The 46,211-nt window shown below is 62.7% G+C and carries 42 protein-coding genes; 24 read left to right on the plus strand and 18 right to left on the minus strand.

The features are described from left to right. The 10 genes from ACE3OO_RS19760 to ACE3OO_RS19805 form a co-directional block, all read left to right on the plus strand. On the plus strand, window positions 1-857 hold an 857-nt coding region (locus ACE3OO_RS19760; protein ID WP_374305710.1), incomplete at its 5' end, for a glutamine amidotransferase. 2 nt (window positions 858-859) lie between these two features. Further along, on the plus strand, window positions 860-1,558 hold the full coding sequence (locus ACE3OO_RS19765) for a protein glxC (RefSeq protein ID WP_374305712.1): 699 nt from the start codon (window positions 860-862) through the stop codon (window positions 1,556-1,558). Between the two features lie 14 nt (window positions 1,559-1,572). Continuing rightward, on the plus strand, window positions 1,573-2,910 hold the full coding sequence (locus ACE3OO_RS19770) for an FMN-binding glutamate synthase family protein (RefSeq protein ID WP_374305715.1): 1,338 nt from the start codon (window positions 1,573-1,575) through the stop codon (window positions 2,908-2,910). Window positions 2,911-3,005: 95 nt separating this feature from the next. Then, window positions 3,006-4,313: a type III glutamate--ammonia ligase gene (glnT, locus tag ACE3OO_RS19775; protein WP_374305718.1), complete on the plus strand. Its 1,308-nt coding sequence runs from the start codon at window positions 3,006-3,008 to the stop codon at window positions 4,311-4,313. 311 nt (window positions 4,314-4,624) lie between these two features. Continuing rightward, window positions 4,625-4,903 carry a hypothetical protein gene (locus ACE3OO_RS19780; protein ID WP_374305720.1) on the plus strand — a complete coding sequence of 93 codons (279 nt, stop codon included), beginning with the start codon at window positions 4,625-4,627 and terminating at the stop codon, window positions 4,901-4,903. Between the two features lie 81 nt (window positions 4,904-4,984). Then, the gene (locus tag ACE3OO_RS19785; protein ID WP_374305723.1) at window positions 4,985-5,464 is read left to right on the plus strand and encodes a hypothetical protein; all 480 of its coding nucleotides are present in this window, start codon (window positions 4,985-4,987) and stop codon (window positions 5,462-5,464) included. A 16-nt stretch (window positions 5,465-5,480) separates the two neighbouring features. After that, window positions 5,481-5,678 (plus strand): hypothetical protein, encoded by a 198-nt coding sequence (locus ACE3OO_RS19790; RefSeq protein ID WP_374305725.1) that lies wholly within the window; start codon window positions 5,481-5,483, stop codon window positions 5,676-5,678. An 11-nt stretch (window positions 5,679-5,689) separates the two neighbouring features. Then, the gene (locus ACE3OO_RS19795) at window positions 5,690-7,096 is read left to right on the plus strand and encodes an APC family permease (RefSeq protein ID WP_374305728.1); all 1,407 of its coding nucleotides are present in this window, start codon (window positions 5,690-5,692) and stop codon (window positions 7,094-7,096) included. Window positions 7,097-7,210: 114 nt separating this feature from the next. Next, window positions 7,211-7,897 (plus strand): hypothetical protein, encoded by a 687-nt coding sequence (locus ACE3OO_RS19800; RefSeq protein ID WP_374305730.1) that lies wholly within the window; start codon window positions 7,211-7,213, stop codon window positions 7,895-7,897. After that, entirely contained in the window at window positions 7,894-8,184 is a 291-nt protein-coding gene (locus ACE3OO_RS19805) for a hypothetical protein (RefSeq protein ID WP_374305732.1), read from the plus strand. The genes ACE3OO_RS19800 and ACE3OO_RS19805 overlap by 4 nt, the downstream gene beginning before the upstream one ends. A 2-nt stretch (window positions 8,185-8,186) precedes the next feature. On the opposite strand, the gene ACE3OO_RS19810 is transcribed toward ACE3OO_RS19805, so the two are convergent. Together ACE3OO_RS19810 and ACE3OO_RS19815 are read right to left on the minus strand one after the other, a co-directional pair. After that, window positions 8,187-8,819: an FkbM family methyltransferase gene (locus ACE3OO_RS19810; RefSeq protein ID WP_374305734.1), complete on the minus strand. Its 633-nt coding sequence runs from the start codon at window positions 8,817-8,819 to the stop codon at window positions 8,187-8,189. 9 nt (window positions 8,820-8,828) lie between these two features. Further along, window positions 8,829-10,904 (minus strand): aminotransferase class III-fold pyridoxal phosphate-dependent enzyme, encoded by a 2,076-nt coding sequence (locus ACE3OO_RS19815; protein WP_374305736.1) that lies wholly within the window; start codon window positions 10,902-10,904, stop codon window positions 8,829-8,831. A 170-nt stretch (window positions 10,905-11,074) separates the two neighbouring features. Here ACE3OO_RS19815 and ACE3OO_RS19820 point away from each other — a divergent pair, with 170 nt between their 5' ends. Continuing rightward, a complete protein-coding gene (locus ACE3OO_RS19820) occupies window positions 11,075-11,923 on the plus strand; it encodes an LOG family protein (protein WP_374305738.1) in 849 nt (282 codons plus the stop codon). Window positions 11,924-11,933: 10 nt separating this feature from the next. Here the strand turns inward: ACE3OO_RS19820 and infA are convergent, their stop codons facing one another. From infA to rimO, 9 genes are all read right to left on the minus strand, one after another. Then, window positions 11,934-12,209, minus strand: a complete 276-nt coding sequence (gene infA, locus ACE3OO_RS19825) for a translation initiation factor IF-1 (protein WP_374305740.1) — start codon at window positions 12,207-12,209, stop codon at window positions 11,934-11,936. Window positions 12,210-12,420: 211 nt separating this feature from the next. Beyond that, a complete protein-coding gene (locus ACE3OO_RS19830) occupies window positions 12,421-13,194 on the minus strand; it encodes an ABC transporter ATP-binding protein (protein ID WP_374305743.1) in 774 nt (257 codons plus the stop codon). After that, the gene (locus tag ACE3OO_RS19835; protein WP_374305746.1) at window positions 13,191-14,060 is read right to left on the minus strand and encodes an ABC transporter ATP-binding protein; all 870 of its coding nucleotides are present in this window, start codon (window positions 14,058-14,060) and stop codon (window positions 13,191-13,193) included. Before ACE3OO_RS19835 ends, ACE3OO_RS19830 begins: the two co-directional genes overlap by 4 nt. A gap of 12 nt (window positions 14,061-14,072) precedes the next feature. Further along, a complete protein-coding gene (locus ACE3OO_RS19840) occupies window positions 14,073-14,975 on the minus strand; it encodes an ABC transporter permease (protein ID WP_374305748.1) in 903 nt (300 codons plus the stop codon). A gap of 12 nt (window positions 14,976-14,987) precedes the next feature. Continuing rightward, on the minus strand, window positions 14,988-16,010 hold the full coding sequence (locus ACE3OO_RS19845; RefSeq protein ID WP_374305751.1) for an ABC transporter permease: 1,023 nt from the start codon (window positions 16,008-16,010) through the stop codon (window positions 14,988-14,990). A 135-nt stretch (window positions 16,011-16,145) separates the two neighbouring features. After that, window positions 16,146-17,708 (minus strand): ABC transporter substrate-binding protein, encoded by a 1,563-nt coding sequence (locus ACE3OO_RS19850; RefSeq protein WP_374305753.1) that lies wholly within the window; start codon window positions 17,706-17,708, stop codon window positions 16,146-16,148. Between the two features lie 195 nt (window positions 17,709-17,903). Beyond that, window positions 17,904-18,557: an alanyl-tRNA editing protein gene (locus tag ACE3OO_RS19855; RefSeq protein ID WP_374305755.1), complete on the minus strand. Its 654-nt coding sequence runs from the start codon at window positions 18,555-18,557 to the stop codon at window positions 17,904-17,906. Window positions 18,558-18,744: 187 nt separating this feature from the next. Next, window positions 18,745-19,752 (minus strand): arginase family protein, encoded by a 1,008-nt coding sequence (locus ACE3OO_RS19860; RefSeq protein ID WP_374305757.1) that lies wholly within the window; start codon window positions 19,750-19,752, stop codon window positions 18,745-18,747. A gap of 172 nt (window positions 19,753-19,924) precedes the next feature. Then, complete coding sequence (rimO, locus tag ACE3OO_RS19865) at window positions 19,925-21,253, minus strand: 30S ribosomal protein S12 methylthiotransferase RimO (protein ID WP_374305760.1); 1,329 nt, start codon at window positions 21,251-21,253, stop codon at window positions 19,925-19,927. 283 nt (window positions 21,254-21,536) lie between these two features. On the opposite strand from rimO, the gene ACE3OO_RS19870 reads away from it, so the two are divergent. From ACE3OO_RS19870 to ACE3OO_RS19895, 6 genes are all read left to right on the plus strand, one after another. Continuing rightward, window positions 21,537-21,725: a hypothetical protein gene (locus tag ACE3OO_RS19870; RefSeq protein WP_374305762.1), complete on the plus strand. Its 189-nt coding sequence runs from the start codon at window positions 21,537-21,539 to the stop codon at window positions 21,723-21,725. A 357-nt stretch (window positions 21,726-22,082) separates the two neighbouring features. After that, on the plus strand, window positions 22,083-23,432 hold the full coding sequence (gene hisD / locus ACE3OO_RS19875; protein ID WP_374305764.1) for a histidinol dehydrogenase: 1,350 nt from the start codon (window positions 22,083-22,085) through the stop codon (window positions 23,430-23,432). Window positions 23,433-23,437: 5 nt separating this feature from the next. After that, entirely contained in the window at window positions 23,438-25,066 is a 1,629-nt protein-coding gene (locus ACE3OO_RS19880) for an alpha-D-glucose phosphate-specific phosphoglucomutase (RefSeq protein ID WP_374305767.1), read from the plus strand. Next, window positions 25,063-26,709, plus strand: a complete 1,647-nt coding sequence (pgi, locus tag ACE3OO_RS19885) for a glucose-6-phosphate isomerase (RefSeq protein ID WP_374305769.1) — start codon at window positions 25,063-25,065, stop codon at window positions 26,707-26,709. Before ACE3OO_RS19880 ends, pgi begins: the two co-directional genes overlap by 4 nt. Window positions 26,710-26,758: 49 nt before the next feature. Beyond that, window positions 26,759-27,073 (plus strand): hypothetical protein, encoded by a 315-nt coding sequence (locus ACE3OO_RS19890; protein ID WP_374305772.1) that lies wholly within the window; start codon window positions 26,759-26,761, stop codon window positions 27,071-27,073. Window positions 27,074-27,103: 30 nt separating this feature from the next. Beyond that, a complete protein-coding gene (locus ACE3OO_RS19895; RefSeq protein ID WP_374305774.1) occupies window positions 27,104-29,308 on the plus strand; it encodes a N,N-dimethylformamidase beta subunit family domain-containing protein in 2,205 nt (734 codons plus the stop codon). Window positions 29,309-29,438: 130 nt separating this feature from the next. On the opposite strand, the gene ACE3OO_RS19900 is transcribed toward ACE3OO_RS19895, so the two are convergent. After that, window positions 29,439-31,004 carry an alkaline phosphatase family protein gene (locus tag ACE3OO_RS19900; RefSeq protein ID WP_374305776.1) on the minus strand — a complete coding sequence of 522 codons (1,566 nt, stop codon included), beginning with the start codon at window positions 31,002-31,004 and terminating at the stop codon, window positions 29,439-29,441. A 263-nt stretch (window positions 31,005-31,267) separates the two neighbouring features. On the opposite strand from ACE3OO_RS19900, the gene ACE3OO_RS19905 reads away from it, so the two are divergent. From ACE3OO_RS19905 to ACE3OO_RS19925, 5 genes are all read left to right on the plus strand, one after another. Next, window positions 31,268-32,380 carry an ABC transporter substrate-binding protein gene (locus ACE3OO_RS19905; protein ID WP_374305778.1) on the plus strand — a complete coding sequence of 371 codons (1,113 nt, stop codon included), beginning with the start codon at window positions 31,268-31,270 and terminating at the stop codon, window positions 32,378-32,380. A 294-nt stretch (window positions 32,381-32,674) separates the two neighbouring features. Further along, window positions 32,675-33,802 carry an ABC transporter substrate-binding protein gene (locus ACE3OO_RS19910; protein WP_374305780.1) on the plus strand — a complete coding sequence of 376 codons (1,128 nt, stop codon included), beginning with the start codon at window positions 32,675-32,677 and terminating at the stop codon, window positions 33,800-33,802. Between the two features lie 139 nt (window positions 33,803-33,941). After that, a complete protein-coding gene (locus tag ACE3OO_RS19915; protein WP_374305782.1) occupies window positions 33,942-34,838 on the plus strand; it encodes an ABC transporter permease in 897 nt (298 codons plus the stop codon). A gap of 22 nt (window positions 34,839-34,860) precedes the next feature. Further along, window positions 34,861-35,646 carry an ABC transporter permease gene (locus ACE3OO_RS19920; RefSeq protein ID WP_374305785.1) on the plus strand — a complete coding sequence of 262 codons (786 nt, stop codon included), beginning with the start codon at window positions 34,861-34,863 and terminating at the stop codon, window positions 35,644-35,646. A gap of 30 nt (window positions 35,647-35,676) precedes the next feature. Then, window positions 35,677-36,771: an ABC transporter ATP-binding protein gene (locus tag ACE3OO_RS19925; RefSeq protein ID WP_374305787.1), complete on the plus strand. Its 1,095-nt coding sequence runs from the start codon at window positions 35,677-35,679 to the stop codon at window positions 36,769-36,771. A gap of 142 nt (window positions 36,772-36,913) precedes the next feature. On the opposite strand, the gene ACE3OO_RS19930 is transcribed toward ACE3OO_RS19925, so the two are convergent. The 6 genes from ACE3OO_RS19930 to ACE3OO_RS19955 all read right to left on the minus strand — a co-directional run bounded on the left by ACE3OO_RS19930 (window position 36,914) and on the right by ACE3OO_RS19955 (window position 44,410). Then, complete coding sequence (locus ACE3OO_RS19930; RefSeq protein ID WP_374305790.1) at window positions 36,914-38,704, minus strand: acyl-CoA dehydrogenase; 1,791 nt, start codon at window positions 38,702-38,704, stop codon at window positions 36,914-36,916. A 48-nt stretch (window positions 38,705-38,752) separates the two neighbouring features. Beyond that, window positions 38,753-40,162: an FAD-binding oxidoreductase gene (locus ACE3OO_RS19935; protein ID WP_374305793.1), complete on the minus strand. Its 1,410-nt coding sequence runs from the start codon at window positions 40,160-40,162 to the stop codon at window positions 38,753-38,755. Then, window positions 40,163-40,990 carry a peptidase gene (locus ACE3OO_RS19940; RefSeq protein ID WP_374305796.1) on the minus strand — a complete coding sequence of 276 codons (828 nt, stop codon included), beginning with the start codon at window positions 40,988-40,990 and terminating at the stop codon, window positions 40,163-40,165. It abuts the gene before it with no gap. 148 nt (window positions 40,991-41,138) lie between these two features. Further along, window positions 41,139-42,029: a transglutaminase domain-containing protein gene (locus ACE3OO_RS19945; RefSeq protein WP_374305798.1), complete on the minus strand. Its 891-nt coding sequence runs from the start codon at window positions 42,027-42,029 to the stop codon at window positions 41,139-41,141. Between the two features lie 7 nt (window positions 42,030-42,036). Next, on the minus strand, window positions 42,037-42,978 hold the full coding sequence (locus tag ACE3OO_RS19950; protein ID WP_374305800.1) for an alpha-E domain-containing protein: 942 nt from the start codon (window positions 42,976-42,978) through the stop codon (window positions 42,037-42,039). Window positions 42,979-42,982: 4 nt separating this feature from the next. Beyond that, window positions 42,983-44,410 carry a circularly permuted type 2 ATP-grasp protein gene (locus ACE3OO_RS19955; RefSeq protein WP_374305802.1) on the minus strand — a complete coding sequence of 476 codons (1,428 nt, stop codon included), beginning with the start codon at window positions 44,408-44,410 and terminating at the stop codon, window positions 42,983-42,985. Window positions 44,411-44,952: 542 nt separating this feature from the next. Here ACE3OO_RS19955 and ACE3OO_RS19960 point away from each other — a divergent pair. Together ACE3OO_RS19960 and ACE3OO_RS19965 are read left to right on the plus strand one after the other, a co-directional pair. Then, the gene (locus ACE3OO_RS19960; RefSeq protein WP_374305804.1) at window positions 44,953-45,699 is read left to right on the plus strand and encodes a metal ABC transporter ATP-binding protein; all 747 of its coding nucleotides are present in this window, start codon (window positions 44,953-44,955) and stop codon (window positions 45,697-45,699) included. 3 nt (window positions 45,700-45,702) lie between these two features. Next, window positions 45,703-46,211, plus strand: a 509-nt coding sequence (locus ACE3OO_RS19965) for a metal ABC transporter permease (protein WP_374305807.1), incomplete at its 3' end; no start/stop codon positions are given.

Below are 46,211 nucleotides of genomic sequence, written 5' to 3' on the forward strand. Positions count from 1 at the left end.
AGCCGGCACTCGGCAAACATCTTGAAACCATGCTGATCGGCATGACCGATCGCGGCCCGGACAGCGCCGGCATTGCCGTCTATCACAGCCCGGTTTCGGGCAAGCGCAGCAAGCTGACCTTGTTCAACGCCGATACGGCTTATCCCTGGCGCGGTGTCATCGGCGATCTCGGCGCCGATCTCAATGTCGAGATCGATGTCGAACAGCGCGGCAATCATGCGCTCGTTACCGCCGACACGAACGAAGCCGATGTGGTCGCCTGGGTGAAGGCCAAGCATCCGGAAATCCGCATCATGGGCTATGGCAAGCTGATGGAAGTCTATAAGGACATGGGACTGCCGGCCGACGTCGCCCGGAAATACGGCTTGGCGCACATGCAGGGCAGCCACGCCATCGGTCACACCCGCATGGCCACGGAAAGCGCCGTGACGACGGAACATTCGCACCCCTTCACCCCCGCTTCCGACATGTGCCTGGTGCACAATGGTTCGCTCTCGAACCACAACAATCTCAGGAAGTGGCTGCGCAAGCAGGGCCAGGAATTCGACACCGACAATGATTCGGAAGTGGCGGCGCGCTATTTCGCCCATCGCCTCGGCGAAGGCGCCACGCTGAAGGAAGCGATGGAAGCCGGCCTTGCCGATCTCGACGGCTTCTTCACCTTCACCATGGGCACCAAGGACGGTTTTGCGGTCCTGCGCGACGGCATCGCCTGCAAGCCGGCGGTTCTGGCCGAAAACGATGATTGGGTGGCGATGGCGTCGGAATTCCGCAGCCTTGCCTATCTGCCGAACATCGAAAAGGCCAAGATCTGGGAACCGGCCCCCGCCACCGTCTATAGCTGGAGCCTCCACTGATCATGGCCAATCCGAACATGAATGCTTTCGATCTGACCAAGACGTCGCTGCGCGAAGTCAACAGCAAGCTCCAATCCCTGCCCGCCGACACCAATGAGAAGGTGTGGCATCTCAATAACCTTCATGGCGAACATGCCTGCGCGGTCGGCCTCACACAGCCGATCGAGGTCCATGTCAACGGCCATATCGGCTATTACTGCGCCGGCATGAATCAGAAGGCGACTGTCGTCATTCATGGCCAATGCGGCGTCGGCGTTGCCGAAAACATGATGTCGGGCGAAGTCCGCGTGAAGGGCACGGCAAGCTCCGCTGCCGGTGCCACCGGCCAGGGCGGCATGCTGGTGATCGAAGGCGATGCCGGGACCCGCTGCGGCATTTCCATGAAGGGCATCGACATCGTCGTCAAAGGCTCGGTCGGTGCCATGAGCGGCTTCATGGCCCAGAGCGGCGCATTGGTCGTCTGTGGCGATGCCGGGGCGAGCCTTGGTGATTCCATCTACGAAGCGCGGCTCTATGTGCAGGGCAAGGTCGAAAGCCTCGGCTCCGACTGCATCGAAAAGAAGATGACGCCGCATCACCTGGCCAAGCTCACGCGCCTTCTGAAGCAGGCCGGCATTGATGCCGATCCGAAGAAATTCAAGCGCTATGGCTCCAAGCGGAGCCTCTACAACTTCCATGTCGACAATGTCGATGCGTATTGAGAGGGAATGACAGAATGTCCTCGAACGAACACAGCCCCTTCTATACGCCGCCGCGCTTCAATTCGACCTTCGACGCGGACGCCATTGCCCAAATCCAGCGCGCGGCCGCGACCGGCATCTATGATATTCGCGGCGGCGGTGCCAAGCGCAAGGTCCCGCATTTCGACGATCTGCTGTTCCTCGGTGCCTCGATCTCGCGCTATCCACTGGAAGGGTACCGCGAGAAATGCGGCACCAATGTCGTGCTGGGCACGCGTTTTGCCAAGAAGCCGATCGAGATCAAGACGCCGGTCACCATCGCCGGCATGAGCTTCGGCGCGCTTTCCGGTAATGCCAAGGAAGCGCTGGGCCGCGGTGCTTCGGCCATGGGCACCAGCACCACCACCGGCGACGGCGGCATGACGCCGGAAGAGCGCGGTCATTCCGATATCCTGGTCTATCAGCTCCTCCCCTCGCGCTACGGCATGAACCCGGACGACCTCCGCAAGGCTGATGCCATCGAAGTTGTGGTCGGCCAGGGCGCCAAGCCCGGCGGCGGCGGCATGCTGCTGGGCCAGAAGATCACCGAGCGGGTGGCCAAGATGCGCAACCTGCCCATCGGCATCGACCAGCGTTCGGCCTGCCGGCATCCCGACTGGACCGGCCCCGACGATCTCGCCATCAAGATCACCGAGCTGCGCGAGATCACCAATTGGGAGAAGCCGATCTATGTGAAGGTCGGTGCCACGCGTCCCTATTACGACACGGCGCTGGCCGTGAAATCCGGCGCCGATGTCGTCGTGCTCGACGGCATGCAGGGCGGCACCGCGGCGACGCAGGAAGTTTTCATCGAACATGTGGGTCTGCCGATCCTCGCCGCCATCCGACCGGCGGTGCAGGCGCTGCAGGATCTCGACATGCACAGGAAGGTGCAGCTCATCGTCTCCGGCGGCATCCGCAATGGTGCCGACGTGGCCAAATGCTTGGCCCTCGGTGCCGACGCCGTCGCTATCGGCACGGCGGCGCTGATTGCGCTCGGCGACAATTCGCCGGCGCTGGAAAGCGAGTATAAGAAGCTCGGCACCACCGCCGGTGCCTATGATGATTGGCACGAAGGCCGCGACCCGGCCGGCATCACGACGCAGGATCCGGTCCTCGCTTCGCGCCTCGACCCGGTCAAGGCCGGGCATCGCCTGGCCAATTACCTGGCGGTCCTGACCATGGAAACGCAGATCATCGCGCGGGCCTGCGGCAAGAGCCATGTGCACAATCTCGAACCCGACGATCTGGTGGCCCTCACCGTGGAATCCGCGGCGATGGCCGGCGTGCCGCTGGCCGGCACCAATTGGATCCCCGGCCAGGGCAAGTATTGAACAAAAGAACGACGCCAGCCGCTCCCTCGCAGGAGCGGCTGTAAGATCGAAATCGAACAGGTGAATTGAGGCTTTACAACGAAGGGGGTTTAAAAATGGCAACCGACCTCGCCAAGGTCGCGAAGGAACGCAAGATCAAGTATTTCCTGATCTCCTATACCGATCTCTTCGGCGCGCTCCGCGCCAAACTGGTGCCGGCGGCCGCGATCGCGGAAATGCAGAAGAATGGCGCCGGCTTTGCCGGGTTCGCGACCTGGCTCGATATGACGCCGGCTCATCCCGACCTCTTTGCCAAGCCCGATCCCGACAGCCTCATCCAATTGCCATGGAAGCCGGAAGTGGCCTGGCTCGCCTCCGATCTGTGGATGGACGGCAAGCCCGTGGCGGATTCGCCCCGCAATCTGCTGAAGCGCAAGATCGCCGAAGCCGGCAAGAAGGGCCTCCGGGCCAAGGCCGGCGTCGAATGCGAGTTCTTTCTGATCACCCCGGACGGCAAGCAGATCGCCGACGCGGCCGATACTGCCGACAAGCCCTGCTATGACCAGCTCGCCTTGATGCGCCGCTATGACGTCATCACCGAGATCTGCGATTCCATGCTGGCCCTGGGCTGGAAGCCCTATCAGAATGACCATGAGGACGCCAACGGCCAGTTCGAAATGAACTGGGAATATGACGATGTGCTGCTGACGGCCGATCGTCACGTTTTCTTCAAATACATGGCCAAATCGATCGCCGAGAAGCACGGCCTGCGTGCGACTTTCATGCCCAAGCCCTTCAGCACCCTGACCGGCAACGGCGCCCACGCCCACATCTCGTTCTGGGACATGGCCGGCAAGAAGAACCTGTTCAGCGATCCGAAAGGCGAATTGGGGCTTTCCAAGCTCGCCTACCAGGTGCTGGGCGGCATCCAGCACAATGCCGACGCGCTCTGCTCGTTCTTCAACCCGACGGTCAATTCCTATAAGCGCATCAACGCGCCGCGGACCGTGTCGGGCGCCACCTGGGCGCCCAACACCATCACCTGGACCGGCAACAACCGCACGCACATGATCCGCGTGCCGGATGAGGGCCGCTTCGAGCTGCGCCTCGCCGACGGTTCGACCAACCCCTATCTGCTGCAGGCGGGGATCGTGGCCTCGGGTCTCGACGGCATCAACAACAACCGCGATCCGGGCAAGCGCCTCGACATCAACATGTATACCGAAGGGCACACGGTGAAGGGCGGGCGCAAGCTGCCGCTCAACCTGCTCGACGCCCTGCGCCTGACCGATGCCAGCAAGGTGGTGCGCGAGCAGTTCGGCGATTCCTTCATCAACGCCTATGTGCGGATGAAGACCGAGGAATGGAACAGCTACACGAAGCATCTCACCGAGTGGGAGCGACACAACACGCTCGATTGCTGACGCCAGATCGACCGCCCGGACGCAAGTCCGGGCGGTTTTCTTCCGGGTTGCGATGTTTCCGCAAAGGAAACTTCATTTAAGTCTAGTAAAGTCATAAATGGCATGTTAGGAATTAATAAGTGCCATAGATGACGCGTCCGAATCGGCTCTCGAAGCCAGATCGGACTGACGAAAGCTCCCGCCAAGTGGAGCGCCGCGATGACCCCGAATGGGGCGCGTGAATTGGGAGTGCCGCCTCGGCAGGACCCGGGGCGTTCAGTCAAGATGAAGCGATGGCCCTTAAAGCGATCGCCGTCTCAGGGGAGAGTGATATGGCGAACGACCTTCAGTCGCGCGTAGATTCCATGTTCAATAAAGATCGCCTGTGGGCCTGGGCCTTTGTGGTCGTCCTGTGGGCGAGCCTGCTCTTCGTCTATTTCTCCGTCAGTGGGTTCATCCAGGACGGACAGGCGAAGCTGCTGCTGGCAATTGCCGGCCTGCTTGTCGGTATCTTCAATACCGCATCGATCGCCGCGATGATTTCGCATTACGGCCACGACAAGAAGTTCATCTACGAACTCGATATCAAGCATTTGGACGCGAACCGCTAAGGCTGCCCGCCAAAACAAGAAAAGTGGGTCGCTGCGTGCGATCCGGGCAGCTGTCAGCCGGCCGATGAGGGGAGGAAGGCAATGGCTAAATATCAACCACCGAAACAAAGTGGTCTAGGGCAGGCATTCGATGCCGTGTTCCTGTTGGTGCTCGTGTTCCTGGCGCTGCTGGTGCCGCTGGAAATGGAATTGGCGGGTGCTGCCAAGGGTGATTGGCTGCCGGGTGCCGTGACGACGGAAACGGCAACCGACGGCACCACCGTGGTCAGCAACGACAAAGGCCTCATCAAGCGCACCGCGCCCGATGGCACGGTCAGCTTCGAAAACCTGACCTGGGAAGCGCTGGAGCAGACCCCGGTCATGCAGGCGCAATGGGAAAAGCTCGGCATCGACCTCGAAGGGGCCGCTGCCGCCATTACCCTGCGCTACGACTATTCCTTCAGCTGGGGTGGCCTCATTGCCACGCTGGCGGCGATCGCCGGCTACTTCATCTTCCTGGTCTGGCAGTCGGACCGGGAATATCGCCAGGTCATCGCCGAAAAATTCGGTAACGGGTCGTAAGGAATAGGGGGGAACGATGCTCGATTTTCTGCAATTCCGAGGACCCTGGGACGTCATTCAAGCCGGTGCCTGGCTGGTCTCGCTGGCCTTGCTGCTGTGGATGGTGTGGGACGCGATCCGCGTCAGCCAGCAATACAGCGAAGACATCCTGACCAGTTCTCAGGAAGGTGTCGACGAACTTGCCATGCAGCAAGACGGCCATAAGAGGGGTTGAGGGGCACCGCCATGACAGACATTACCGCAAACGGCGAAAAGCCATCTTCCATCAACCTCGTGAAGGTCTTGGGCCCGACCCATGTGTGGGCGCTCGGCGTCGGCATCGTGCTCGTCGGCGAGTTCATGGGCTGGAACTATTCGGTCGAGAAAGGCGGCGCGCTGGGCTCCATCATCGCCTGCTGGATCATCGGCCTGCTCTATACCTGCGTCGCCATGATCGATTCCGAAGTGACGTCGACCGTGGCTGCCGCCGGCGGCCAGTATACTCAGGCCAAGCATACGACTGGCCCCTTGATGGCCTTCAATGTCGGTCTCTATCTGGTGCTGGCCTATACCATGCTGGAAGCCGCCGACATCTTCGTCTTCGGCGATCTCATCCGCATCGCTTCGGAAAGCCTCGGCGCGGAAGCCGGCGCGGTCGATGCCCGACCGTTCGTGCTCCTGGCTGTCTCGGCACTGGCCTTCCTCAATTACCGCGGCGTCTTCATGGCGTTGTCGGTCAACTTCCTGATCACGGCGGTGGCGTTCTTCTCCATCATCGTGCTGGTGGTGTCGTATCAGTTCGGCATCTTCACGGCCGAACCGCTGCAGCATGAAGGCCTCGGCATGGGCGGCCTGCCTTATGGCTGGATGGGCGTCCTTGCCTCCTTCCAGTTCGGCATCTGGTACTATCTCGGCATCGAAGGTACCTGCCAGGCGGCGGAAGAAGTGCGCTCCTGCGGCCGTTCGCTGCCCCTGGGCACGATGACCGGCATGATCACGCTCCTGATTGCCGCGGCGCTCACTTGGTATGTGTGCTCAGGCTCGCTCCCCTGGGAATATCTGGGTACGGCCCTCGCCCCGCTCTATGACGCGGCGCGGGTATCGGGCAGCACGCTGCTGATCGTCCTGCTCTGGGTTGGCACGGTGTTCTCGGCGCTGGCCTCGGCCAATGGCTGCATCAACGATGCGGCGCGGGCCTGGTTCTCGATGGGGCGCGATCGCTACCTGCCGCAATTCTTCGCGGCGGTACATCCCAAATATCGCACGCCCTATCGCGCGATCATCTTCCTCATCCCGATCGCGGCGTCGTTCGGCTTCCTGCAGCTGCTGGCCCCGACCATCACCTTCTCGATCCTGTCGGGTCTGCTCGGCTACACCTTCATGCCGATCAACATGTTCCGTTTCCGCGGGAAATGGCCGATCGACTCGATCAAGCGCGGCTATATCCACCCGTTCCACCCGATCCCGTCGATTGTGCTGCTGGCTCTTTGCGCGGCGACCTATATCGCGGTCTATCTCGGCTTTGGCACGCAGCTCCTGGCGATGATGCTGTTCTACATCGTCGCTTCGGTCTGGTTCGTTCTCTTCCGCTACAAATATGTGCGGCGGGGCGACCAGTTCACCATGGCCTGGCCGCGGCCGAAGGGTTATTGATCGGAGGAGGCGGCGCCCGGTTTCGAGGCACCGCACTTCCGCCACGCTCTACCTCTCACACGGCCGGCGGGGTGACCCGCCGGCCGCTTTGTTTTTGGAATGCCTATTGCCGACATGAATGTGCCCACCTCGCTTCTCCTCCTGGCTGCCCTGATCGCGGCGGCGCTCGCCGTCCTCATTCTCTATTACCGCCGCGACCAAAGCCGGCGGCGGCAGGCCCGCGGGGCCCTGTTTGCACCGAGTTACGATCTCTTCCAATCCTACCGGGTGACGCAGGAGCGGGCGGATTTTCCCGTCCTTGCCGGCCGCTACCGAGATCATGACTTCCAAATCGACGCCATCATCGACACGCTGACCTTCCGCAAGCTGCCGGTTCTGTGGTTGCGCGTGACCTTGTTGCGGGGGCTTCCGGGGATTGCTGCCACGGATATTCTGGTGCGGGTGCAGAACAATGAATTCTACGCGCCGGCCAACGACCTGCCGTTCCAGCTGCCCGTGCCGGGGCACTGGCCGGCCGGTGCCCAGGCCAAGACCGATGATCCGGACCGGGCGCCGCCGCTCGAATTGCTGGAGCGGCATATCGACTTTTTCGGCGCCGTCGAGGCGAAGGAAATGCTGGCGACGCCCAAGGGCGTGCGCCTGGTGCGCCTCATCGACCAGGGTGAGCGGGCCGAATATCTCGTGCTGCGCATCGCCGATTTCCGCGGCGTGCGGCTTGAGCCAGCCCTGCTTGCCGATATGATGGACCGCTGCATCGCCCTTTCGGACGATCTTGCCAAATCGGGTGGAATGACCGCATGACCGACAAACCCCTCAAGCCGCCGCTGCACCCGCTGCTGGTCCTGCTCATCGCCGTGGCCCTGCCCGGCATGGGGCAGATCGCCAACAACCAGGCCAATCGCGGCCTGCTCTTTGCCTTCACGACCGTGGCGTTGGGTTATGTGACGTCGAAATACGCCGCTCCCGATGCCAGCATCGTCGGTCGCTATGCCGGCGGCTTCTTCATCTATGCCGTCGCCATCATGGATGCCTATCGCTGGGCCAAGGTGCGCTGGGAGATTTTCCACCACGCGCACCCCAAGGCGTAAGTTCAGCTGAGGCGATAGAGCGACGTGTAATGGAGATGTGAGACGAGGCGATAGCCGAGCGGCCGCAGGAAGCGGAAGATCGGGCTCTCGACCACGCGCTCCAGGTCCAGGTTGAGATCCTCGACCGCCAGCAGCCGTGGATGGAAGCGCGCCCAGTCGTTGGAGCGCAACACGTCGAGATCGGCGCCTTCGCAATCGACATTCATGAAATCGATGGTGCGGCCGGCCGGCACATGTTCCGCCAGGATTGCGGCCAGCGTCTTGCGCTCGACCACGATATCGCCGAGATGCCGCTTGCGCGGGTTCTTCTTCGTCTCTTCAAAAAGAGTGTCATCGATCGTGTTCATCGAACGGTCGTTGAAAAGATGCAGCGTCACCTTGCCGGGCTTGCTGCCGGCGGCGAGCTGCAGGGCGATGTCCTCGGGGCGCGTCCGCCCGAAGGCAGCGATCGCATCCGGGTCCGGATCGATGGCGATCCCGCGCCAGCCGCGCTGGTAGAGGGCGAACGTATTGGAATAGTCGATCGGGGCATGGGCGCCGACATCGACATAGAAGCCGGTCGGGTGCTTGGCGAGGTATTTGAGGATCAGGCGGTCCTCGCCGAAGGAGGAGTAGCTTTCGATGGGAAAGGTCAAGACGGCCTCCTAAAGGGAAAGATCACGCAGAGTGCGGCCGAGCATACCCAGGAAATGGTCGCATTCCGCGGCACTGATGACCAGCGGCGGTTTTAGCTTGAGCACATTGTGGTGCGGACCTTCGCTGGAAAGCAGGATGCGCGCCGATTTCATCGCTTCGATCAACCGTTTCAGGGCGTCGGCATCCGGCTGCAGGGTCCCGCGATCCTTGACGAATTCGACGCCGATAAAGAGGCCGAGCCCGCGGACATCACCCATGACCCGGTGTTGCTGGGCAAGCCGGCGCAGGCCATCCATCAATTGCGCCGCGCGGTTGCGCGCATTGGCGAGCAGCCTTTCGTCGCGGATAACGTCCAGTACGGCAAGGCCGATTGCTGCCGAAACCGGATTGCCGCCAAAGGTGTTGAAATATTCCATGCCGTTCGCGAAGCTCGCCGCTATCTCCGGCCGCGTCGCCACGGCGGCCAAGGGATGGCCGGCACCGATGGGCTTGCCCATGGTGACGATGTCGGGGACCACCCCCTGCGTCTCGAACGCCCACCAATGCGTGCCCACCCGGCCGAAGCCGACTTGCACCTCGTCGGCGATGCAGAGGCCGCCTTCGCGCCGCACATGGCCATAGGCGGCCTTGAGATAGCCAGGCGGGAATGGAATCTGTCCGCCGCAGCCCTGGATGGATTCGGCAATGAAGGCCATCGGCTTGCGCCCGAGGGCGATCATATCCATGACCAGGGTCGCCACACTTTCGGCATAGGCCGGACCGATTTCCTTGTCGCCGCTACGCAGCCGGCCGCGATAGGGATCCGGCATCTCGGCGACCCAGCTATGGGCCGGGCGCCCTTCGCCGCCGGGCCCATCGAACTTGTAGGGGCTGATGTCGATGAGGCTGGAAAGATGGCCGTGATAGGCATGGTCGACCACGACGACGTCGTGGGCGCCGGTATGAGCATGCGCCAGGCGCAGCGCCAGATCATTGGCTTCGCTGCCGGAATTCACCAGATAGATGACCGAGAGCTCCGGCGGCAGAATCTCGGCAAGGCGCCTGATATAGGTGGCAAGGTTGTCATGGAGATAGCGGCTGTTGGTGTTGAGAGCATGCATCTGCCGGCTGGCCGCGGCGACGACGCGCGGATGCGCATGCCCGACATGGGCCACATTGTTGACCATGTCGAGATAGGCGGCGCCGGTCTCGTCATAAAGATGGCAACCGCTTCCCCGCACGATCTTCAGCGGCGTCTCATAAGCGAGACTGAAGGAGGGGGCGAGATGTCGCTGCCGCTCCCGCAGCAGCTGCGCCTTGCTGCGCGCCACGGGTGCCGCGCAGTCAGCGCCGATGCCCAGAACGATATTGGGATTGGGGCAGATCTCGCGCCACAATTCCCATTGATCGGACCGGGAAAGTCCGTTGACCTCTATGGCCTTCCATCCCATCAAATGCGTCATCAGCTGGAAATGGAGATGCGGCGGCCAATCGCCATTCTCGGTCTCCGCCGCCAGCCGGCCGATAACGGCCCCTGGCGCCACGCGCTGGCCGCGCCGCAGGATGGCAAGCCCGCCCGGCGCGAGATGGCCGTAGAAGGTCCAGAACGGCACGCCGTCATCGGTCTCGTGCCGCAGGATTACAATGCCGCCGAAGCCGTGCCGTTCGGCGTCGTAACCGAAATCCTCGATCGTTCCCATAAAGGGGCAGAGAACATCCGTGCCCGCGGGAAGAAAGATGTCGATGGCGTGATGAATCTTGCGCGCCTTGTCGTCGCGGGGCTCCTCGGGATGATCATAGATCCCACGGTCCTCGGCATAGCGGCCGATGCCGATGCGCGGGGCCACACGCGCCTGCATGGCGCGCCACCAGAGCGTCAGATTTTCTCCCCCATCGCGGCTGGGATGGCCGAGCCGTTCCGGTTCCAAGCTGGCATCCAGGATCGCCACATGGTCGTGCCCCAGCGGTGCGTCCACCACGGGGCCGAAACGATGGTTGTTGAAATCGAGCCAGCGTCGGATATGGGGGACATTGTCATGGGCCGGCAATCCGGTCCGGACGCGCGCCAGCATCTGCTCGATCAGGGTGGCCGTGGCTTCTTTCATCGGCGGGCTCGGGAAACGGGGTGAGGTCGATGTCCCTTTTACCACCTCACCCCAGGATCGTGCAGCAGGTGATCGTCACCTGTCCCGGCGTGCTGGGGGGACAATTTGTTGGGCAAATCACCCGCCACAGGGCATGATCCGGCCAAGATGCGACCGACAGAGTACCCGCCATGAGCGACCCCAAGGGCCCCGACAACTTCCTGCAGCGCAATGCGCCAAGCTATCTGCTGCCGGTGCAGGACATCGACTTCCTTTCGAATCGCGACGAACTGCGCGGCATGCGCTTTGCCCTGGAATATTCCAAGGCGGATCTGACCTTGCGTGACTGGGGCGTGCGCTCGACGGTGATCGTGTTCGGCTCGGCGCGCATCCCCTCGCCCGAACTGGCGGCAGCGCGCATTGCCGCCGCGGCCCCCGGCGAGGCCCGGGCCCAGGCGGAAAAGCTCGGCGCCTGGTCGCGCTTTTACCAGGAAGCGCGCAGCTTTGCCCGGCTGGTCTCGGAAGAAGGCGGCGCCATGAAGCCGGTCGACGGCCAGCGCGACAACGTCATCGCCACCGGCGGCGGGCCCGGCATCATGGAAGCGGCCAATCGCGGTGCCCATGAAGCGGGGGCGCCGTCGATCGGCTTCAACATCACGTTGCCCGGCGAGCAGCAGCCCAATCCCTATTCGACGCCCGACCTCACCTTCCGCTTCCACTATTTTGCGATGCGCAAGATGCATCTCGCCATGCGGGCCAGGGCGCTTGCGGTGTTTCCGGGCGGTTTCGGGACGATGGACGAGCTGTTCGAGATCCTGACCCTGCAGCAGACGCAGAAGGCATCACCAACGCCGGTCGTGCTGGTCGGCGAGGATTACTGGAACAGTGTCATCAATTTCAACGCCATGATCGACAGCGGCCTCATCGAGGCCGCCGATCTCAAGATCTTCGATATCGTCAATACAGGCGCCGAGGCCTGGGCGGCGCTCAAGGCGCGGGGGTTGAAGCCGGCCCGCACCAAGCGCCGGCCGTCCCCCTGAAGTCGGAAGCTCAGTGGCGGCGTTTGAACGGCGCCGGGCGCGGGCCCGTGCCGGTGTTCGGGCGCTCGTCCTTGAAACGGAAGGTGATGCGGCCCTTGGTCAGGTCATAAGGGGTCATCTCGACCGTGACGCGGTCGCCTTCCAGGATGCGGATGCGGTTCTTGCGCATCTTGCCCGAGGTATAGGCCAGGGTCTGGTGCCCGTTATCTAGCTGCACCACATAACGCAGGTCCGGCAGCATCTCCGTGACGGTTCCGTCAAAGGTGATGACGTCTTCTTTGGACATGGGTCTCTTTCACAAAAGGTCGCATGGGGCGACGAGGCCGAATTTTGGCGCCCGGCCAAGGGTCTGACGCGGAAGTGAAACCGGTCTCATCGCTGATGGCGCCATGAAATAAAGCAGGTCTGCAGCCCATTCAAGCTCAATCCGGGCAAAGCAGCCGTGCTGCCTTGACGGAAATTCGACAACCTATTGAAATATAGAAGATTTTTTCGGATCACAGGTCCGCGAAGGTATCGATCACCGCGCGGTCATAGCCCTTGCTGGCCAGCAGCAGCTGGCGCGAATAGGGGTGGGCCAGCGCGCCGGTGCCCAGATTCGCGCTTTCCGCCACCTCCACCAGCTTGCCCTGGCGCATCACGGCAAAGCGGTTGCACATATGCGCCACCACGCCGAGATCGTGGCTGACCAGCAGGTAGGTGACGCCCATTTCGGTGCGGATATCGTCGAGCAGGTTGAGGATTTCCGCCTGGATCGACACGTCGAGGGCCGACGTGGGTTCGTCGAGCAGGATGATGCGCGGCCGCAGGATGAGCGCGCGGGCGATGGCGATGCGCTGGCGCTGGCCGCCCGACAATTGGTGCGGATAGCGGAAGCGGAAGGAGGGGCCGAGCTGAACCTGTTCCAGAACAGCGCGGACCTTCGCTTCCCGGTCCTCAATACCGTGAACGACCAGCGGTTCCGTGAGGATGCGGTCGATCGTGTGCTTGGGGTGGAGCGAGCCGAACGGGTCCTGGAACACCATCTGGACCTTGGCGTAAAAGCTTTTGTCGCGCTGCTGCCCGAGCGGCTTGCCTTCGATGCTGATGGTACCGCCGGCACTGTTCACCAACCCCGCCACGGCGCGCAGGATCGTCGATTTGCCGGAACCGGATTCGCCGACCAGGCCGAAGCTTTCGCCGGCTTCGACATGGAGGCTGACCTGATCGACGGCGAGCACGCGGTTGTCGACCTCACCGAAGACGACCGAGAGATTGTTGAGCTCGATCATCGTGCCGCTCCCGCCGGTTGGGGCGCATCGGCCCAGGCCGGGTCGCGCGTTAGCGTGGCGAGGCGCTTGGTCGGTCGTTCGACCTCGGGCGCGCAGGCGAGGAGGCCGCGCGTATAGGGATGGCTGGCATTGTACAGATCCTGCGCCGGCCGTTCTTCGACCACGCGCCCGCCATACATGATGAGGACGCGGTCAGCGAAGGTGCGCACCAGGTTGAGATCGTGGCTGATGAAGATGAGTCCCATATTCCGTGTCTTGACCAGATCGTCGAGAATCGCCAGCACCTGCAGGCGCACAGTGACGTCGAGCGCCGAGGTGGGTTCGTCGGCGATGAGCAGTTCGGGTTCCGCCATCAGCATCATGGCGATCATCGCGCGCTGGCCCATGCCGCCTGAAAGTTCGTGTGGCCAGGCATTGAAGACGCGCAAGGGATCGCGGATCTTCACGGCCTCCAGCATCTCCAGGGCGCGCTGGCGGGGACTGATGGAGCCTGCTCCGCGCTGCTCAAACAAACGTTGTCCGGCCTCGATCAGCTGATCGCCGATGCTCATCACGGGATTGAGCGAATATTTCGGGTCCTGCATCACCATGGCGATGCGCCGGCCGCGGATCTCGCGCCAGTCCGAGGGCGAGAGGCCGAGCAGGCTGGTGCCGTGGAAGGCCATCCGGTCGGCGGTGATGTGCCCCTGGGTCAATCCCAGGATGGCGCGGCCGGTCTGCGTCTTGCCGGAACCGGATTCACCGACGATGGCGAGCTTCTCGCGGCCCATGGTGAAGCTGACATCCTTCACCGCATGGAAAATACCCTTGGGCGTGTCGAAGCGGACATTGAGGTTCTGAACGTCGAGGACGGGTGTGTCGGTCATCATGTGCCGTCCTTATTTGCCGCGCGGATCGAGGACGTCGCGCAGGCCGTCGCCGATCAGGTTGAAGCCGAGGCTGACGATGCAGATGGCGATGCCGGGATAGGTGCAGACCCACCATTGCTCGAGGATCTGCGAGCGGCCTTCCGAGACCATGGAGCCCCATTCCGGCTGCGGCGGGGCGACGCCCAACCCCAAGAAGCCGAGGCCTGCGGCGATGAGGATGATGCCGGCCATGTCCAGTGAGACGCGCACGATCAGCGAGGGAATGCACATCGGCATGATGTGGCCGAAAAGAATGCGCAAGGAACCGGCCCCGGTCATGCGGGCAGCGGCGACATAGTCGCTGTTGCGCACGGTGAGGGTTTCGGCGCGGGCGATGCGCGCGTAAGGCGGCCAGGCGGTGAGGGCGATGGCTAGCACCGCGTTCTCGAGGCCCGCCCCCAAGGCCGCGGCGAAAGCGAGGGCCAGAATCAGCTTAGGGTAGGCCAGGAACGCGTCGGTCAAGCGCATGAGCGTGGTTTCGACCCAGCCGCCCAGATAGCCGGCGGTGGTGCCGATGAGAAGGCCAATGGGTGCCGCCGTCACGGCGACGAGGCCGATGATGTAGAGCGTGGTGCGGGCGCCGAAGACGATGCGGCTGAAGATATCGCGGCCATTCTCGTCGGTGCCGAGCAGGAAGTTGGCCGAGGGCGGCAGCAACCGGTCCTGCAACTCGCCGGAGAGCGGATTGTGCGGCGAAATCCAGGGCGCAAATACCGCCATGACGACCAGCAGGATCAGAATAAGGAGGCCCAGCATGGCCAGCGGGTTCTTGGCGAAGGTGAGCCAGCCCAGATAGAAGCGGCCCATGCGGGCCTGAAACCGCGAATCCGGCACGTCGCTCAGCAGCCAGTTGCGGAAGGAAGCGGAAATCATGCGTCTCCTCCCTTATTTCGCACGCGGATCGAGCAGCCGATAGGCCAGATCCGTTAGCATGTTGATGATGATGAAGATGGCGCCCACGACGATGGTGCCGCCCATGACCGCCGGCATGTCCTGGCCGAAGATCGAATCGGTGATGTAGAGGCCGAGGCCCCGCCAGGCGAAAACGGTTTCAGTCAGCACGGAGCCTTCCAGCAGATTGCCATAGGAAAGGGCGATGACCGTGATGAGCGGTACCAGCACATTGCCCATGGCGTGTTTCCAGATGATGCGTGTCTCGGAAACGCCTTTGACGCGGGCGGTCAGGATGTATTCCTGGGATAGCTGCCCCAGCATCAGCGACCGTGTCATGCGGCTGATATAGGCAAGGCTGAAATAACCAAGGAGGCTCGCCGGCAGGATCAGATGCCCCAGTGCATTCTTGAAGAGGTCCATGTCGCCGGCGATGAGCGTGTCTACGGTCATCAGGCCGGTGACCGGCGTCACCATATCCTCATAGCCGAAATCGAGGCGCCCGGGTCCGGGCAGCCAGTCGAGCTTGGCGTAGAAGACGAGGAGGCCCATCAATCCCAGCCAGAAGATCGGCACCGAATAGCCGACCAGGCCTAAGAAGCGGACGACATGGTCGACCATCGTGTCCTTGCGCACAGCTGCCAGCACGCCTAGGGGAATACCGAGCACGATGCCGATGAGGGTGCCGAGCGTCGCCAGCTCCAGCGTCGCCGGAAAGACGTTCATCAATTCCTGGGCGATCGGTTGGCTGGTGCGGATCGACTGGCCGAGATCGCCCTGGAGGACGTTCGACAGGTAGATCCAGAATTGAACGAGGATCGGCTTGTTGAGGCCGAGCTGTTCACGCACGCGCGCCACATAATCCTCGGTCGCGTGATCGCCGACGATGGCCAGCACCGGATCGGCAGGCAGCAGACGGCTGATGACGAAGGTCACCAACAACAGGCCGAACAGGGTGGTGAGAACCGAAGCAAGCGTGCGCAGAAGCCCGCGCAGGCGTCGGGATTTGATCAGCATGAAAGGGCTCTCGTCATGGAGGGTCGCATCCTCGCTTCAATCCCCGGAATTCAAGAAATCAGACTAGTTCGAGGTCCATCTAAAGAAAACGCCCTCTCCCGGCAAGGGGAGAGGGCGTCGGCGGCAAGAGCAAGCTTATTCCTTGGCCACATTCGAATAGAGATTGAGATCGAAGGTGGGGCCAAGGACGAAGCCCTTCACATTGTTCTGCACGGCCGCGGTTTCGACCTGCTGGAACATGATGACATAGGGGCTGGTCTCCAGTGCCTGCTTCTGCAGGGTCATGTACATGGCGGCACGCTTGGCGCCGTCCTTCTCGTCGCGGGCGGCGAGAACGGCCGTTTCATTCTCCGGCAGCTGCCACTGATTGCGCTTGGCGAGCGGCGCCATCAGATAGCCTTCGGCGTTCGAATGCGGGTCCTGATAATCCGAACCCCACTGGCCGATATAGATGTCGTGCTGGCTGGCACGATACTTAGTCAGCGTGGTCTTGTTGTCGGCCAGCTTGATGATGATGTTGATGCCGGCCTTGGCCATCGTGTTCTGGATCGAGGCCGAGAGGAGGCGGGTCTCCGTCTTGTTGGTCGTATCCATCGTCACGTTGAAGCCGTCCGGCACGCCGGCCTTGGCGAGGAGTTCTTTCGCCTTCTCGACATTCAGGCTGAACGGTGTCTCGTTATCCGCACCCAGCTGGCCTTCGGGCAGGAAGGTCTGGTGCTTGATGCCGATCGCCTTGAACGAGGTGTCGGCGAGGCCGTCATAGTCGACCAGGTACTTCATGGCCTGGCGAACTTCGGGCTTGGCGAGATATTCGTTCTTGGTGTTGAGGCCCATATACCACAAGGTCGCCTTCGGTGCCGCGGCCACATGGACGCTCTTGTCGCCGGCGATGGCTTTCAACTGGTCGCCGGTGAGGTTGCGGGCCATGTCGACGTCGCCCTTCTGCAGCAGCAGCTGCTGGGTGGCGCTTTCGGTCACGTTCTTCGCGAGTACGCGCTTGATCTTCGGCGCGCCGCCCCAATAGCTTTCGTTGGCTTCGAGGACCAGCGATTCATTCGGCTTCCAGGCCTTCAGCACGAAGGGACCGGAACCGGCATAGTTGGTGCGCATCCAATCATAGCCGAGGTCGCCATCCTTCTCGTGCGCCAGTGCTTCCTTCTTGTCGACCACGGCCGAGGTATAGGACAGGCAGTTCAGGAAGAAGCTCGGCGCATAGGCGGCATCGAGCTCGACTTCGACGGTCGAGGCATCCTTCACGCGAATCATGTCTTTGACGTTTTCGGGCTTCAGGCCGAACTGATTCATGATGAAGGAAGGATTCTTCGCGAGCAGGACATAGCGCTCCATCGAGAACTCGACGTCGTCGGCCGTCATCTCGTTGCCCGAGGCGAATTTGATGCCGGGGCGGACCTTGAAGGTGAAGACCTTGCCGTCATCGGAGACGGACCAGCTTTCGGCCGCCTGCAACTTGATCTCCCCTGGCTTGTCGAGGTCCTGCACGACCAGGCGGTCATAGGTGTTGGCCATATATTCGGAGCTGGAGAATTCATAGATCTCGGCCGGATCGAGCGAGATGATGTCGTCGAAGACCCAGGCCATGACCAGCGTGTCCTTGGGTGTCTTGGCTTCAGCGGCAACGAAGCCGCTGGCCATGACCAGAGCAAGACCGGCGACGCCGGCCTTAAGAAGCATATTCATCGAGAGCCTCCTGGTTGTAATCGGACTTGTTCTTGCATCCCACAAGCATTGCCTTGGGCGCATGCCCCGCGCCCATGCCGCCCGCTAGGCTATACCGCGATCACAAATCTGCAATGAAATTCTGACCGTAAGGCCAAGAAGGGGCGCGATCTTTTCTTGAGAGGCGCCGTAAAAACGGGCAGCCCTGCCGCAAGCTTAGGCGGGCACCGGTTCCTGCAGGAAAATCTCGATTCGCTCCTTGCCCTTGCCGATATTGCGGCGTTTCAGGGTCAGCGGACCCACCTCGCCGGTGCGCTTCAGATGCGTCCCGCCGCAAGGGACAGGGTCGAACCCCGCTACCTGCCAGTAGCGCCGACCGGCGCCGATATCGCTGAAGGCACTGGTTATGGGCAGATCGGCGGCAATGACAGCGTCGGCACGCGCGGTGAGGGCGGCAAGCTCCGGCGTCACGGGGGTTGCCCGGGCGAAGTCGATGCGCGCCTTGTCGGCGGCGATATGGGCGCCGATCTTCTCGATGGGGCCGAGGTCGCGATAGACGATCTCCAGCACGATCTCGGCCGCGAAATGGAGCCGCATCAGCCGATAGCGGCGTTCCCAGTCGATCGTGGTTGCGACCCTTGTGCCGGGCGCCAGCCCATGGCCGGTAGGCAAGGTGTAGATGATGTCGGCCCCCGCTTTCCGGGCATCGAGGACCTCATGCCCGCCGATCGTGCCGTGATCACTCTCCTGCCCGCCGGAGAAGGCATAGATGATCGTGGCGGTCAGCGTGACATTGCTGCCGTCGACCGTCGCTACCTCCGTCTCGAGATACGCGAGATAAGGGTCTTCCCAGAAAACTTTCCGTAGCATGCGCACATTTTTAAAGAGGTGCCTCAGACGGAGCAAGAGTGTCGTCGGCAACTATATTGCCGCGATACTCCATCCAGACCGTCATCCCCGGGCTTGACCCGGGGATCTGATGCGCTCGGGCTCTGTCCTTCAGATGCAAGCTGATGCCCGGGTCAAGCCTGGGCATGACGATTGAGCAAGGGCCAGGTTATCCTTTGCGCTCTTTGTCGATGTTATCGGCTATCAGCGCAACCATCTCGAACATGATGGCCATCGCGTTCATGGCCGTGATGTTGTTGGGGTTGTCCTTGGTGGGGATCATGCAGACGATATCGCCGCCGATGATGTCGAGCCCGCGCAGGCCGTGAAAGATCTTCACGATCTGCGAGGCGCGCAATCCCTCATGCAGCGGCTCCAGATTGGAAACCGCGGGTGCATCCGCCGGGTCGAGCACATCGAGGTCGAAGGTGATGTAGAGCGGCATGTCGCCCACGCGCTCGCGGATGATGTCGATGGTGCGGTCGATCCCGATCTCGAAGAACTCCTCGGCCGGGATCAGGCGATAGCCGAGTTTGCTGTAATTGAGGTCCTTGCGCGGGCGGATCGGGTTGCCGCGCATGCCGATCTGCACGCTCCTGCTGGGGTCGACATGCTCTTCCGCGACCGTATAGGCTGCCCAATGCGCCGCCGAGCGCTCGGCTCCCAGCCAGTGCGGGATATGTTCGTAATCGTCGCGATGCGCGTCGAAATGGAGGAGGGCGCATTTGCGACCGCCGGTGGTCTTGGCCTGCTTGCCCGCCAGGGCTTTGAGGATCGGCCCGGTGATGGCATGATCGCCACCGATTGAAACGGGCCGGGCGCCGGCGCGGTCGATGCGCTGGTAAAAGCCCTCGATATCCTTGACGCAGATGTCGTTGACCATGGCATGGGGCAGCGGCACATCGCCGATATCGTTGATGCGCGCCACCTCCCAGGGAACGATGCCGTATTTCTGGTGGCCGCGCCGATACCAGCCCGAAACATTGCGCACTGCGCGAGGGCCGAGGTGCTGGTCACGCTCGGTCGATCCATTGCCGGAAGAATGCGGCACGCCGACCAGGGCGATATCGCAATTGCCGGGGTTCTCGTCGAACTGGCATTTGAAGAAGGTCTGGATGCCCCACCAATACCAGGGCTCCATCTCCGCCTTTTTGCGCTGGAACTCGGCCTCGTCCATTTTCATCCCCCGTCATGCAATTCGAGGATGAACCTAGCCGTCGCGCTGGTTGCTGACAATAATCGTCCACAATGCAATCTCGTCATGCCGGGCCTGACCCGGGTATCCACTCTCGCCGGCAAGCAGTGGATCCCCGGGTCTTCGCCCGGGGATGACGGCAGATCGAAGGGCCTCAGCTGACGAGATCACCCCAGAGGTCGTAATCCTCGGCGCGCTCGATCTTCACCTTGACCATGTCGCCGGCCTTCAGACGCTTCTTGCCGAGATTGCCGACAAAGACCTGGCCGTCGATTTCCGGCGCATCCGCCGACGAGCGGCCGATGGCCTGCACCTTGCCGGCCTCGTCGATCAGCACGTCGAGCGTCCTGCCGACCTTCTTCTGCATGCGCTCTTCGCTGATCTGGCGCTGCGTTTCCATGAAACGGTCCCAGCGGTCATGCTTCTCGTCCTCGTCGACCTGCTCGAGGCCCAGATCGTTGGCCTTGGCGCCGTCGACCGGCTCGTATTTGAAGCAGCCGACGCGGTCGAGCTGCGCTTCCTCGAGCCAATCCAGCATGTAGTTGAAATCGTCCTCGGTCTCGCCGGGGAAGCCGACGATGAAAGTGGAGCGAATGGTGAGATCCGGGCAGATCTCGCGCCACTTCTTGATGCGCTCCAACACCTTTTCCTGGTTGCCGGGCCGCTTCATGGCCTTCAAGACCTTGGGGTTCGCATGCTGGAAGGGGATGTCGAGATAGGGCAGGACCAGCCCTTCCGCCATCAGCGGAATGACATCGTCGACATGCGGATAGGGATAGACGTAATGGAGGCGCGTCCAGGCGCCGAGCGATCCCAGTTCACGGGCGAGGTCGAGGAACTTCGCCTTCACCATGCGGCCGTTATACTTGCTCTCGGCATAGCTAATATCTACACCGTACGCGCTTGTATCCTGGCTGATGACCAGCAATTCCTTGACGCCGGACTTCACCAGATTCTCGGCTTCGATCAGCACTTCGCGCGCGGGGCGCGAGGCGAGATCGCCGCGCAAGGACGGGATGATGCAGAAGGAACAGCGATTGTTGCAGCCTTCCGAGATCTTCAGATAGGCATAGTGGCGCGGCGTCAGCTTGAGGCCGGCCGGCGGCACCAGATCCATGAAGGGGTCGTGTTTGGGCGGCACCACATCATGGACCGCATTCACCACCGTCTCGTATTGCTGCGGGCCGGTGATGGCCAGCACATTGGGATAATCGCCGCGGATGAGTTCGGGCGTGGCGCCGAGGCAGCCGGTGACAATCACCTTGCCGTTCTCATTGAGCGCTTCGCCGATCGCCTCCAGGCTTTCGGTGCGGGCGGAATCGAGGAAGCCGCAGGTGTTGACGATGACGACGTCGGCACCGCCATAGGAATCCGAAATCTCGTACCCCTCGGCGCGCAGCTGCGTGAGGATGCGCTCTGAATCGACCAGCGCCTTGGGGCAGCCCAGGCTGACGATGCCGACGCGCGGCTGGCTTTTGCTCATGTTCTTTACGGTCCTGAAGTCGCTTATGGGCCGGCGCGCGCGATCGGGTAAGTCACAGCCCCGTCTTCAAAGGCGCGGGCGGCGTGCCCGACTGATTTGCGGCTTCACCTAAAGGTATTTTCGCCAACCGGCAAGATATCTCCTAAGCAATTGTACTAAAATGCTTTTATATCGGTCACAACCTTGTCACGTCAGTCACCGGCTTGTCGGGGGCGTGGGTTGGGCCAGTCCCGTAGCTTGGTTGAGAGATGATTTGGCTCAAGACCCTCGGGAGGAGATGGCCATGATCGAGACGGTTGTTGCGATGGCGTTGGTGGTTTGGGTGATCGCTTTGGCGATGGCGCCGGCATGGCTCGGCCCCGTTTCCTTCCGCTCGCGGCTGCTGGAGCGCTCGCGCCTGTTGCTGCGTACGCGCCTGCATTTGCGCTCCCGCATCGATTTCGCCCGTTCCCGCTTTTCGGTCCTCGCCTGAATCAGTTCACGCCTGAATCAGTCCACGCCTGAGGAGCTGAAGCATCCCTTTTAAAGCCGTCCTGTCCCTCGAACTGCCGGCCCCAACTGGTTGAACGTTGCCAAACTGGTCGGTCGATCCCGGTGAACCCAGCCGGACCTACCCCCCGAAAGGGAACCCCCGCCGAGATCGACCCAAGCGCCCAACCGCCTCCTCTTGCGGTTGGGCGATTTTTTTATGTGCGTTTTTGAGTAAATGGCCGCGTTGCAGGGCTTTTGTTGCACTGCATCGTTTTCGGGTGGAAAGCCGATGCATGGCTTGGTTAAGCTGTGCCGCCCGCCACCCGGGCCACAGTCATTTTCCGGATTCCTACCCATCATGCCCCCAAGTCTGACCGACCGCCCCATCCGCCTTTATGAATTGTCCAAGATGGACAAAGCCGCCCGCGCCCGCCTGCTGGTGCGTTCGGAAGAAAATCTCGACACTTTCATTGATGCGGTTAAGCCGATCCTGGCCGACATCGCCGCGGAGGGCGATGCGGCCCTCATCCGCTGCGCCAAGCGTTTCGACGGGGCACCGGCCGGCTTCAACGCCATCCGCACGCCGGCCGAGGATTTCGTCCATGCCCGCCAGCAAGTCTCAGCCGAGGTGATCGCCGCGCTCGAATTCGCTGCCGACAATATCCGCCGCTATCACCAGGCGCAGATGCCCGAAGAGATGTGGCTGAAGGAAATGCGGCCCGGCGTCTTTGCCGGCGAACGCTGGTCGCCGATCGATTCCGTCGCCTGCTACGTGCCGCGCGGCAAGGGCTCGTTTCCGTCGGTGGCGCTGATGACGGCGATCCCGGCCGTGGTGGCGGGGGCCGGGCGCGTCATCCTGCTGACCCCGCCCGGCGCCGATGGCCGCGCCGATCCGGCGACACTCATTGCGGCGGAACTGGCCGGCGTCACCGAAGTCTACCGTGTCGGCGGCGCGCAAGCGGTGGCGGCGGCGGCTTATGGGACTGAGAGCGTGCCGCGCTGCCTCAAGATCGTCGGGCCCGGCAGCCCCTATCTCATTGCCGCCAAGAAGCTGCTCGCCGACCGCATCGATCCCGGCATGCTGGCGGGGCCGTCCGAGGCCCTGGTGTTGGCCGATGAGACGGCGGATGGGCGCCTGGCGGCACTCGATCTGCTGGTCGAGGTCGAGCATGGCCCCGATTCATCGGGCTTCCTGGTGACGCCGTCACGCCAGGTCGCGGAAGACGCGCTCAAGGCCATTCCCGGCTTCTTCGGTCAGATGAGCGAGACGCGCGTGGACTACACGCTGACCGTGCTGTCCTCCGAGCGCGGTGGCATCGTGCTGACGCAGGATTTGCAGGCCGCCTATGATTTCGTCAACGACTACGCCCCCGAACATCTGATGATTCACGCCAAGGAGCCCTATGCGCATCTGGGGCAGATCCGCAATGCGGGTGAGATCCTGCTCGGCGAGAACAGCTCCAACACGCTGGCGAATTTCGTCATCGGTCCCAACAATGTGCTGCCGACCAGCGGCTGGGCCAAGACCATGTCGCCGCTTTCGGTGTTCGATTACATGAAGCGCGCCACCGTGGCGCAGGTGACGCCGGCCGGCTATGCGGGCCTTGCCAAGGCCGCCGAGACACTGGCGCGCTACGAGGGTTTTGACGCCCATGCCAATGCCGTTTCGGAAACGCGGGCGAAGATCATGAAGGATAGAAAAGGGTGAATTTGATGGCGGTACCGGTTCAGCACGTCTCCTGCCCGCCCTTTATGGATCAGCGGCCCGGCACGTCGGGCCTGCGCAAGAAGGTGAGGCGTTTCGCCGAACCGCATTATCTCGCCATGTTCGTGCAGGCGATCTTCGACGGCGTCGGTGAACTGAAAGGCAGCACCATCGCGCTCGGTGGCGATGGTCGCTATTTCAACCGCGAAGCCAGCGCCATTATTTTGCGCATGGCGGCAGCACACGGCATCGCCAGGATCGTCGTGGGACAGGGCGGTATCCTCTCGACCCCGGCCGTTTCCAACATCATCCGCGCGCGTGGCCTGAAGGGCGGCATCATTCTTTCCGCCAGCCACAATCCGGGCGGGCCCGAGGGCGATTTCGGCATCAAATACAATGTCGGCAACGGTGGTCCGGCGCCGGAATCGGTGACCGAGGCGATCTTTGCCCTGTCGCAGCGACTCACGGGCTATGACATCCTCCCTGAAAGTGCGGGTTCCATCGACCTCGACAGGCTCGGCACGCAACAACTCGGCCCCCTCAGTGTCGAGGTCGTCGATCCGGTCGCCGATTATGCCGCGCTGATGGAAAAGCTGTTCGATTTCGGCCGCATGCGGGCGTGGTTGAAGACCAACCGCATCCTGTTCGATGCCATGCATGCAGTTACCGGCCCCTATGCGACCGAGATCCTGGTGAGGCGCCTGGGTGCTCCGGCAAGTTCCGTGATCAACGCTGTCCCGAAGCCAGATTTCGGCAATCACCATCCCGACCCCAATCCCGCCCATGCCGAGGAATTGATGGCACGGCTGTGGGCTGCCGATGCCCCGGCGCTGGGTGCCGCCTCCGATGGCGATGGCGACCGCAATATGATCTTGGGGCCTAAGCTCGCCGTGACGCCCAGCGATAGTCTGGCTGTCTTGGCTGCCAATGCGACGCTCGTTCCCGGTTATGCCAAGGGCATCAGGGGTGTCGCCCGCTCCATGCCGACCAGCCGCGCTGCCGATGTGGTGGCGCAGGCGCTGGGCATCGAAAGCTTCGAGACGCCGACGGGCTGGAAGTTCTTCGGCAATCTTCTCGATGCCGACCGCGTCACTCTTTGCGGCGAGGAAAGCTACGGCACCGGCTCCGACCATGTGCGCGAGAAGGATGGTCTCTGGGCCGTTCTCTTCTGGCTCGACCTGCTCGCGGCCACGGGCAAGACCGTGCCGTCGATCCTGGCGGCGCATTGGGCCCGCTTCGGCCGGCATTATTATTCGCGTCATGATTACGAAGCACTGGAAAGCGCCAAGGCCAATGACATCATGGGCGATCTCCGCAAGCGATTGCCGGATCTCAGGGGCCGCCACGGCATCGAGTTGGCCGACGATTTCCGCTACCAGGATCCGATCGACGGATCGGTCAGCGAAAAGCAGGGCGTGCGCCTTGTCTTTGCCGATGGCGGCCGCCTGGTGCTGCGCCTTTCCGGCACCGGCACGGAAGGGGCGACCTTGCGCCTCTATATCGAACGCTTCGAACCGAAGACGGGCCGGCTCGATCTCGAACCGCGGGAAGCCCTTGCCGATCTCATCGCGCTGGCCGAGGAACTGATCGGCATCAAGCGCCTTTCGGGACGCCGCCAACCGGATGTGGTGACATGAAAAAACCGACCGAACTGCCCGCCTGGAAGGCGCTTGCCGATCATCACGCCAAGCTCGGCGGCACAACGCTCGCGGCGCTCTTTGCTGCCGACCCCGCGCGCTTCGAGAATTTTTCGGCCCGCCTCGGCGATATCCGCCTCGATTATTCGAAGAATGGCGTCAGTGACATCACCATGGGCCTGCTGCTCGATCTTGCCCGCGAAAGCGGGCTGGAGGCAGCGCGCCAGGACTTTTTCGATGGCAAGCGTGTCAACAACACGGAAAACCGTCCGGCCCTGCACATGGCCCTGCGGGCGCCGGCGGCGCATGGCGGCAAGGGCCTTGCCTTCGCCGTCGACGGCAAGGATGTAGCGCCGCTGGTGACGCAGGAATTGGAGGCGATGTTCGATTTCGCCGACCAGCTGCGCCACGGCGCTTTCACCGGCGCCACGGGCCGGAAGATCAAGCGCATCGTCAATATCGGTATCGGCGGTTCGGATCTCGGCCCCGCTCTGGTGGTCGATGCCTTGCGCCCCGACATTGAGGGGCGCTTTGACCTCGATTTTGTCTCCAATGTCGACGGCGCGCATCTCGATCAGGTGCTCACCCGGGCCGACCCGGAAACGACGCTCTTCATCATCGCCTCCAAGACCTTCACCACAGCCGAGACCATGGCCAATGCGCGGGCAGCGCGCGGCTGGCTTGCCGACAAGCTGGGCTCGGCAGCCGTTGACCGTCACTTCGTCGCGGTTTCGACCAATATCGCCGCGGTGCAGGAGTTCGGCATCAACCCCCAGCGCATGTTCCGCTTCTGGGACTGGGTCGGCGGGCGTTATTCGCTGTGGTCGGCCATCGGCCTATCCATCATCATCGCGGTGGGGCCGCACAAATTCCGCGACCTCCTTGCCGGTGCGGCGGCGATGGACCGGCATTTTCTGGAAGCACCGCTTTCCGAGAACCTGCCGGTCATCCTCGGCCTGCTGCAGGTCTGGCACCGCAATTTCTGTGGTCATGCCGCCCAGGCAATTCTTCCTTACGCGCAGGATCTGTGGCGCCTGCCAGCCTATCTCCAGCAATTGGAGATGGAGAGCAACGGCAAGCGCGTGATGCGCGACGGCACGCCCGTCACCTGGGACACCTCGCCGGTAATCTGGGGGCAGGCCGGTACCAATGGCCAGCACGCCTTCCACCAGATGCTGCATCAGGGGTCGGAACCGGTGCCCTGCGATTTCATCCTGGTGGCGCGCGACCGTTCCGCCTTCCCGGCGCAGCATCAGATGCTCTTTGCCAATGGCCTGGCGCAATCGGCGGCCCTCGCCTTCGGCAAATCGGCGGAAACCGTGAGCGCTGAGATGAAGGCCGCCGGCAAATCGGCGGAGGACGTCGCTTTCCTCACGCCGCATCGCACCTTCCCCGGCAACCGGCCCTCGACCACGATCCTGCTGCCGGTGCTAGATCCCTATCATCTAGGGGCGCTTATCGCGCTCTACGAGCACAAGGTGTTCGTTGCTGCCACCATCTGGGGCATCAACCCCTTCGACCAATGGGGGGTGGAGCTTGGCAAGGAGATGGCGAACGCGCTGCTGGCCGGCAAAGGTGGCCCCGCCGATTCCTCGACAGCCGGCCTCAAGGCCCTATATGATAGTTATACGCACCGGAAATAAGGATGCGGGACACCGCGAACGGCGCGGTGCCGTTTGGGGGTAGTTGCACATGCTCAAGATCGATCCCGGCAGCGCTGCGAGCGCTGCCTTGGCGAGCCAGTTCAAGGCCGCACCCTTTGGTCCCTACAGCGCCGACCTGCAGAAGATGCTGCAATTGCTGCGCTGGGGATATGCCCGCGGACGCACCATCATCGTCTGTACCGAACCCTATAAGGAATGGCGATTGGGCCGCATGGGACCCAAGCGCGGCATGAAGGTCGAACTCGACCCCAGCGCTGTCTTCACAGACTATTCAGCCGCCGTCTGGGCTTGCTTCCGCGCGCGCTTCCAGGAAGTGACCGGCCAGCCCTGCCCAATTCAATAGGCCCCGTTCAGTAACAGAGTTCAGAAAATCATGAGCGAACGCATCCTCGGTTATACCGACCGCCTGAGCGCCGTCCCCGGCGACGTGGTCGAATTCAAAGTAAGCGCGCCCTTGGCCGGCAAGTTCAAGGCACGCCTCATCCGTCTCATCTGCGGTGACGATTCCCCCGAAGGCCCCGGCTTCAAGGCCGAGACGATCGACAGCGCCCTCGATGGTACTTATCCGGCGCGCCAGCAGCGCATCATGGCGGGTTCCTATATCTGGGTGACCGCGCGCCAGCCCTTCGACCTCGCCAACTTCACCGTGCAGGCGATGATCTGGCCGACTCTGCCGGGCAACGGCAAGCCGCAGGCGATCCTCGGGAATTACGATTCCAAGAGCGGTTCCGGCTATGCGCTCTATATCGACGAAGTGGGCTGCCTCGCCTTCCGCGCCGGCAACAACGCGCCGGTTTCGACCGGCGTCAAGCTGCTGGGGCGTCATTGGTACGAAGTCTACGCGGTGTTCGATGCCGGTACCGGCCGCGTGACGCTCGGCCACAATATGATGCTGGCCTATCATGGCGTGCCCCAGGCGGTGAGCGAGACGCATACCCTGTCCGAACCGGTGGGCGAGGGCGGGCGTTTCCTGATCGGTGCCTGGAACGAGGACAAGTTCGCGAGCGCCCATTTCAACGGCAAGATCGACGGCCCCCGTGTTTCCGCGCGTGCCTTGAAGGTGACCGAGATCGAGCGCCTGCGTGACCTGCCGCTCGACGTGGAACTGGCGCAGCATGTGGTCGCTGCCTGGGATTTCTCCCGCGGTATCCCGACGGTGAAGGTGACCGACGTCTCCGGCAACCGCCATCATGGCCGGACAATCAATCTGCCGACACGCGCCATGACCGGCTGGAACTGGGATGCCTCGGATTTCGATTTCCGTTCCAAGCCCGAGCATTACGGCGCCATCCACTTCCACGACGACGATCTCTACGATTGCGGCTGGCGCACCGACTTCTCGTTCGAGGTTCCGGACGGGCTGAAATCCGGCGTCTATTGCGCCCATATCTGGCAGAAGGATAAATCGGGCAAAAAGATCGAGGATTTCGTCCCCTTCTTCGTGCGCCCCGCACGCGGTACGGCGACGGCGCCGCTGGCGCTGCTCATTCCCACCGCCAGCTATCTCGCCTATGCCAACCAGCAGATGGTCTCCAGCTGGTGGTTCGAAGAGCTCTCCTCCTGCAAATTCGCCACCATGAGCGCCGTCGATCAGTATCTCGAGGAGCATGAGACGCTCGGCCTCTCGGTCTATGACGAACACAATGACGGCAGCGGTGTCTGCTATTCCTCGCATCTGAGGCCTATCCTCAACATGCGGCCGAAGACGGATCTGTGGCAGTTCAATGCCGATACGCATCTGACCGACTGGCTGGAGAAGAAGGGCATCCCCTACGACGTCATCACCGATGACGATCTCCACGCCGAAGGCGTCGATGCCTTGCGCCCCTATCGCTGCGTCATGACCGGCACGCATCCGGAATATTATTCAAAGGCCATGCTCGATGCCCTGCAGGCCTACACCAATGGCGGCGGGCGCCTCATGTATATGGGCGCCAACGGCTTCTATTGGCGTATCGCCTATCACGCCGGCCTGCCTGGCGTCATCGAACACCGCCGCGCCGAGGACGGCATGCGCGCCTGGTTCTCGGAATCGGGCGAGTATTTCATGAGCTTCACCGGCGAAATGTCCGGCCTCTGGGCCCGCAACGGCCGCCCGCCCAACATGCTGGTCGGCAATGCCTTCGCCGCACAAGGTTTCGTCAACGCGGTGCCCTATCACCGCACACCGGAAAGCCGCGACCCGCGCGTGAGCTTCATGTTCGAGGGCGTCGGCGACTCGCCGATCGGCGATTTCGGCACGGTCGGCGGTGGCGCCGCCGGCTGGGAGATCGACCGCGCCGATACGCGCCTCGGCACCCCGCCGCATGCACTGATCGTGGCGGCCGCAACGGACTTCCCGGACAGCTATCACTGGGTCAACGAGGAAATGAACCACACGCACTCGGCGGTCAACGGCGAGACCAACCCGCGTGTCCGCTGCGACATGATGTTCTTCGAGACGCCCAATGGTGGCGCCGTCTTCTCGACCGGCTCCATCTCCTATGGCGGGTCGCTGGCTCATGACGGTTACGACAACAATGTCAGCCGCTTGACCGAAAACGTCGTGAAGCGTTTCGTCGATCCGACACCGTTCTAAAAGGTACCCCCCTCTCTAACTCTCCCCCTCAAGGGGGGAGAGGACTGAAGCGAGATTGTAGTGACCATTCGGTCCAACCCCCCTCCCCCCTTGAGGGGGAGGGTCGGGGAGGGGGGGGCGCCGCCAGGCTCTACCCCCGCTGCTTCTTGCCCCAATCCTCGACGCCGTTCGGGCCGTTATGGAGATCGGTCAGCACATGTTCCTGGTGGCGCAAGCGCCAGGAAAGCATCTTCTGCGCCATCTCCAGCATCACGCCGGCATGTTTGGGATCCTTGGCGAGATCGTTCATCTCATCCGGATCGTTCTCAAGATCGAAGAGCAGCGGCGGTAAGGCCGCGAAATGCACATATTTCCATTTCTTGCCGCGCAGGATCGCCATCTGGCAATCATGCGTCTCGATGCCGAAGGCGCGTTCCGCGTCGATGCCGCCATAGGGACCTGAGCGGAAATCGATTTCCATATGCGCCTCTTCACGCCATTTGGCCGGCGCCTCGCCGCTGAGGAAGCCCATGAGTGACCTGCCATCGCATTGCGCCGGAATCTCGGCGCCCAGCCAGTCGAGGATGGTCGGCATGATGTCGACCGATTCGGTGAAGGCGTCGACGATGGTGCCGCGCGTTGCATCGGCAAGGTCGCGCGGGTCGCGGATGATGAGCGGAATGGCAAAGCTCTGGTCGAAATAGGTTTCCTTGCCCCAGGTATAATGGTCGCCACCCATCTCGCCATGGTCGCAGGTGAAGATGATGAGCGTGTGCTCATATTCGCCGGTCTTCTTGAGATGCGCGATGATGCGCCCGACCGCGTCATCGACCTCGTTCATCATGCCGTAATAGCAGGCGCGCATCTGCCGGAGTTCCAGATCGGACATGGTGACGAGATTGTTGGGATTGTGCTCGTCATAGGAACTGGGCCGGCTGAGCTTCTCGATCATCGTCTTCAGATGCGGGTGCTGCTTTCCTTCTTCCTCCGGCGTCGCCTTGCGCTTGGGGAAGGGCACGTCCTCGGGTGCGTACATCGCATTATAGGGTTCCGGCGTGATCACCGGCGGATGCGGGCGCAGGAAGACGCAATGCAGGAACCAGTCGTCATGTTGCCGGTCGCCCAACCAGTCGAGGATGCGGTCCGCCATGAAGCTGGTGTCGCTGTCCTCGGCCTTGAAGAAGGTCGGGATGAAACGATGTCCACGGTCCGCTGGCTTCTCAAAGCCGGGCTTGGGCTGATAGACGTCGTGGCGGCCTTCGAACTGATAGCCCTTGGCGCGCAAATCACTCATCCACTGCGCCATGTATTCCTGGAAGATCATGGTGGGCTTGTAGCCGGGCAGCGGCCCTTCATAGGTCTTCAAGGCGGGGTCGTTCGGATGCCGGCCCCGGGGATCGGCGCTGGTATCGGTATAGCCCAGCAACGTGGGATCGAGCCCCATCTTGCGCGCTTCAAGCGCCACATTGGTGTGGCGCGCATCGAGCGGTGTCCCGTTGCGTCCCGAGCGATGGTTCATCAGATAGAGGCCGGTATTGAGGCTGGACCGGGCCGGTCCGCAAGGTGCCGTCACGGTGAAGTGGCGCTTGAACAGCACCGAATCGGCCGCCAGCGCATCGAGATGCGGCGTCTTTACCGTGGGGTGGCCGAGGGCGGAGAGGCATTCGGCGCGCCACTGATCGGCCGAAATGAACAGAACCTTGCGCGGGGCGGACATGAAGCGACTTTCTGTAGGTTACCGATAAAGGACGGATTCGGGCGGCATCCTAGACGCTGGCGAGGGGTTCCGCCAAGCGCCGCCGCCGGGTCGTTCTGGCAAACCTGGATCGCCCAGATCGCCCGCCTGGTTCGCAATACTGACATGGCGGCTTCATGAAAGCGTCATTGCCCGCGTGATCTAAGCCACCCCGCAGTTCGAGAGCTGCGTCCTGGCCCGGGTGCCGCACGGCACCGGCCTAAATAGTTTGCGGGAGATAGAAGATGAAATCCGTTACGCGTTCCGTTGCCGTGTCGCTGGCGACATTGATGTCGACGACCGCGCTCATGAGCAGCTTTGCCGCGGCCGGTTCGATGGAAGACCTGGTCGCCGCCGCCAAGGCGGAAGGCGAACTCACGATCATTGCCGTGCCGCATGATTGGTGCGGCTATGGCGAGATCATCGAGAAATTCAAGGCCAAGTACGGCCTCAAGATCAACGAACTCAATCCCGATGGCGGTTCGGGCGACGAGATCGAGGCGATCAAGTCGAACAAGGACAACAAGGGTCCGCAGGCGCCGGACGTGATCGATGTCGGCCTCGGCTTCGGTCCGTCGTCGAAGGCCGAAGGCCTCGTCCAGCCCTATAAGGTCGCCACCTGGGATTCGATCCCCGACAGTGCCAAGGATGCCGAAGGCTATTGGTATGGCGACTATTACGGCGTCATGTCGTTCGAAGTGAACAGCGATCTGGTCAAGAATCCGCCCAAATCCTGGGCCGATCTCCAGAAGCCGGAATATGCCAACCTGGTGGCGCTCTCGGGCGATCCGCGGACCGGCAATGAAGGCATCATGTCGATCTATGCCGCGGGTCTCTCGACCGGCGCCAAGCATGGCGCCGATGCCGGCAAGGCGGGTCTCGACTTCTTCGCCGACCTCAACAAGGCCGGCAACTTCGTCCCCGTTGGCGGCAAGGCCAACAGCCTGGCGCAGGGCACCACGCCGATCATCATGCGCTGGGACTATCTGGCGCTCGCCGACCGCGACACGCTGAAGAACAACCCGCCGGTCGAGGTCATCGTGCCGGAAGGCCCGGTGCTGGCCGGTGTCTACGTGCAGGCGATCAGCGCCTACGCGCCGCATCCCAATGCGGGCAAGCTCTGGATGGAATACCTCTATTCCGACGAAGGCCAGCTCGGTTGGCTGAAGGGCTACTGCCACCCGATCCGTTTCAACGACCTGGTGAAGAACGGCAAGGTGCCGCAGGAGATGCTCGACAAGCTGCCGCCGGCCGAGGATTACGCGCGCGCGGTGTTCCCGTCGATCGAGGAGCAGAAGGCCGCCAAGGAACTGATCACCACGCAATGGGATGCGGTGGTCGGCGCCAACGTGCAGTAAAGTCGAAGCGTGTCGCAAATCCGGCCTCGCCCACTGCGGGTGAGGCCGGATTCCGATCCCAGGAGGATAGGCTCAGCTATTGCATCGCAATATTGATGACGGCTTTCACAAAACCGTCATCGATCGCATGCTTTAAGCGCGTTTCGCGGGTTTGGACTTTCGTTTCACTTTCGGGTCGCCTTGACAAACGAAGATGGCCTAATCAGAGTGAGGCACTGTCAAGTGAAGTTTACATGACATCACAATAATAAACCTGCTTGCTACAGCACTCTTACTGGACCTCGGGAGGTACTAATGAAATCCGTTACGCGTTCCGGCGCCGTGAAATCTGTCGCGTTGTCGTTGGCGACATTGATGTCGACGACCGCGCTCATGACCAGCTTCGCCGCCGCCGATTCGATGGAAGATCTGATCGCGGCTGCCAAGGCCGAGGGCGAACTCACCACGATCGCGCTGCCCCATGACTGGTGCGGCTATGGCGGTCTGATCGAGGGCTTCAAGGCGAAGTACGGCCTGAAGGTCAACGAGCTCAACCCCGATGCGGGTTCGGGCGATGAAATCGAAGCCATCAAGGCGAACAAGGACAACAAGGGCCCGCAGGCGCCGGACGTGATCGACGTCGGCCTCGCTTTCGGCCCGTCTTCGAAGGCCGAAGGCCTGATCCAGCCCTACAAGGTCGCGACCTGGGATTCGATCCCCGACAGCGCCAAGGATGCCGAAGGCTATTGGTACGGCGATTACTACGGTGTGCTCTCCTTCGAAGTGAACACCGACATCGTCAAGAATGTCCCTAAGGATTGGGCCGATCTGCAGAAGCCGGAATACGCCAACTCGGTGGCGCTCGCTGGTGATCCGCGCTCCTCGAACGCCGCCATCATCGGCGTTCATGGCGCCGGTATGTCGACCGGTGCCAAGGCCGGTGCCGAAGCTGGTGATGCGGGCCTGAAGTTCTTCTCCGACCTCAACAAGGCCGGCAACTTCGTCCCCGTCATCGGCAAGGCCGCCAGCCTCGCCCAAGGCTCGACCCCGATCATCATCCGCTGGGACTATCTGGCATTGGCCGATCGCGACACCTTGAAGGGCAATCCGCCGGTTGAGGTTGTCGTGCCGACCAGCACGGTGCTGGCCGGTGTCTATGTGCAGGCGATCAGCGCCTACGCGCCGCATCCGAATGCTGCGAAGCTCTGGATGGAATACCTCTATTCCGACGAAGGTCAGCTCGGCTGGCTGAAGGGCTACTGCCACCCGATCCGCTTCAACGATCTCGTGAAGAACGGCAAGGTGCCGCAGGAAATGCTCGACAAGCTGCCGCCGGCCGCTGCTTACGAAAAGGCCTATTTCCCGACGCTCGAAGAGCAGGGTGCGGCCAAGGAAGTGATCACCAAGAATTGGGATTCGGTGGTCGGCGCCAACGTGCAGTAATTCAGTCACGCTGCGCGGATAGGATAGGCCGCGCCGGTGCCGGGGGTTTTCCCGGCACCGGCGCGGTTTTCCATTTAAGTAGAGGCATAATCGCGGACGCTGCTGTCCGGCGCATTCGGCCAATGATGTCCTGGGGAAGATGACACAGCTCGATCAAAATCCGCCGCCGGGCGTGGCGCGGCTTCAATTCATGCAGGCGGCCTGGGCCTGGGTGGGGGTCGCCCCCTTCCTGATCTTTGCCCTGATGTTCCTCATCCTGCCGACGCTCTATCTCATCGTCGGCGGCTTCCAGGATCCGGACGGCAATTTCACGCTGCAGAATCTCTTCGATCTGTTCCAGCCCTCGATCATGAATGCCTATTGGATCAGCATCAAGGTGAGCGGCGCCTCCGCCATCGTCGGCGCCATCATCGGCTTCGGCCTTGCCTATGCGGTCGTGCTGGGCGGGCTGCCCGGCTGGATCCGCCCGACGCTGATGACCTTCTCCGGCGTCGCCTCGAATTTCGCCGGCCTGCCGCTGGCCTTCGCCTTCCTGGCGACCTTGGGGCGCACCGGCCTCGTCACCGTGCTGCTGGTGAAGTTCTTCGGCTTCAACATTTATGCGACCGGCTTCAACCTGCTGTCGTTCTGGGGCCTGACGCTGACCTATCTCTATTTCCAGATCCCGCTGATGGTCCTCATCCTCACCCCGGCGCTCGACGGGCTGAAGCGGGAATGGCGCGAGGCGTCGGAAATTCTCGGCGCCAGCAAGTTCCAGTATTGGCTGCATGTGGCCTTCCCAATCCTGTGGCCCAGCATCCTGGGATGCACCTTGCTGCTCTTTGCCAACGCCTTCGGCGCCATCGCCACGGCCTATGCGCTGACCGGCAGTTCGCTCAACATCATCACCATCCTGCTCTATGCGCAGATCCGCGGCGACGTGCTGCACAACCCCAATCTCGGTTATGCCCTGGCACTCGGCATGATCTTCATCACCGGCCTCACCAACGGCCTCTATATCTGGCTGCGCGGCCGGAGTGAACGGTGGCTGCGATGATTGGGCGGGAAGGGTATTCACGATGAAACAGTCCCGTCTCGGTTCCTGGATCGCCCTCATCATCGGCACGCTCTATTTCGTGGTGCCGTTGATCGGCACCTTCGAGTTCTCCCTGCGCATGCGCCGCGGCGAATACAGCTTCGACGCCTATCGCTCGGTCTTTGCCGATTCGAACTTCCAGGATTCCTTCCTCTATTCCTGCGGCATGGCCTTGGCCACCATCATCATCGGCGTCCTCATCGTTGTGCCGACCGCCTATTGGGTGCAGCTGCGCCTGCGGCATCTGCGTCCGCTGATCGAGTTCATCACCCTGCTGCCGCTGGTCATTCCGGCCATCGTCATCGTCTTCGGTTACTTGCGCCTCTACAACAGCTCGTCGCTCATTCCGCTGACGGCTGAAGTGTGGTCGACCGATCTGCTGCTGGCGCTTTCCTATGTCACTTTGGCGCTCCCCTATATGTACCGTGCGGTCGATACGGGGCTGCGCGCCATCGACGTCCGCACGCTCACCGAAGCAGCGGAGAATCTCGGCGCCGGCTGGACCACGATCCTCTTCAAGGTGATCCTGCCCAATGTGCGGAGTGCCATTCTTTCCGGCGCGTTCCTCACCTTTGCCATCGTCATCGGCGAATTCACCATGGCGAGCCTGCTCAACCGGCCGGCCTTCGGCCCCTATCTGCAGCTCGTCGGCGCCAACCGCGCCTATGAACCATCGGCCCTCGCGGTGATGGCCTTCGTGCTCACCTGGGCATGCATGGGTCTCATCAATGTCTTCGGCCGCGCAAAACAGACCAAGCACGCGCCTTAACGGCGGCGTGCGGCGAACAGAGGTAAAGTTATGGCGTTTCTCGAACTCAACCAGGTCCGCAAGGCGTTCAATCAGAACGTCGTGGTGCAGAATTTCGACCTTGCGATCGATCGCGGCGAATTCGTTTCTTTCCTCGGGCCGTCCGGTTGCGGCAAGACGACGACCTTGCGCATGGTCGCCGGCTTCGAACTGCCCAGTGGCGGCTCGATCAAGATCGAAGGCAAGGACATCACGCATTTGCGCCCCAACCAGCGCAATGTCGGCATGGTGTTCCAGTCTTATGCGCTGTTTCCCAACATGACGGTGGCCCAGAACGTCGCCTTCGGGCTGAAGGTCGCCAAATGGCAAGCCTCTGAGATCGGCCCGCGCGTCGAGGAAATGCTCAATATCATCAAGCTGCCGCATCTCAAGGACCGCTATCCCTATCAACTCTCCGGCGGTCAGCAGCAGCGCGTGGCCCTGGCCCGCGCGCTCGCGGTGAAGCCACAGGTCCTGCTGCTCGACGAACCTCTGTCGGCGCTCGATGCCAAGATCCGCGTCTCCTTGCGCGAGGAAATCCGCTCGCTGCAGCGTAAACTCGGCATCACCACCATCTATGTGACCCACGACCAGGAAGAAGCGCTCTCCATGTCGGACCGCATCGTGGTCATGAATGAGGGCCGCGTCGACCAGGTCGGCGTGCCGTTCGAAATCTACAACCACCCCAAGACGAAGTTTGTCGCCAATTTCGTGGGCACGCTCAGCGTGCTCAGCGGCACCGTGGTCGATGCTGCCGGCGGCGTGCTCGATGTCGGCGGACAGAAGATCGTGGCCGGGCGCGGCTTCCCCAGCGGCAAGGCCGGCGAGCCTTGCGCCGTCTCCCTGCGCCCGGAAGCGGCGCGGCTGGAAGGTTTCGGCGGCCAGGGTGCGATGACCAACAATTCCGACCTCGCCACGCGCAATCGCCTGCAGGGCACCATCGAGGATGTGGCCTTCCTCGGCTCGGTCGTCCGCATCAAGGTACGCCTCGGCGACAATCTCCTGTCGCTCGACACCTTCAACAATCCCGGCATCACCCCGCCCGAACGCGGCACCGCCGCGATCGTCACCTTCTCGCCAGCCGATCTGCTGGTGCTGGAAGGGTAAGGGCGGCGCTCAATCATTCTCTTCCGTCATCCCCCTCTTCCGTCATCCCCGGGCTTGACCCGGGGATCTGTCGTGCCTGGGTTCTGACTTTCAGTTTCTGGCTGATGCCCGGGTCAAGCCCGGGCATGACGAAAGAGAAGACTCACAACCGCTCCGGATCGATGCCGAGCAGCGTCTTCGCGCCGCCAGTGATCTGCGCCAGATGGCCGGCGCTCTCGGCGAGGATGTTGTCGGCGTAGAAGCGCGCCATGGCAATCTTGGCCTTGAGGAACGCGGCATCGCCGGCACCGGCCTCAAGGCGCCGGCTGGCGGCCAGCGCCGCTTTCGCGAGCAGCCAGCCCGCAATGATCGTGCCGCACAGATTGAGATAGGGCTGGGCGACCGCGAGCCCCAGATTTGGATCGGTCTTGCCGGCCATCAGGATGTAGTCGGTGCCGGAGCCCAAGCGCTGCAGCGCCGGCATCAGACGGTCATGGAGCGCCGGCAGATCCTCGCCCTTGCTGCCGAATTCGGCGAGGCTTGCCGTCATCATCTCGATGAGCGCCCGCATGGCGCGACCCTCGTCGCGCTGGATCTTGCGCCCGACCAGGTCGATGGCCTGGATGCCGTTGGTGCCTTCATAGATCGCGAAGATACGGGCATCGCGGTAATGCTGGGCCGCTCCCGTCTCCTCGATATAGCCGGCGCCGCCATGGACCTGGACGCCGAGGGAACTCACGCGAATGCCCTGGTCGGTGCTCCAGGCCTTGACGATGGGAATCATCAGGTCGACCAGCGCCTGCGCGCGCGCGGCCTCGGCCTTCACGGGATGTTTCTTGGCGCGGTCGAGGGCGCCGGCGGTGAAGAGGGCGAGGGCCCGCGCCCCTTGCGTCAGTGCCCGCATGGTGGCGAGGTTCCGGCGCACGTCCGGGTGATGGAGGATGGGCAAGGTGACGCCGGCCGGCGCACCGGCGACGGCCGATTGCACGCGCATCCGCGCATAGGCGCTCGCATGCTGTGTCGCGCGCTCGGCAACGCCGATCCCCTGCACGCCGACGGTGAGGCGCGCATTGTTCATCATGGTGAACATATGCGGCAGGCCCTGCAGCGGTTCGCCGACCAGTTCGGCGACGGCGCCGGTCTTCTCGCCATAGGCCATGACGCAGGTGGGCGATCCATGAAGGCCCAGTTTGTGCTCGATCGACAGACAGGTGACGTCATTGCGCGCACCCAGGCTTCCGTCGTCATTCACCAGGATTTTCGGCGCCACGAACAGCGACAGGCCCTTATGCCCCGCGGGGCCGCCGGGATGGCGCGCCAGCACCATGTGAATGATGTTGGGTACGAAATCGTGCTCGCCATGGGTGATGAAGATCTTCTGACCCTTGAGCAGGTAGCCGCCTTTGCCGTCCTCCTCCGCACGCGTACGGATGGCGCCGAGATCGGTGCCGGCCTGCGGCTCGGTCAGATTCATGGTGCCGGTCCATTCGCCGCTCACCAATTTGGGCAGGTACTTCTGCTTCTGCGCGTCGGTGCCGTGGTGATAAAGCGCCTCGACCGCGGCCTGTGTCAGCATCGGACAGGCGGCAAAGGCGACACTGCCGCCGTTCCAGATTTCCTGCAGCGCCGTGGTGATGGCCCAGGGCATGCCTTGCCCGCCATAGGCGGGATCGAAGGCGACCGCATTCCAGCCATCGGCCACGAAGCGCTGATAGGCGTCGCGATAGCCCTCCGGCGTCGTCACCTTGCCGTCCTTGAAGGTGCAGCCCTTGTCGCCGTTTTTGTTGATGGGGGCCAGCACTTCGCCGGAGAAAATGCCCGCTGCCTCGAAGATCGCCGCGACCGTCTCCGGCCCGGCTTCCGCGTAACCGGGCAAAGTGGCGATCTCAGGGAGACCCGCGATCTCCTCCAGCATGAACAGGATATCCTGCAGCGGTGCTTCATAGGCACTCATGACGTCCCCCGATCGGCTTTGGCGTCGTTCAGTCTAGCTTGGCGATTATTAAAGAACCTTTCCAGGGTTAAAGCGGCCTTGCGGGTCGAGGGCGGCCTTGATCGCGCGCATCGTCTGCAGGGCGACTGGGCTTTTCAGGCGCCGGAGCTCGGTGCGGCGCAGCTGGCCGATGCCGTGTTCGGCGCTGATCGAGCCCTTGTGTGCTGCAACATGATCGTGGACGAGTTGATTGATGGCAGGCGCCAGGCTTTGGAAGGGGGCTCCATCGCCACCAGCCGGCTGCAGCAGGTTGAAATGGAGATTGCCGTCGCCGACATGGCCGAAGCAGAGCAGGCGGGCCGCCGGATAGTCGCGCGCCAGGGCGGCGCCGGCGTCAGCGACGAAGGCGGGGATGCCGGCGACCGGCACGGCGATGTCGTGCTTGTGGCAGACACCTTCCCTGGGCTGGGCGTTGACGATGCCTTCACGCAGGCGCCAGAGGTCGCCTCGCTGGCTCTCGGATTCGGCCAGCAGCCCGTCGCCGATTTCGCCCGCCTCCAGCGCTTCGCCAAGCGCTCGTTCAAGGGCGAGGGCAATGTCGAAATCGGCTGAAGGGGTCGCCGCTTCGATAAGCAACGCCCAGGCCGGCAGCTGCTCCAGCGGCTGGCGCAGGCCGAAATGCTTCTGCGCCAGTTCCAATCCGAAGCGCGGCAGCAATTCGAAGCTGATGAGCTGGTCGGCGGTGGCGGCGCGGCAGCGGCCGAGCAGCACGGGTGCTTGCGCGAGGTCGGAAAGGGCCACCAAGGCGGTGCTGCGCGCCTTGAAGGCGGGGAAGAGTTTCAGTGTCGCGGCCGTGATCAGGCCCAATGTGCCTTCCGCGCCGATGAAGAGCTGTTTGAGGTCGTAGCCGCTATTGTCCTTGTGCAATGTCGTCAGCGCATCCAGTACCGATCCGTCCGGCAGGACCACTTCCAATCCCAGCGTGAGGGCGCGGGCGTTGCCGAATTTCAGCACATTGATGCCGCCGGCATTGGTCGCGAGATTGCCGCCGATCTGGCAGGAGCCTTCGGCGGTAAGGCTCAAGGGAAAGAGACGATCCGCCGCGGCGGCCGCTTCCTGGATCGCACTCAGAATGCAGCCTGCTTCGACCAGGATCGTATCATTGGCGGTGTCGAGGGCGCGGATGCGGTTCATGCGGCGCATGTTGACGATGACCGCATCGCCGCTCATGTCAGGCGTCGCGGCACCCGAGAGTCCGGTATTGCCCCCTTGCGGCACCACGGGAATGCCGAATTCGGCGGTGAGCTTGACGAGGGCGGCGGCCTCCGCCGTGCTCGCTGGCAAGGCGAGGCCGCAGGCCTTGCCGTGATAGAGGCCGCGCCAATCGGTGAGGCTGGGGCTGAGCTCCTCAGGAGCGGTGAGGAAGCCCTTGGGCCCCAGCAAAGCCAGGGCGGCCTGTCGGAAGGCCGCGCTATCCATTTATTTCCTTCTCGCCTTGCGCTTGGCCTGGGTGGCCTTGGCAAGTTTGCTTGTGCCCACAGCACCGGCCATGGCGGCGGCACCGGTGACACCCTTATAGGGCGGCTGGGCGATCGCCTGGTGGCTGGCGCGCAAGGCTTCCGACCATTTGCGGCTCAGTTCCTCGAAATAGGCATCGCCATGATGGATGCGGTGCACCAGTTCGGGCGCGCAGGCATCGATCGGCAATACCATGACATCGAGCGGCAGGCCGACGGCGAGGTTCGAGCGCATGGTCGAATCCATCGACAGCAGGCCGAGTTTCAGTCCTTCGTAAAGATCCGTCTCGAAGGTGACGGCGCGGTCGAGAATGGGCTTGCCGTATTTATGCTCGCCGATCTGCAGATAGGGCGTGTCGCCGGTCGCTTCGATGAAATTGCCGGCTGAATAGATCATGAAGAGGCGCATGCGCCGGCCCTTGATCTGGCCGCCGAGCAGCAGGGCGACGTCGAAACCGGCCTGATGCTGCTCCAGGCTGGGACCGTCGGTGCGATAGACCTCGCGCACCGCTTCGCCCACCAATTGTGCTGCCTTGAACATCGAGGGCACGTTGAGGAGCGTGCGCTTTTCGTCGGAATCCGGGTCGGGCAGCCCTTCGGTCAGCAGGCTGATGACCGATTGGGTGATGGAGAGATTCCCCGAAGATGCCAAGGCAATCGACCGCTCTCCCGGCTCGCCAAAAAGATGCAGCTTGCGGAAACAGGAGATGTTGTCGATCCCGGCATTGGTCCGGGTATCGCAGATCATCACCAGGCCGCCGCGCAGCTTCAATCCAACGCAATACGTCATGTTGGCCGTCTTCGAATCCGTCGCTCGGTCAATATTCAATGCCCCTCCGGGGTGCAGGTTCCGTTATAGACCGCGCAGGTGAGGCTTGCCAATCTGTGCGATCAAACCCTCTCTTGCGAGGAGAGAGGGAGATCGCCGGCAAGGGGCTTCACGCCTGAAGTTGCTGGCTCGCTTGCACGATTGCTGCCACCGGCTGCTGCCAGCGGGTCTGGTGGGCGGGGTCGTTCTGGTAGGTGTCGGCGACGGTCACCTCGACCTCCATGCGTTCGGCCTGACCGCCCGTGCGGGCCCCGCGGATGGGCGAGGCGCCGAGGAAATCGAGACCGGCAGCGACGCGGATATGTGCCTCGGTCGGGCAGATGCCGTTGGCGGGATCAAAGCCCACCCAGCCCAGGCCGGCGACATAGGCCTCGGTCCAGGCATGGCCCGCTTCCTGGTGAATATTGTCGTCCGAGCGCATCAGATAACCGCCGACATAGCGCGCCGGAATCCCCAGATGCCGGGCCGCCGCGATGAAGACGTGGGAAAGATCCTGGCAGACACCCTGCTTCAGGCGGAAGGCATCGGCGGCGGTGGTGGCGGTATCGGTCTGGGCGGTATCGAAATTGATCTCGTCATGAACGGCCGCCAGCAGGCCGTGAAGAATCTTCAATTCGCTGCCGCCGGCCTTCGCGGCAATCCCCTTGGCGAAATCGGCGATGGCGGCGTCGGCCTGGGTGAGCGGCGTGTCGCGCAGGTAAAGCTCGGGTGGGAATTTCTCGAGCGCGCCGCGCACGATGCCGTTGGTATCCAGCATCTCGACCTCGCCCTCCACCGTGATGCAGAGGCTGGTCAAGGGTCCGTCGAGCGAGAGCATGTGTAGGGCATTGCCGAAGGAATCCTCCCCCGGCCGCAACGTGCCTTCCTGGTCGAGGTCGATCTGCCAGCGGCGCACATACTGCCCCTCGTGATTGCGTGGGGAAAGGCGCAGGGCCTGGATCATCGAATGCACCGGATGATCGTAGGTGTAGCGGGTGCGGTGGCGCACATGGATCAGCATCTGGCCCTCAACTCAAATATTGCGCGGCGACGGCGGCGCCGAGCCGGTTGTTGTTGGCGGTGAAGCCGGTGATGAACTCATGAAGGCCGCCCTGGAAGATCTGCTCGATGCGGCTGTTCTCCAACTGCACATGGATGGCGCGGGCCAGGCGTTGCGCCTCGCCATGCCGCCCATAGGCGCTGGAGAGGCGTTCGAGATTGGCAACGATGGCGCCGTAGCAGGAGGCAAGCGAGCGCGGCATCTGCTGATTGAGGATGAGGAGGTCGGCGATGAGCCAGGGCTGCAAGCCCTGCCGGTAGACCCAGTGATAGGACGTGAGGGCAGAGACGGCGCGCAGGATCGCTGCCCATTGCGAATAGTCGATGCCCCCGCCCACCGCCGCGTGTTCCGGCAGCAGCACATGGTATTTGACATCAAGAATGCGCGCCGTGTTGTCGGCCCGTTCGATGAAGATGCCGAGCCGCGCAAACCAATAGGCGTCGTTCCTGAGCATGGTGCGATAGCCGGAGCCGTCGACGCGCAAGCTGACTTCCTTCACCCAGTCGAGGAATTCCATCAGGCTGTCGGGATCGGTGGCGCGGGCCGCCATCTGCGGCAGTTCCAGCCAGGCGCCGTTGATGGCTTGCCACATTTCCGCGGTGATGGCGGTGCGGACAGCGCGCGCATTGGTGCGCGCCACTTCCAGGCAGCGCTTGATCGAGGAAGGGTTATCCTCGGAAAAGGCCAGGAAGTGGGTGACGCTGGCGGCATCGGTCCGGTCGTGGAAGCGGTGGAAGAGATCGCCACAGCCGGCGGTCGCCAGCGCACTTTCCCACTCATTGCCGCCGCTGCCATAAGCCTTGGGGAGTGCTGAAAGCCGGCTTGCCGCCTCCAGCACGCGCGCCAGGTAATCGGCGCGCTCGACATAGCGCGACAGCCAGAAAAGGGAATCGGCGGTACGGCTCAGCATGTTGCTATTCCACCACCCCGGACTCTTCCACGATCCAGGTATCCTTGGTGCCGCCGCCCTGGCTCGAATTCACCACCAGCGAGCCTTCGCGCAGGGCGACGCGGGTAAGGCCGCCGGGGACGATGCGGATGCCGTCGGCGCCGGTGAGGATGAAGGGCCTGAGATCGACATGGCGGGGTGCGATACCCTTGTCGACGAAGGCAGGGCAGGTGGAAAGGGACAGCGTGGGCTGCGCCACGTAATTGGCGGGGTCGGCCTTGAGGCGATCGCGGAAGAGGGCGATGTCGGCCCCCGTGGCATGCGGCCCCACCAGCATGCCGTAGCCGCCCGAGCCATGCACCTCCTTCACCACCAGTTCGGAGAGATGATCTAGCACATATGAGAGATGTTCAGGATCGCGGCAGCGCCAGGTCGGCACGTTCTTGAGCAGCGGCTCCTCGCCCAGGTAAAAGCGCACCATATCCGGCACATAGGAATAGACGACCTTGTCGTCGACCGCGCCGGTCCCCACCGCATTGGCCAGCGTCACATTGCCGGCGGCATAGGCCGCAAAGAGGCCGGGGACACCCAGCATCGAGTTGGGATCGAAGACCAGCGGGTCGATATAGGCATCGTCGACCCGGCGATAGATGATGTCGACGCGCTTGGGCCCCTCCGTCGTGCGCATGAAGACGATGCTGTCGCGCACGAAGAGATCGCCGCCCTCGACCAATTCGATGCCCATCTTGTCGGCAAGGAACGAGTGTTCGTAATAGGCCGAATTGAATTGGCCGGGGGTGAGGAGGACCGCGGTCGGGTCCTTGGTCGCGTTGCGCGGTGCTGCCGATTGCAGCGTGGCCAGCAATTCGTTCGGATAGTTTTCGACCGGGGCCACGCGATGCGCGGCGTAGAGTTCCGGCATCAGCCGGATCGAAATCTCGCGTCCGCCCAGCATGTAGGAGACACCCGACGGTGTGCGGGCATTGTCCTCCAGCACATAGAAATCGTCACCATCGACGCGCACGATGTCGATGCCGGCGATATGGATGTAGATGCCGTGGGGGACGCTGAGGCCCGCCATCTCCGGCCGGTAGGCGGGATTGCGCCAGACGAGATCGGCCGGGATGATGCCCGCCTTGAGAATTTCGCGCGGCCCGTAGATGTCGGCGAGGTAGAGGTTGAGCGCCTTGATGCGCTGCTCCAGCCCGGCCTTGAGCCGCGCCCATTCGGTGCCGGAGAGAATGCGCGGGATGATGTCGTAGGGGATGATGCGCTCTTCGCCCTGGGCGTCGCCATAGACGGCGAAGGTGATGCCACCGCGGCGGTAGAACAGCTCGGCCTCGGCGCGCCTCCGCTCTAACTGGGCGGAGGTGACGCCGTCGAGCCAGTGCGCCACCTCGAGATAGGGCGTCCGGACCCCGCCGTCCTCCAGCCGCATCTCGTCGAAGGCCATCTGCGCTCCCGTTGCTCTTTTTGTGGCGACCGCGTTTGGACCGCGGCCCGGCGACCTCACCTGAAACAGCAAGGGCCATGCCAGCACCCGGCCACTTGGATTGATTGCACAATTTCCCGCCTGTCGACGGCGGAGGCGGGTCGCTCGCTCACTTTTTAGGCAATGCCGCCGATTCCGGCGGCGCTGGGTAAGGAACCGCGTCTCGGGCACATCTGTTCCCGGGTGTTCCCGGGATCTGCGTTCGCGAAATGTTTCACGTGAAACATATAATAAAACGCATTTAATATAGGACCGTTGCCGGATCGCAGGCGCCGCATTCAGTTCTGGCATCGGCGTTCTGTAATGTTATAACAATCCGCAGAGACGCCGCAGCAACCCCCAACGAGACACAGCATGGCTTTCAGCATGAGCATCGCCCACCGCCTGGTCGTGGCTGCCGCCTTGGGTGCCGCCCTGCTGCTGCTGTTGCGCTGGGCGCTGGCCTGAGCGCCGCCATGGCGGCCGACCATCTTACGCACGGGCATTCGCACGCGCATGCACCGATGGTGACGATCGGTGGCAGCGATGCGGCCATCACCCTCGACAACGTCACCATCGCCTATCAGCGCCATCCGGCCGTGCATCATTTGAGCGGCGCCTTTGCCAAGGGCAGCTTGACCGCCTTGGTCGGACCCAATGGTGCCGGCAAGAGCACGTTGCTGAAGGCCATCGTCGGTCTGGTGCCCTTGAACGGCGGCAAGATCGCGGTGGCGGACCGTGCCAACCTCGCTTTCCTGCCCCAGGTGACGGATGTCGACCGCAGCTTTCCGATGCGCGTGCGCGAAGTGGTCGATCTCGGTCACTGGCGGCGCATCGGCTCTTTTGGCCGGCTGACCCCTGCGATGCGCGAGGCGTCTTCAGCCGCATTGGCGCAGGTCGGCCTTGCCGGGTTCGACGACCGGCCGATCGCCAGCCTTTCGGTCGGACAGTTCCAGCGCGTGCTGTTCGCCCGCCTCATTGCCGCCGACGCGTCGCTCATCCTGCTCGACGAACCCTTCAACGCCGTCGACCAGCGCACCATCTGCGACATGATGCAGCTGATCGATGGCTGGCACGCGGAGGGGCGCACGGTGATCGCCGCCCTTCACGATCTCGATTTCGTGCGGGCGCATTTTCCGCATTGCCTGCTGCTGGCGCGCGAGCCGATCGCCTGGGGCGAGACTTTGAGCGTGCTGACGCCAACCCACCTCGCCAGCGCCCGCATCCGGGCCGATAGCTGGACGCATTCTGCCGACATCTGTGCCGCCTGATTCATGCTTTACGACTTGCTGATCGCTCCCTTCGTCGATTTCGCCTTCATGCGCCGCGCGCTGGTGGCGGTGATCGCCGTGGCGCTGGTGTCCGGACCCCTGGGCGTCTTCCTACAACTCCGCCGCATGAGCCTGATGGGCGATGCGCTGGCGCATGCCATTCTGCCCGGCGTCGCCATCGGCTTCTTCCTGTTCGGACTCGATCTCTGGGCGATGAGTGTGGGCGGCCTCATCGCCTGCCTTGCCGTGGCATTGCTGAGCGGCGCCATCGCGCGGCTGACGCCGCTTAAGGAGGATACGAGCCTTGCCGCCCTCTATCTCGTCTCGCTGGCGCTCGGCGTGCTGATCGTTTCCTTGCGCGGCAGCACGCGCGATCTCCTCCACATCCTCTTCGGATCGCTGCTCTCGATCGGCAGCGACGGGCTGATCCTGGTGGTGGCGACCGCCATCCTGTCGCTCATCGCTTTCGCCATCATCTATCGCACGCTGGTCGTGGAATGTTTCGACCCGCT

Source organism: Ferrovibrio sp., assembly GCF_041906005.1.
GTDB lineage: Bacteria > Pseudomonadota > Alphaproteobacteria > Ferrovibrionales > Ferrovibrionaceae > Ferrovibrio.

Coding starts and splice junctions, on each gene's coding strand:
- ACE3OO_RS19765 (WP_374305712.1), top strand. CDS start 860: ATGGCCAATCCGAACATGAATGCTTTCGATCTGACCAAGACGTCGCTG.
- ACE3OO_RS19770 (WP_374305715.1), top strand. CDS start 1,573: ATGTCCTCGAACGAACACAGCCCCTTCTATACGCCGCCGCGCTTCAAT.
- glnT (WP_374305718.1), top strand. CDS start 3,006: ATGGCAACCGACCTCGCCAAGGTCGCGAAGGAACGCAAGATCAAGTAT.
- ACE3OO_RS19780 (WP_374305720.1), top strand. CDS start 4,625: ATGGCGAACGACCTTCAGTCGCGCGTAGATTCCATGTTCAATAAAGAT.
- ACE3OO_RS19785 (WP_374305723.1), top strand. CDS start 4,985: ATGGCTAAATATCAACCACCGAAACAAAGTGGTCTAGGGCAGGCATTC.
- ACE3OO_RS19790 (WP_374305725.1), top strand. CDS start 5,481: ATGCTCGATTTTCTGCAATTCCGAGGACCCTGGGACGTCATTCAAGCC.
- ACE3OO_RS19795 (WP_374305728.1), top strand. CDS start 5,690: ATGACAGACATTACCGCAAACGGCGAAAAGCCATCTTCCATCAACCTC.
- ACE3OO_RS19800 (WP_374305730.1), top strand. CDS start 7,211: ATGAATGTGCCCACCTCGCTTCTCCTCCTGGCTGCCCTGATCGCGGCG.
- ACE3OO_RS19805 (WP_374305732.1), top strand. CDS start 7,894: ATGACCGACAAACCCCTCAAGCCGCCGCTGCACCCGCTGCTGGTCCTG.
- ACE3OO_RS19815 (WP_374305736.1), bottom strand. CDS start 10,904: ATGAAAGAAGCCACGGCCACCCTGATCGAGCAGATGCTGGCGCGCGTC.
- ACE3OO_RS19820 (WP_374305738.1), top strand. CDS start 11,075: ATGAGCGACCCCAAGGGCCCCGACAACTTCCTGCAGCGCAATGCGCCA.
- infA (WP_374305740.1), bottom strand. CDS start 12,209: ATGTCCAAAGAAGACGTCATCACCTTTGACGGAACCGTCACGGAGATG.
- ACE3OO_RS19830 (WP_374305743.1), bottom strand. CDS start 13,194: ATGATCGAGCTCAACAATCTCTCGGTCGTCTTCGGTGAGGTCGACAAC.
- ACE3OO_RS19835 (WP_374305746.1), bottom strand. CDS start 14,060: ATGACCGACACACCCGTCCTCGACGTTCAGAACCTCAATGTCCGCTTC.
- ACE3OO_RS19840 (WP_374305748.1), bottom strand. CDS start 14,975: ATGATTTCCGCTTCCTTCCGCAACTGGCTGCTGAGCGACGTGCCGGAT.
- ACE3OO_RS19845 (WP_374305751.1), bottom strand. CDS start 16,010: ATGCTGATCAAATCCCGACGCCTGCGCGGGCTTCTGCGCACGCTTGCT.
- ACE3OO_RS19850 (WP_374305753.1), bottom strand. CDS start 17,708: ATGAATATGCTTCTTAAGGCCGGCGTCGCCGGTCTTGCTCTGGTCATG.
- ACE3OO_RS19855 (WP_374305755.1), bottom strand. CDS start 18,557: ATGCTACGGAAAGTTTTCTGGGAAGACCCTTATCTCGCGTATCTCGAG.
- ACE3OO_RS19860 (WP_374305757.1), bottom strand. CDS start 19,752: ATGGACGAGGCCGAGTTCCAGCGCAAAAAGGCGGAGATGGAGCCCTGG.
- rimO (WP_374305760.1), bottom strand. CDS start 21,253: ATGAGCAAAAGCCAGCCGCGCGTCGGCATCGTCAGCCTGGGCTGCCCC.
- ACE3OO_RS19870 (WP_374305762.1), top strand. CDS start 21,537: ATGATCGAGACGGTTGTTGCGATGGCGTTGGTGGTTTGGGTGATCGCT.
- hisD (WP_374305764.1), top strand. CDS start 22,083: ATGCCCCCAAGTCTGACCGACCGCCCCATCCGCCTTTATGAATTGTCC.
- ACE3OO_RS19880 (WP_374305767.1), top strand. CDS start 23,438: ATGGCGGTACCGGTTCAGCACGTCTCCTGCCCGCCCTTTATGGATCAG.
- pgi (WP_374305769.1), top strand. CDS start 25,063: ATGAAAAAACCGACCGAACTGCCCGCCTGGAAGGCGCTTGCCGATCAT.
- ACE3OO_RS19890 (WP_374305772.1), top strand. CDS start 26,759: ATGCTCAAGATCGATCCCGGCAGCGCTGCGAGCGCTGCCTTGGCGAGC.
- ACE3OO_RS19895 (WP_374305774.1), top strand. CDS start 27,104: ATGAGCGAACGCATCCTCGGTTATACCGACCGCCTGAGCGCCGTCCCC.
- ACE3OO_RS19900 (WP_374305776.1), bottom strand. CDS start 31,004: ATGTCCGCCCCGCGCAAGGTTCTGTTCATTTCGGCCGATCAGTGGCGC.
- ACE3OO_RS19905 (WP_374305778.1), top strand. CDS start 31,268: ATGAAATCCGTTACGCGTTCCGTTGCCGTGTCGCTGGCGACATTGATG.
- ACE3OO_RS19910 (WP_374305780.1), top strand. CDS start 32,675: ATGAAATCCGTTACGCGTTCCGGCGCCGTGAAATCTGTCGCGTTGTCG.
- ACE3OO_RS19915 (WP_374305782.1), top strand. CDS start 33,942: ATGACACAGCTCGATCAAAATCCGCCGCCGGGCGTGGCGCGGCTTCAA.
- ACE3OO_RS19920 (WP_374305785.1), top strand. CDS start 34,861: ATGAAACAGTCCCGTCTCGGTTCCTGGATCGCCCTCATCATCGGCACG.
- ACE3OO_RS19925 (WP_374305787.1), top strand. CDS start 35,677: ATGGCGTTTCTCGAACTCAACCAGGTCCGCAAGGCGTTCAATCAGAAC.
- ACE3OO_RS19930 (WP_374305790.1), bottom strand. CDS start 38,704: ATGAGTGCCTATGAAGCACCGCTGCAGGATATCCTGTTCATGCTGGAG.
- ACE3OO_RS19935 (WP_374305793.1), bottom strand. CDS start 40,162: ATGGATAGCGCGGCCTTCCGACAGGCCGCCCTGGCTTTGCTGGGGCCC.
- ACE3OO_RS19940 (WP_374305796.1), bottom strand. CDS start 40,990: ATGACGTATTGCGTTGGATTGAAGCTGCGCGGCGGCCTGGTGATGATC.
- ACE3OO_RS19945 (WP_374305798.1), bottom strand. CDS start 42,029: ATGCTGATCCATGTGCGCCACCGCACCCGCTACACCTACGATCATCCG.
- ACE3OO_RS19950 (WP_374305800.1), bottom strand. CDS start 42,978: ATGCTGAGCCGTACCGCCGATTCCCTTTTCTGGCTGTCGCGCTATGTC.
- ACE3OO_RS19955 (WP_374305802.1), bottom strand. CDS start 44,410: ATGGCCTTCGACGAGATGCGGCTGGAGGACGGCGGGGTCCGGACGCCC.
- ACE3OO_RS19960 (WP_374305804.1), top strand. CDS start 44,953: ATGGTGACGATCGGTGGCAGCGATGCGGCCATCACCCTCGACAACGTC.